This is a genomic window from Aeromonas sp. QDB20, assembly GCF_027707805.1.
GTDB lineage: Bacteria > Pseudomonadota > Gammaproteobacteria > Enterobacterales > Aeromonadaceae > Aeromonas > Aeromonas dhakensis.
Map to the genome: position 1 here is coordinate 1 of NZ_JAPCJC010000024.1, position 55,853 is coordinate 55,853.

Annotated in this window: 55 protein-coding genes and 1 pseudogene; 31 read left to right on the forward strand and 25 right to left on the reverse strand. The window is 61.8% G+C overall.

Features of this window, described 5'->3' with window-relative positions:
* Positions 1-75: 75 nt before the first annotated feature.
* From PG897_RS19305 to PG897_RS19395, 19 genes and pseudogenes are all read left to right on the forward strand, one after another.
* Positions 76-237 (forward strand): annotated as a pseudogene (locus PG897_RS19305) (protein phosphatase CheZ); the annotation flags it as partial.
* 11 nt (positions 238-248) lie between these two features.
* Positions 249-2,444: a chemotaxis protein CheA gene (locus PG897_RS19310; protein WP_117405196.1), complete on the forward strand. Its 2,196-nt coding sequence runs from the start codon at positions 249-251 to the stop codon at positions 2,442-2,444.
* 32 nt (positions 2,445-2,476) lie between these two features.
* Positions 2,477-3,586 (forward strand): protein-glutamate methylesterase/protein-glutamine glutaminase, encoded by a 1,110-nt coding sequence (locus tag PG897_RS19315; RefSeq protein ID WP_017766599.1) that lies wholly within the window; start codon positions 2,477-2,479, stop codon positions 3,584-3,586.
* A gap of 2 nt (positions 3,587-3,588) precedes the next feature.
* Positions 3,589-4,326, forward strand: a complete 738-nt coding sequence (locus PG897_RS19320) for a flagellar motor protein (protein ID WP_026140851.1) — start codon at positions 3,589-3,591, stop codon at positions 4,324-4,326.
* Between the two features lie 2 nt (positions 4,327-4,328).
* The gene (locus tag PG897_RS19325; protein ID WP_117405194.1) at positions 4,329-5,252 is read left to right on the forward strand and encodes a flagellar motor protein MotB; all 924 of its coding nucleotides are present in this window, start codon (positions 4,329-4,331) and stop codon (positions 5,250-5,252) included.
* A gap of 4 nt (positions 5,253-5,256) precedes the next feature.
* A complete protein-coding gene (locus PG897_RS19330) occupies positions 5,257-6,051 on the forward strand; it encodes a ParA family protein (protein ID WP_005298826.1) in 795 nt (264 codons plus the stop codon).
* Positions 6,048-6,917, forward strand: a complete 870-nt coding sequence (locus PG897_RS19335; protein ID WP_017781149.1) for a chemotaxis protein CheW — start codon at positions 6,048-6,050, stop codon at positions 6,915-6,917. Before PG897_RS19330 ends, PG897_RS19335 begins: the two co-directional genes overlap by 4 nt.
* Before the next feature lie 69 nt (positions 6,918-6,986).
* Positions 6,987-7,475, forward strand: a complete 489-nt coding sequence (locus PG897_RS19340; protein ID WP_005298836.1) for a chemotaxis protein CheW — start codon at positions 6,987-6,989, stop codon at positions 7,473-7,475.
* Positions 7,476-7,493: 18 nt separating this feature from the next.
* Complete coding sequence (locus tag PG897_RS19345; RefSeq protein ID WP_010634610.1) at positions 7,494-7,880, forward strand: DUF2802 domain-containing protein; 387 nt, start codon at positions 7,494-7,496, stop codon at positions 7,878-7,880.
* 163 nt (positions 7,881-8,043) lie between these two features.
* Entirely contained in the window at positions 8,044-8,679 is a 636-nt protein-coding gene (gene ccmA, locus PG897_RS19350; protein WP_005298840.1) for a cytochrome c biogenesis heme-transporting ATPase CcmA, read from the forward strand.
* 5 nt (positions 8,680-8,684) lie between these two features.
* A complete protein-coding gene (gene ccmB, locus PG897_RS19355; protein WP_017766603.1) occupies positions 8,685-9,353 on the forward strand; it encodes a heme exporter protein CcmB in 669 nt (222 codons plus the stop codon).
* Between the two features lie 163 nt (positions 9,354-9,516).
* Positions 9,517-10,257, forward strand: coding sequence for a heme ABC transporter permease (locus PG897_RS19360; protein ID WP_065018246.1), 741 nt, complete (start codon positions 9,517-9,519; stop codon positions 10,255-10,257).
* A gap of 2 nt (positions 10,258-10,259) precedes the next feature.
* Positions 10,260-10,466: a heme exporter protein CcmD gene (gene ccmD, locus PG897_RS19365; RefSeq protein WP_005298845.1), complete on the forward strand. Its 207-nt coding sequence runs from the start codon at positions 10,260-10,262 to the stop codon at positions 10,464-10,466.
* Complete coding sequence (gene ccmE, locus PG897_RS19370) at positions 10,463-10,954, forward strand: cytochrome c maturation protein CcmE (RefSeq protein ID WP_005298847.1); 492 nt, start codon at positions 10,463-10,465, stop codon at positions 10,952-10,954. The genes ccmD and ccmE overlap by 4 nt, the downstream gene beginning before the upstream one ends.
* Positions 10,951-12,906 (forward strand): heme lyase CcmF/NrfE family subunit, encoded by a 1,956-nt coding sequence (locus tag PG897_RS19375; RefSeq protein ID WP_017781150.1) that lies wholly within the window; start codon positions 10,951-10,953, stop codon positions 12,904-12,906. Before ccmE ends, PG897_RS19375 begins: the two co-directional genes overlap by 4 nt.
* Complete coding sequence (locus PG897_RS19380; RefSeq protein WP_005298853.1) at positions 12,903-13,433, forward strand: DsbE family thiol:disulfide interchange protein; 531 nt, start codon at positions 12,903-12,905, stop codon at positions 13,431-13,433. The genes PG897_RS19375 and PG897_RS19380 overlap by 4 nt, the downstream gene beginning before the upstream one ends.
* 11 nt (positions 13,434-13,444) lie before the next feature.
* Complete coding sequence (locus PG897_RS19385; RefSeq protein ID WP_005298856.1) at positions 13,445-13,924, forward strand: cytochrome c-type biogenesis protein; 480 nt, start codon at positions 13,445-13,447, stop codon at positions 13,922-13,924.
* Positions 13,921-15,201 (forward strand): c-type cytochrome biogenesis protein CcmI, encoded by a 1,281-nt coding sequence (gene ccmI, locus PG897_RS19390; RefSeq protein ID WP_270829267.1) that lies wholly within the window; start codon positions 13,921-13,923, stop codon positions 15,199-15,201. Before PG897_RS19385 ends, ccmI begins: the two co-directional genes overlap by 4 nt.
* Positions 15,202-15,280: 79 nt before the next feature.
* The gene (locus PG897_RS19395) at positions 15,281-16,093 is read left to right on the forward strand and encodes an MlaA family lipoprotein (protein ID WP_024942911.1); all 813 of its coding nucleotides are present in this window, start codon (positions 15,281-15,283) and stop codon (positions 16,091-16,093) included.
* A 124-nt stretch (positions 16,094-16,217) separates the two neighbouring features.
* On the opposite strand, the gene sodB is transcribed toward PG897_RS19395, so the two are convergent.
* A complete protein-coding gene (gene sodB, locus PG897_RS19400) occupies positions 16,218-16,802 on the reverse strand; it encodes a superoxide dismutase [Fe] (RefSeq protein ID WP_005298860.1) in 585 nt (194 codons plus the stop codon).
* A gap of 286 nt (positions 16,803-17,088) precedes the next feature.
* On the opposite strand from sodB, the gene PG897_RS19405 reads away from it, so the two are divergent.
* On the forward strand, positions 17,089-17,433 hold the full coding sequence (locus tag PG897_RS19405) for a Grx4 family monothiol glutaredoxin (RefSeq protein WP_005298863.1): 345 nt from the start codon (positions 17,089-17,091) through the stop codon (positions 17,431-17,433).
* A 66-nt stretch (positions 17,434-17,499) separates the two neighbouring features.
* On the opposite strand, the gene PG897_RS19410 is transcribed toward PG897_RS19405, so the two are convergent.
* A complete protein-coding gene (locus tag PG897_RS19410; RefSeq protein ID WP_024942910.1) occupies positions 17,500-18,711 on the reverse strand; it encodes an RsmB/NOP family class I SAM-dependent RNA methyltransferase in 1,212 nt (403 codons plus the stop codon).
* A gap of 209 nt (positions 18,712-18,920) precedes the next feature.
* On the opposite strand from PG897_RS19410, the gene PG897_RS19415 reads away from it, so the two are divergent.
* The 6 genes from PG897_RS19415 to PG897_RS19440 all read left to right on the forward strand — a co-directional run bounded on the left by PG897_RS19415 (position 18,921) and on the right by PG897_RS19440 (position 24,854).
* Positions 18,921-20,900, forward strand: coding sequence for a reprolysin-like metallopeptidase (locus PG897_RS19415; protein WP_024942909.1), 1,980 nt, complete (start codon positions 18,921-18,923; stop codon positions 20,898-20,900).
* Positions 20,897-21,226: a hypothetical protein gene (locus PG897_RS19420; RefSeq protein WP_024942908.1), complete on the forward strand. Its 330-nt coding sequence runs from the start codon at positions 20,897-20,899 to the stop codon at positions 21,224-21,226. The genes PG897_RS19415 and PG897_RS19420 overlap by 4 nt, the downstream gene beginning before the upstream one ends.
* A 154-nt stretch (positions 21,227-21,380) precedes the next feature.
* Entirely contained in the window at positions 21,381-22,019 is a 639-nt protein-coding gene (gene pdxH / locus PG897_RS19425) for a pyridoxamine 5'-phosphate oxidase (RefSeq protein WP_005298871.1), read from the forward strand.
* A 38-nt stretch (positions 22,020-22,057) separates the two neighbouring features.
* Positions 22,058-22,672, forward strand: coding sequence for a glutathione S-transferase family protein (locus PG897_RS19430; protein WP_024942907.1), 615 nt, complete (start codon positions 22,058-22,060; stop codon positions 22,670-22,672).
* Positions 22,672-24,306, forward strand: a complete 1,635-nt coding sequence (locus PG897_RS19435; RefSeq protein WP_024942906.1) for a GNAT family N-acetyltransferase — start codon at positions 22,672-22,674, stop codon at positions 24,304-24,306. Before PG897_RS19430 ends, PG897_RS19435 begins: the two co-directional genes overlap by 1 nt.
* A 32-nt stretch (positions 24,307-24,338) precedes the next feature.
* Complete coding sequence (locus tag PG897_RS19440; protein ID WP_005298877.1) at positions 24,339-24,854, forward strand: GNAT family N-acetyltransferase; 516 nt, start codon at positions 24,339-24,341, stop codon at positions 24,852-24,854.
* Between the two features lie 64 nt (positions 24,855-24,918).
* Here the strand turns inward: PG897_RS19440 and PG897_RS19445 are convergent, their stop codons facing one another.
* From PG897_RS19445 to PG897_RS19515, 15 genes are all read right to left on the reverse strand, one after another.
* Complete coding sequence (locus PG897_RS19445; protein ID WP_024942905.1) at positions 24,919-25,326, reverse strand: hypothetical protein; 408 nt, start codon at positions 25,324-25,326, stop codon at positions 24,919-24,921.
* 241 nt (positions 25,327-25,567) lie between these two features.
* A complete protein-coding gene (locus PG897_RS19450; protein ID WP_010634595.1) occupies positions 25,568-26,698 on the reverse strand; it encodes a ribosomal protein uL16 3-hydroxylase in 1,131 nt (376 codons plus the stop codon).
* Between the two features lie 140 nt (positions 26,699-26,838).
* The gene (gene purB / locus PG897_RS19455) at positions 26,839-28,209 is read right to left on the reverse strand and encodes an adenylosuccinate lyase (RefSeq protein ID WP_010634594.1); all 1,371 of its coding nucleotides are present in this window, start codon (positions 28,207-28,209) and stop codon (positions 26,839-26,841) included.
* A 122-nt stretch (positions 28,210-28,331) separates the two neighbouring features.
* Positions 28,332-28,943, reverse strand: coding sequence for a high frequency lysogenization protein HflD (gene hflD / locus PG897_RS19460; RefSeq protein ID WP_005298892.1), 612 nt, complete (start codon positions 28,941-28,943; stop codon positions 28,332-28,334).
* 158 nt (positions 28,944-29,101) lie between these two features.
* Positions 29,102-30,208 carry a tRNA 2-thiouridine(34) synthase MnmA gene (gene mnmA / locus PG897_RS19465; RefSeq protein ID WP_024942904.1) on the reverse strand — a complete coding sequence of 369 codons (1,107 nt, stop codon included), beginning with the start codon at positions 30,206-30,208 and terminating at the stop codon, positions 29,102-29,104.
* 158 nt (positions 30,209-30,366) lie between these two features.
* Positions 30,367-30,834 (reverse strand): NUDIX hydrolase, encoded by a 468-nt coding sequence (locus PG897_RS19470; RefSeq protein WP_024942903.1) that lies wholly within the window; start codon positions 30,832-30,834, stop codon positions 30,367-30,369.
* Positions 30,835-30,929: 95 nt separating this feature from the next.
* The gene (locus PG897_RS19475; protein ID WP_043170082.1) at positions 30,930-31,859 is read right to left on the reverse strand and encodes a pseudouridine synthase; all 930 of its coding nucleotides are present in this window, start codon (positions 31,857-31,859) and stop codon (positions 30,930-30,932) included.
* 69 nt (positions 31,860-31,928) lie between these two features.
* A complete protein-coding gene (locus PG897_RS19480; protein WP_043170084.1) occupies positions 31,929-32,696 on the reverse strand; it encodes a PTS sugar transporter subunit IIA in 768 nt (255 codons plus the stop codon).
* A complete protein-coding gene (locus tag PG897_RS19485) occupies positions 32,697-33,002 on the reverse strand; it encodes a PTS fructose transporter subunit IIB (protein ID WP_017409976.1) in 306 nt (101 codons plus the stop codon).
* Between the two features lie 241 nt (positions 33,003-33,243).
* Positions 33,244-34,650 carry a hexose-6-phosphate:phosphate antiporter gene (gene uhpT, locus PG897_RS19490; protein ID WP_065018260.1) on the reverse strand — a complete coding sequence of 469 codons (1,407 nt, stop codon included), beginning with the start codon at positions 34,648-34,650 and terminating at the stop codon, positions 33,244-33,246.
* Between the two features lie 417 nt (positions 34,651-35,067).
* Positions 35,068-36,975 carry a fructose-specific PTS transporter subunit EIIC gene (locus tag PG897_RS19495; RefSeq protein ID WP_117405167.1) on the reverse strand — a complete coding sequence of 636 codons (1,908 nt, stop codon included), beginning with the start codon at positions 36,973-36,975 and terminating at the stop codon, positions 35,068-35,070.
* 661 nt (positions 36,976-37,636) lie between these two features.
* Positions 37,637-38,428, reverse strand: coding sequence for an XAC2610-related protein (locus PG897_RS19500; protein ID WP_270829271.1), 792 nt, complete (start codon positions 38,426-38,428; stop codon positions 37,637-37,639).
* 332 nt (positions 38,429-38,760) lie between these two features.
* The gene (locus tag PG897_RS19505; RefSeq protein ID WP_126882225.1) at positions 38,761-39,237 is read right to left on the reverse strand and encodes a GNAT family N-acetyltransferase; all 477 of its coding nucleotides are present in this window, start codon (positions 39,235-39,237) and stop codon (positions 38,761-38,763) included.
* A 54-nt stretch (positions 39,238-39,291) separates the two neighbouring features.
* Positions 39,292-39,555, reverse strand: coding sequence for a hypothetical protein (locus PG897_RS19510; RefSeq protein ID WP_019839597.1), 264 nt, complete (start codon positions 39,553-39,555; stop codon positions 39,292-39,294).
* A gap of 328 nt (positions 39,556-39,883) precedes the next feature.
* A complete protein-coding gene (locus tag PG897_RS19515; protein ID WP_270829272.1) occupies positions 39,884-40,921 on the reverse strand; it encodes a Mal regulon transcriptional regulator MalI in 1,038 nt (345 codons plus the stop codon).
* A gap of 273 nt (positions 40,922-41,194) precedes the next feature.
* Between PG897_RS19515 and malX the strand changes: the two genes are divergently transcribed.
* Positions 41,195-42,766 carry a maltose/glucose-specific PTS transporter subunit IIBC gene (gene malX, locus PG897_RS19520; RefSeq protein WP_270829273.1) on the forward strand — a complete coding sequence of 524 codons (1,572 nt, stop codon included), beginning with the start codon at positions 41,195-41,197 and terminating at the stop codon, positions 42,764-42,766.
* A 75-nt stretch (positions 42,767-42,841) separates the two neighbouring features.
* Positions 42,842-44,044, forward strand: a complete 1,203-nt coding sequence (locus tag PG897_RS19525) for a MalY/PatB family protein (protein ID WP_270829274.1) — start codon at positions 42,842-42,844, stop codon at positions 44,042-44,044.
* Between the two features lie 62 nt (positions 44,045-44,106).
* On the opposite strand, the gene PG897_RS19530 is transcribed toward PG897_RS19525, so the two are convergent.
* The 3 genes from PG897_RS19530 to PG897_RS19540 form a co-directional block, all read right to left on the reverse strand.
* Positions 44,107-44,397, reverse strand: coding sequence for a hypothetical protein (locus tag PG897_RS19530; protein WP_270829275.1), 291 nt, complete (start codon positions 44,395-44,397; stop codon positions 44,107-44,109).
* A 40-nt stretch (positions 44,398-44,437) separates the two neighbouring features.
* On the reverse strand, positions 44,438-44,572 hold the full coding sequence (locus tag PG897_RS19535; RefSeq protein ID WP_257619527.1) for a hypothetical protein: 135 nt from the start codon (positions 44,570-44,572) through the stop codon (positions 44,438-44,440).
* Positions 44,573-44,771: 199 nt separating this feature from the next.
* On the reverse strand, positions 44,772-46,661 hold the full coding sequence (locus PG897_RS19540; RefSeq protein WP_270829277.1) for a PTS fructose transporter subunit EIIC: 1,890 nt from the start codon (positions 46,659-46,661) through the stop codon (positions 44,772-44,774).
* 735 nt (positions 46,662-47,396) lie between these two features.
* Here PG897_RS19540 and PG897_RS19545 point away from each other — a divergent pair.
* Positions 47,397-47,546, forward strand: coding sequence for a hypothetical protein (locus tag PG897_RS19545; protein WP_005298930.1), 150 nt, complete (start codon positions 47,397-47,399; stop codon positions 47,544-47,546).
* A gap of 74 nt (positions 47,547-47,620) precedes the next feature.
* Here PG897_RS19545 and PG897_RS19550 read toward each other — a convergent pair whose 3' ends face one another.
* Together PG897_RS19550 and manA are read right to left on the reverse strand one after the other, a co-directional pair.
* Positions 47,621-48,127: a hypothetical protein gene (locus PG897_RS19550; protein ID WP_215269723.1), complete on the reverse strand. Its 507-nt coding sequence runs from the start codon at positions 48,125-48,127 to the stop codon at positions 47,621-47,623.
* A 235-nt stretch (positions 48,128-48,362) separates the two neighbouring features.
* Positions 48,363-49,562 (reverse strand): mannose-6-phosphate isomerase, class I, encoded by a 1,200-nt coding sequence (gene manA / locus PG897_RS19555; RefSeq protein ID WP_270829278.1) that lies wholly within the window; start codon positions 49,560-49,562, stop codon positions 48,363-48,365.
* 129 nt (positions 49,563-49,691) lie between these two features.
* Between manA and PG897_RS19560 the strand changes: the two genes are divergently transcribed.
* Together PG897_RS19560 and icd are read left to right on the forward strand one after the other, a co-directional pair.
* Positions 49,692-50,567: a helix-turn-helix transcriptional regulator gene (locus tag PG897_RS19560; protein ID WP_005298937.1), complete on the forward strand. Its 876-nt coding sequence runs from the start codon at positions 49,692-49,694 to the stop codon at positions 50,565-50,567.
* Between the two features lie 202 nt (positions 50,568-50,769).
* Positions 50,770-52,023: an NADP-dependent isocitrate dehydrogenase gene (icd, locus tag PG897_RS19565; protein ID WP_017783803.1), complete on the forward strand. Its 1,254-nt coding sequence runs from the start codon at positions 50,770-50,772 to the stop codon at positions 52,021-52,023.
* Between the two features lie 77 nt (positions 52,024-52,100).
* On the opposite strand, the gene PG897_RS19570 is transcribed toward icd, so the two are convergent.
* From PG897_RS19570 to dsdA, 3 genes are all read right to left on the reverse strand, one after another.
* A complete protein-coding gene (locus PG897_RS19570) occupies positions 52,101-53,555 on the reverse strand; it encodes a SulP family inorganic anion transporter (protein WP_215269725.1) in 1,455 nt (484 codons plus the stop codon).
* 301 nt (positions 53,556-53,856) lie between these two features.
* A complete protein-coding gene (locus PG897_RS19575) occupies positions 53,857-54,033 on the reverse strand; it encodes a hypothetical protein (RefSeq protein WP_005298942.1) in 177 nt (58 codons plus the stop codon).
* Positions 54,034-54,367: 334 nt separating this feature from the next.
* Complete coding sequence (dsdA, locus tag PG897_RS19580; RefSeq protein WP_215269726.1) at positions 54,368-55,699, reverse strand: D-serine ammonia-lyase; 1,332 nt, start codon at positions 55,697-55,699, stop codon at positions 54,368-54,370.
* Positions 55,700-55,853 lie beyond the last annotated feature (154 nt).

Consider the following 55,853-nt stretch of genomic DNA (forward strand, 5'->3'; position numbering starts at 1 on the left):
AGGGTACCACCAATCAGCAGTTGGCCACCTCTCGCCATTCATCCATGAGTGTCGCACTTATTATCTGAATTCCCGATGCTGACTATGTTTGGTGAGGCATCTGCCGAGCATTCTTCTCGCAGCCTTCCTGTAAGCGGGATTGAAGCCGAAGGCCCCATCATGAACCCTGAGACTCGTTCCGATGTGGTCAATGGTCAGGATGATGTGGACGATCTGCTGTCTAGCCTGGGATTTTAATGGAGTGACGCATGGCCTTCGAAGTTGATGAAGACATACTGCAAGACTTTTTGGTCGAAGCATCCGAAATATTGGAACAGTTGTCTGAACAACTGGTCGACTTGGAAAAGCGACCCGATGACAAGAATCTGTTGAATGCCATATTTCGCGGCTTCCATACTGTCAAGGGCGGCGCCGGTTTTCTCTCGCTGACCGAACTGGTTGACGTCTGCCACGGTGCCGAGAACGTGTTCGACATCTTGCGCAACGGCAAGCGGACCGTGACCGCCGAGTTGATGGACGTGATCCTGCAGGCCCTGGATGCCATCAATGTGATGTTCGCCCAGGTTCAGAATCGCGAACCGCCTAGCCCTGCGTCCGCCGAAATCCTTCATGATCTGCACGAGCTCTGCAAACCCGAAGGGGAAGAGCAGCTGTTGACTGCCTCTGCAGGCAGCAGTGCGCCGGTGGAGGCTGCCGCTCCCGTGGCTGAAGAGGTGGCTGTGATTGCCGAGCCGGAGCCTGCGGCCGTGCCGGAACCCGCGCAGGAGGCCTCCGTGGTCAGCGGTGGTGGTTCCATCGATGAGATCTCGGCCGATGAGTTTGAACGCCTGCTTGACGAGTTGCATGGCGTCGGTGGAGCACCTACCGCAGCGGCTAGCCCTGCTGCGCCGAGTTCCGGCGACATCACAGATGACGAATTTGAAGCCTTGCTTGACCAGCTCCATGGCCAAGGTCAGCACGGTGGTGCCCCCGAAGTCAACCCGCTGAAATCGGTACAGAAAGAGGTGGACGAGCTGATCGATGACGATGAGTTCGAACGTCTGCTGGATGAACTGCACGGTCGCGGTCAGAGTCCGCAGAGCAGCATGTCAGCCCCGGCGGCGCCCCAGACTCCAGCGCCAGCAGCACCGGTTACTCCGGCGCCGGCAGCGGCAAAACCAGCTCCTGCGCCTGCTGCGGCCAAGCCCGCCGCCGCGCCGGCCGCGGCAAAACCGGCTCCTGCTCCGGCGCCATCCAAGCAGGCTGCGCCAGCGCCCGCCGACAGTGCGGTGCAAAGCGACACTACGGTACGGGTGGATACCAAGACGCTGGACGTCATCATGAACATGGTGGGTGAGCTGGTGCTGGTACGAAACCGTCTGGTGAGCCTCGGCATCGCCAGCAACGATGAAGACATGTCAAAAGCCGTTGCCAACCTGGATGTGGTGACGGCGGATCTGCAAGGTGCGGTGATGAAGACCCGCATGCAGCCTATCAAGAAAGTATTTGGTCGCTTCCCACGGGTGGTACGGGATCTGGCTCGTACCCTCAAGAAAGAGATCGAGCTGGTGATGGTGGGTGAAGAGACCGATCTCGACAAGAACCTGGTGGAGGCCCTTGCCGACCCGCTGGTTCACCTGGTGCGCAACTCTTGCGACCACGGTGTCGAGATGCCTGATGTCCGCGAGAAGGCGGGCAAGCCACGGCAAGGTACCATTACCCTGAGCGCGTCCCAGCAGGGCGATCATATCCTGCTCTGCATTGAGGACGATGGCGCGGGGATGGATCCCGAGAAGCTCAAGTCTATCGCCATCAGCCGCGGTGTGCTGGATGCCGATACCGCGGCCCGCATGAGCGACAACGATGCCTACAACTTGATCTTTGCTCCCGGCTTCTCGACCAAGTCAGAGATCTCCGATATCTCCGGCCGTGGCGTCGGGATGGATGTGGTGAAGACCAGCATCGTCAGCCTGAATGGCTCGGTGCATATCGATTCGACCTGGGGCAAGGGCACCCGTCTCGAGATCAAGGTGCCGCTGACCCTGGCGATCCTGCCGACCCTGATGGTGGAAGTGGGCGAGCAGACGTTCGCGCTGCCGCTGGGCTGTGTGAACGAAATTTTCCATCTGGATCTGAAAAAGGCCAACATGGTGGATGGACAGCTCACTATCATAGTGCGCGAGAAGGCCATCCCGTTGTTCTATCTGCACAACTGGCTGGTCAGAGGCAAAAACCGAAAATCACGTCAGGACACGGGCCACGTGGTGATTGTCCAGATTGGTACCCAGCAGATCGGTTTTGTCGTGGACAATCTGATTGGCCAGGAAGAGGTGGTGATCAAGCCGCTGGACAGCCTGTTGCAGGGGACTCCCGGCATGGCCGGGGCGACCATCACCAGCGATGGCGGTATTGCGCTCATTCTGGATGTGCCGAGTCTGCTCAAGGCGTACGCCCGTAGACATTGATACCCCAGGCTCAAGGAGTTAGAAGAATAACAATGGCAATCAAGGTATTAGTTGTCGACGATTCAAGCTTCTTCCGTCGTCGGGTCAGCGAGATCATCACTCAGGATCCCATGCTGACGGTCATCGACACGGCCCAAAATGGGCGGGAAGCGGTAGAAAAGGCACAGCAGTTGCGTCCTGACGTGATCACTATGGACATAGAGATGCCGGTGATGGATGGCATCAGTGCCGTGCGTGAGATCATGGCCAAGTGCCCCACGCCGATCCTGATGTTCTCTTCTTTGACCCATGAAGGGGCCAAAGCCACGCTCGATGCGCTCGATGCAGGGGCGCTCGACTTTCTGCCCAAGAAATTCGAAGACATTGCCCGTGACAAGGATGAAGCCGTCCGTTTGCTGCAGCAGCGGGTCAAGGAGATTTCACGCAAGCGCTTCCTGATGTCTGCGCCGGCACGCCCGAAGGCGCCCGAGCCTGTGGCCAGGACACCTCTGAATGCGCCACGTCCGGCAGAACGTCAGGCAGAGCCGCAGCGTGCTGCTCCGGTGGCCGCATTCAAGCGCAGCGGCAAGAGTTATCAGCTGGTGGCCATTGGTACTTCTACCGGCGGCCCGGTCGCCCTGCAGAATGTGTTGACCAAGCTGCCCGGCGATTTCCCGCATCCGATCCTGCTTATCCAGCACATGCCGGCGACCTTCACCGCGGCCTTTGCCGCACGTCTCAATGGCTTGTGCCAGATAGGTGTCAAGGAAGCGGAAGATGGGGATGTGCTCAAGCCCGGTCACGCCTACCTGGCCCCCGGTGGCAAACAGATGCTGCTGGAAGGCCGTGGTGCCGGTGCCCGCATCCGCATCGTCGATGGTAATGACAAGGTCAACTACAAGCCGTGTGTCGACATTACCTTCGCCTCTGCCGCCAAGACCTATGCCGATAAGGTGCTTGCTATCGTGTTGACCGGGATGGGAGCGGACGGTCGGGATGGCGCGCGCCTGCTCAAGGAGCAGGGCTCCACCATCTGGGCGCAGGATGAAGCGTCCTGCGTGGTTTATGGCATGCCGCAGGCGGTTGCCAAAGCCGGTATTGCCACTGAATCGCTGCCGCTGGATCGGGTCGCACAACGTATCCTGGTTGAGCTGGGCCGCTAACGATGGGCATGTTTGGCCTGATCCTGGCACTGGGAGCCATTGCCATTGCCCAATTGTGGCATGGCGGCAACCTGTTGACCCTGCTCGATGGACCCGCGTTTGTCATCGTGGTGGGGGGAACCTGGGGGGCGGTCATTTTGCAGACGCCGCGCAAGTTCCTGCTGGAAGCGCTCAGGCAGACCCGCTGGATGGTGCTGCCGCCGGACTGGGATCTGGTCGCTCAGGCCGAGAGATTGCAATCCTGGGCTATCTTTGCACGCCAGCAAGGGTTGCTGGCGCTGGAGAATCAGGCCGAGCAGGAGAGTGACGAATTTACCCGTCATGGCCTCACCATGATAGTGGACGGGGTTTCGGTAGACGACATTCGCATGTTGCTGGAAGCGGATATCGATATCGAGCAGGAGCGCAACGAGCACTCTGCCAGGGTCTTCGAGGCCATGGGAGGATACAGTCCGACCATCGGCATCATAGGTGCCGTCATCGGGCTGATCCAGGCGATGTTTCATCTGGAGGAGCCCGCCGCTCTCGGTGCCGGTATTGCCGTCGCCTTCGTTGCCACCATTTACGGGGTCGGCTTTGCCAACCTGCTCTACTTGCCGATCGCCAATCGCCTGCGTGCTTTTCACTATCATTACGCCCTGTTTCAGGAGATGACGCTGGAAGGCCTGATGGCCATCGCCCATGGCGAGAATGGCCCCCAGGTTGAACGGCGGTTGAAGGCTTATCTGAAGGGAGAGTAGCCATGCGCAAGCGCTATCGTTTGCATCTGCAAGGTCGGGAACACCTCGACCGCTGGCTGGTTTCCTACGCCGACTACATGACGCTGATCTTCGCCTTGTTCGTGGTGCTCTACTCGGTGGCACTGGTCAACAAGGACAAGTATCGCGCCGTCATCGACGGCATGACCCAGGCATTCAATGTGATGCAGCCCCGCAGCGATGGCTTGCTGGAGGGGCAGGGAAAGTCGTTGCTGAACAATGAAGTGTCCGCCGCAACCTCTGTGCTGGAGAGTGCCAAGGCCCGTTCACCCTCGCAGGCTCCTATTTCTGGTGTTCCCATTCTGCAAGATGGTATGACTCTTGCGAAGATAGATTCGCAACTGCAGGAGAACATGGGGTCTCTGGTGGATGCCGGGGTCGTCAAGTTGACACAGGATGACAACTGGCTGACGGTGGAACTGAGTTCCGGCCTGCTGTTTGGCAGTGGCAGCGCGTTTATGAGCTCCAATGCAGATCCGGTGCTCAATACTCTTTCAAGTATCCTGAAACCGGTCGATAACTATGTGAGAGTGCGGGGTTACACGGATAACCAGCAGATAAATAATGAAATTTTTCGCTCCAACTGGACGTTGTCGGCAGCAAGGGCGGAGGCCGTACTCACTGCCCTGATCGCCAAGGGGATAGCCCCGCAGCGACTTGCCTACGAGGCGTTCGGGGAGTTCTCTCCCTTCTCGGACAACAGTACTGAGCAGGGGCGTTTACAGAATCGCAAGGTGGTGGTCGCTATTTCCAAGTTCGCCTGGGTACCACCTCCGACGCTGACTCCTCCCGTTCAGCCAGTGACGGAGGAGCCGGTCCCGGCAGTTCAGCAGGCAGTCGAGGCAGGAGAGGTCAAGGTGATCTCGCTGCCAGGTGGTGGCATACGCATAACAACGAGGCAGGATTGATACAGTGATTGTTTGGACGGTTGCCAACCAAAAAGGTGGGGTCGGTAAAACCACCACGGTGGTCTCGTTGGCCGGTATTCTGGCTCAGCGTGGTCAGCGGGTGCTGTTGATCGACACCGACCCTCATGCTTCCCTGACCTCATATCTCGACTTTGACTCCGATCGGCTGGATGGCACCCTCTATGAGCTGTTCCAGGCGGTCAAGCCCACGGCGGAGCTCGTCAATAAACTGACGCTGCGTACCAAGTTTGAGAACATCCACCTGCTGCCCGCTTCCATTACCCTGGCCACGCTGGATCGGGTGATGGGCAATCGGGAAGGGATGGGGCTGGTGCTCAAGCGGGCACTGCTGCGCATCCAGGATCAATACGACTACGTGCTGATCGACTGCCCGCCCGTGCTGGGGGTCATGATGGTGAATGCGCTGGCGGCCTGTGACCGGATCCTGGTGCCGGTGCAGACCGAGTTCCTGGCGCTCAAGGGGTTGGAGCGGATGATGAAGACTTTCGAGATCATGCAGCGCTCCAAGCGGGAGAAGTTCCGCTATACCGTCATTCCCACCATGTTTGACAAGCGAACCCGCGCCTCGCTGATGACCCTGCAGTCCATCAAGGAGCAGCACGGCAGTGCGGTATGGAATGCCGTCATACCCATAGATACCAAGTTCCGGGATGCCAGTTTGCTTCATATTCCCCCCTCTATCTATTCGCCGAGCAGCCGCGGCACCTACGCCTATGAGACGCTGCTCAACTATCTTGATGCGCAAGAGCGCCAGCGTGCTCATGAGGTGACATCATGAGAGATACCACCCAAGTCCGGGCCATGGATGACTACTTCCACTCCCTGCTGCTGGAGGATGCCCTGCTGCTGGATGCCGACGAGTCTGACTCCGCGCCCGTCATCCAGCTGCAACGCAAGCCCCAGCCGGTTGCCGAGAAAGTGGCCCAGCCCTATCTGGAGGCGGATCAGCGGCTGGAACAGTTGAGTGAACTGCTGGCCCAGGTCGGTCAGGTACAATATGAAATCGACGCCCTGAGCCATGAAGAGGTGATCACTGAACCGCTGCAGATCGAGGCCGAAGATGCCTTGCTGCCGGTTGAGCCGGTCTGGCCCGAGGAGATGCCCGAACCGGTGGCGGCGGATCCCGCGACTCTGGTGGTGACGGAGACCGAGGTGGCGCTGGCGCCACAGGAGGAAGTTGCCCCCTCCACCTGGGAAAACATCGATACCGGCAAGGAGTTTCAGGCCTTGTTCTTTGAAGTGGCCGGCGTCACCTTTGCGGTGCCGTTGACCGAGCTTGGCGGTATTCATCAGCTGGGAGAGGTGTCATCCCTTTTTGGCCAGCCCGGCTGGTACAAGGGGATCATGACGTCCCGCGAGCAGAAGATGAACGTGGTGGACACGGCACAGTGGGTCATGCCGGGCCAGCATCTGGAAATAGATGACTACAAGTATCTGATCATGTTGGGTGAATCCCCCTGGGGACTGGCCTGCCATCATCTGAAGGGAACCGAGTTATTGCACCGTGATCAGGTCAAATGGCGCCATCAGGAGGGCAAACGTCCCTGGCTGGCCGGCATGGTCAAGGAGAAGATGTGTGCCCTGCTGCACGTGAAGGAATTGCTCCTGTTGCTGGAGCGCGGGGTCAACATAGAAGGTCGCTGATAACTTCTGCACTCGGGCTGTTTTATTGCTAGTTTTACCAGTAGACGTTTTCATAAAAGGAATAAAAACATGACAGAAAAGCGCAATATTGCACAAAATCTGGCCGAAGACGAAGTGCTGCAATGGGTCACCTTCCAGCTGGAAAATGAAACCTACGGCATCAACGTGATGCAGGTGCAGGAGGTGCTGCGCTACACCGAGATCGCCCCTGTGCCGGGTGCCCCCGAATACGTGCTGGGCATCATCAACCTGCGCGGCAACGTGGTGACCGTCATCGACACCCGTTCCCGCTTCGGTCTGCCTTCTGGCGATGTGAGTGAAAACTCGCGCATCGTTATCATCGAGGCGGAGAAGCAGGTGATCGGCATCATGGTCGACAGCGTGGCCGAGGTGGTCTATCTGCGTTCGTCCGAGATCGATGCGGCCCCTGCCGTGGGTACCGAAGAGAGCGCCAAGTTCATTCAGGGGGTCAGCAACCGCGATGGCCAGCTGCTTATCCTGGTCGATCTGAACAAGCTGCTCTCCGATGAAGAGTGGGAAGATATCGGTTCCCTCTGATAGGAAGATGATGTGTTGATGATTGAAATTGCCGCCTTGGGGGTGTCCTTGCTGGCGTTGGCGCTGGCCCTGTACGGGGTGTTAGGCAGCCGACGTGGCCAGCGAGAGTCCGAGGCCAGGGTGGAGCTGCTGCAGGGTCAGCTCGAGAGTCTGCGCAAGCAGATGATGGAGCTGCATACCGGAGCCATCGGCATGGGCCAGCGTCTGCAATCCGTCGAAGGGGCCATGCAGCAGGTCAATGACCGCCAGCAGGAGCTTACCCTGCAGGATCCGGAACGCCGCCTGTACAGCCGGGCCGCCAAGATGGTGGAGCTCGGTGCCGACCTCGACGAGGTCATGAACGAGTGTGAATTGCCAAAGGCCGAGGCTGAATTGTTGATTTCATTGCGAAAAGGCCGCTCATGATCGATCGGGAAGGCATCTGCCTTCCTGATTTTCCCGCCCCGCTTTGCGGCTCTCTAAGGCGGGATCTCCCCCACAAATCCTGCTGATAATTGGCATCTTTGAAAAGACGCTTCCCGATACTGTGTTAATATGCAGGCCGCTTCTTTTCACTGATTACATCCTCATGCTGCTTCAAATTCACAACCTGAGCTGCGTGCGTGAAGATCGCACTCTGTTTGAACATCTCTCCTTTGCGGTGGCTCCCGGTGATCTGGTGCAAATTGAAGGCCCCAACGGCGTCGGCAAGACCAGCCTGCTGCGCTTGCTGACTGGCCTGTCTCAGCCTTTTGCCGGTGAAGTGTGCTGGAATGGCGAGAATATTCGCCATTGCCGCGACGAATATCATGCCAATCTGCTCTATCTCGGTCATCAGCCAGGCGTCAAGGCTGCCCTGACACCGCTTGAAAACCTCGCCTTCTACCAGAAACTGCACCATGCGGCCGATACCAGCGTGGACCTGTGGCGGGTGCTGGCCCAGGTCGGTCTGGCTGGCTTTGAAGACAACCCCACCGGTCAGCTCTCCGCCGGTCAGCAGCGCCGCGTCGCGCTGGCCCGTCTGTGGTTGAGTGACCAGCCGGCACTCTGGATCCTGGACGAGCCGTTCACCGCCATCGACAAGCAGGGGGTGAAGGTGCTGGAGCGGCTGTTCCTGACCCATGCCGAGCGGGGGGGCATGGTGATCCTCACCACTCATCAGGACATGACCCTGATGCAGGGACGGCTGAAGACCCTCTCTCTCACGCCCTTGCTGCAGGAGTAGTTCTGATGTTGCGCGCCGTAATGCACCTGATCCACCGTGAGCTGCTGATGGCCCTGCGCCAGCGCTCCGACATCCTCAACCCGCTCTGGTTTTTCCTCATTGTCATCACCCTGTTTCCGCTGGGGATCGGCCCCGAGCCCAAGCTTCTGGCCCGCATTGCCCCCGGCATCATCTGGGTGGCGGCCCTGCTGGCGGCCATGCTCTCCCTGGAGCGGCTGTTTCGCGACGACTTCGGCGATGGCGCGCTGGAGCAGATGATGTTGATGCCCCATCCGCTGGGCTTGCTGGCGCTGGCCAAAGTGATCGCTCACTGGTTGCTGACCGGCCTGCCGCTGTTGCTCATCTCCCCGCTGCTCGCCATCCTGCTGTCGCTGGACATGAACACCTATCTGGCGGTGGTCGCCACCCTGGCGCTGGGCACACCCGTGCTGAGCCTGCTCGGGGCGATCGGGGTGGCCCTCACCGTGGGTCTGCGCAAAGGGGGAGTGCTGCTCAGTCTGCTGATCCTGCCGCTCTATATTCCGGTACTGATTTTTGCCACCTCCGCCATCGATGCGGCGGGGATGGGACTGCCCTATTCGGGGCAGCTGGCGATTCTGGGGGCCATGCTGGCCGGTGCGCTCACCCTGACCCCGTTGGCGGTCTCGGCGGCGCTGCGGGTCAGCGTGAATTGATGAAAGCGTCTGAAAAAGTGGCCATGGAAGGGCCGTTATAAAAAATATAATTGAGATAGATCAAGAGGATGGCTGCTTATTGCTTTCGGGGGATGTGATGTTTTCCGGCAGTGGGTAAGGTAGGCCTCGCCACGATATTAATAACAGAAAGGTTTTGTGAGCTATGTGGAAATGGTTGCACCCTTACGCTAAACCCGAGCGCGCTTACCAGCTGGCAGGGGCCTTGTTGCCCTGGTTTGCCGTGACCAGCCTGCTGGCATTCATCATCGGCACCCTTTGGGGGTTGGCGTTCGCCCCTGCCGATTACCAGCAGGGTGACTCCTTCCGGATCATCTACATCCATGTTCCCGCCGCCATTCTCTCCATGGGGGCCTACTCCACCATGGCGGTCGCGGCCTTCATCGGTCTGGTGTGGCAGCTGAGGATGGCCGACATGACGGTGGCCGCCATCGCGCCGGTCGGTGCCGTGTTTACCTTCATTGCGCTGTTTACCGGCGCCGCCTGGGGCAAACCCATGTGGGGCACCTGGTGGGTGTGGGATGCGCGGCTCACCTCTGAGCTGATCCTGCTGTTCCTCTACCTGGGGGTCATCGCCCTCTACAACGCCTTCAGCGACAAGGTGCTGGCCGGCCGGGCCGCCGGCATCCTGGCGCTGGTGGGGGTGATCAACCTGCCCATCATTCACTACTCGGTGGAGTGGTGGAACACCCTGCATCAGGGCGCCACCATCACCAAGTTTGACAAGCCCTCCATCTCCCCCGAGATGCTGTGGCCGCTGCTCATCATGATCCTGGCCTTTGCCGCCTTCCTCGGGGCCCTCTCCCTGATGCGTTTTCGAAACGAGCTCTTGATGCGGGAGTGGCACCGCCCCTGGGTCAAAGAGATAGCCGAGCAGGAGAAGTAAGCATGCACTTTGCCTCATTCAGTGACTTTCTGGCGATGGGCGGTTACGCCTTCTACGTCTGGCTCTCCTTCGGTCTGACCCTGCTTTGCCTGGTCGGCATCGTCATTTCCACCCGTATGAAAACCCGCAGCCTGCTTGGCGAATTGCGCAGCAAGCAGGCGCGCGAGGCCCGTCGCAAGGCGGCCCAGCAGATGGAGAACACCCTATGAACCCGAGACGCAAAAAACGCCTCACCATCATCCTGGCGATCAGTGCCGGCCTCGCCGCCGTGATTGGCCTGGTGCTCTATGCCCTCAGCCAGAACATCGATCTCTTCTATACCCCGAGCGAGCTGGTGGAAGGCAAGGGACCGGACAAGATCAAGCCGGAAGAGGGGCAGCGCCTGCGCATCGGGGGTCTGGTGGTGCCGGGCTCGGTGCAGCGCGATCCCCAGAGCCTCAAGGTGGCCTTCAAGCTGGTGGACAACGGTGGGCATCTGGTGACCGTCGAGTTTGACGGCATCCTGCCGGATCTGTTCCGCGAAGGGCAGGGCATCGTCGCCCAGGGCACCCTCAAGGATGCCACCACGGTCGCCGCCTTCGAGGTGCTGGCCAAGCACGATGAGAACTACATGCCGCCGGAAGTGGCCGATGCCACCAACGGCATGCACTTCAAGCCGGAATACACCGACGCGCAGTTGAAGGGGAGCAAGCAATGATCCCGGAATTAGGACAGTTTTCACTGATCCTGGCCTTTGCCACCGCCCTGCTGCTGGGCAGCTATCCGCTGCTCGGGGCCAAATGGGGGCGCCTTGGCATGATGTCGGCGGCCCGTCCGCTCGCCTATGCCCAGTTCCTGCTGTTGTTGCTGTCGTTCCTGTGCCTGACCTGGGCCTTCATCGACAACGACTTCACCGTGCAGTACGTGGCCACCAACTCCAACAGCCTGCTGCCGTTGGCCTATCGCATCTCCGCGGTGTGGGGTGCCCACGAGGGTTCCCTGCTGCTGTGGGTGCTGACGCTGGGGGGCTGGACCGCGGCGGTCGCCATGTTCAGCCGCCGCCTGCCGCTCGACGCGGTGGCGCGGGTGCTCGGCGTGCTCGGCCTCATCTCGGTCGGTTTCACCGCCTTCGTGCTGTTTACCTCCGACCCCTTCACCCGCACCTTGCCCTATTTCCCGGTGGATGGGCGCGATCTCAACCCGCTGCTGCAGGACCCGGGTCTCATCTTCCACCCGCCCATGCTCTACATGGGTTATGTGGGCTTCTCGGTGGCGTTTGCTTTCGCCATCGCCTCCTTGATGACCGGCCGGCTCGATGCCACCTGGGCGCGCTGGTCCCGCCCCTGGACCATGGCCGCCTGGGTCTTCCTCACTCTGGGTATAGTGCTTGGCTCCTGGTGGGCCTATTACGAGCTCGGCTGGGGCGGCTGGTGGTTCTGGGATCCGGTGGAAAACGCCTCCTTCATGCCCTGGCTGGCCGGCACCGCCCTGCTGCACTCGCTGGCAGTCAGTGAAAAGCGCGCCACCTTCAAGGCCTGGACCGTGCTGCTGGCGCTCTCCGCCTTCTCTCTGAGCCTGCTGGGTACCTTCCTGGTGCGCTCCGGCGTGCTGGTGTCGGTGCATGCGTTTGCCTCCGACCCGACCCGCGGCCTGTTCATTCTGGGCTTCCTGTTGGCGGTAATCGGTTCATCCTTGCTGCTGTTCGCCTTCAAGGGCTCCCAGGTGAGAAGCCACGGCAAGCACGAGTTGTGGAGCCGCGAGACCCTGCTGCTTGGCAACAACATCATGCTGGTGGCGGGCCTGCTGACCGTGCTGCTCGGCACCTTGCTGCCGCTGGTGCACAAGGAGCTGGGGCTGGGCAGCATCTCCATCGGCACCCCCTTCTTCAATCACATCTACAGCTGGCTGATCATCCCGTTCGCCCTGTTGCTGGGGGTCGGCCCGCTGTTTCGCTGGCGCCGTCAGGAGCTGGGCGAGCTCAAGGGCAAGGTGGTCCTGGCGCTCCTGCTGAGCCTGGCCGCCGCCATCCTGCTGCCGCTGCTGCTGGCCGAGGAGTTCAAGCCCTGGGCTGCGCTCGGTATCGGGCTTGGCGCCTGGATCATCGTCACCAGCGTGCAGGAGACCTGGGCACGCGCCACCCACAAACACAGCTTTGCCGTCGGCGTGCAGCGCCTTGGCAACAGCCACTGGGCCATGATCCTGGGCCACGTGGGTCTTGCGGTGAGCATTATCGGCATCGCCTGCACCCAGAACTACAGCATCGAGAAGGACTTGCGCATGCAGGCCGGCGATCGGGTTCATTTTGCCGATTATGAGTTCGTCTTTACCGGTATCAAGGAGAAGAACGGCCCCAACTACGACGGCTTCAAGGGCGTGCTGGAAGTGCACAAGGATGGCAAGCAGGTGGCTCTGCTCAAGCCGGAGAAGCGCATGTACAAGGTGACCCGGATGCCGATGACCGAGGCGGCCATCGATGCCGGCTTTACCCGGGATCTCTATGCGGCCCTTGGTGAGCAGCTCGACAACGGCGCCTGGGCGGTGCGGATCTACTACAAACCCTTCGTGCGCTGGATCTGGTTCGGCGGCGTTTTCATGGCCATTGGCGGCGTGCTGGCGATGCTGGACAAGCGCTACCGTTTCGGTCGTCGTGAAGAGGAGGCCAAGGCATGAGCAAGAAGACCTGGTTGTTTCTGATCCCCTTCATCGTCTTTCTGCTGGGTGCCGTGTTTCTGTTCAAGGGGCTCTACTCCGATCCCACCAAGCTCGAGTCCGTGATGGTGGGCAAGGAGGTGCCCGTGTTCACCCTGCAGGATATCTATGACCTCAATAAGCAGCATGACAGGAGCATCCTCAAGGGGCGCCCCATGCTGCTCAATGTCTGGGCCACCTGGTGCCCGACCTGCTACGGGGAGCACACCTACCTCAAGCAACTGGCGGGGCAGGGGATCTACATCGTCGGCATGAACTACAAGGATGAGCGGGCCAAGGCCATTAACTGGCTGGCGGAGCTCGGCAATCCCTACCAGATCAATCTGTATGATCCCGACGGCATGCTGGGGCTGGATCTGGGGGTTTACGGCGCGCCGGAGACCTTCTTCATCGACAGTCAGGGCATCATCCGCTATCGCCACGTGGGTGACGTCAACCCCGAGGTGTGGGCATCGACCCTCAAACCCATCTATGACGCCATGAAGTGAGGGAGAACCCGATGAGAATCTTGATTGCATCCCTGCTGCTGCTGGCGGGACTGGGCGGGGCGGGCCAGGCGCTGGCCGCCATCGATGTCTACACCTTCGACAACGACGCTCAGGAGCAGACCTTTCGTGAACTGACCAAGGAGCTACGCTGTCCCAAGTGCCAGAACCAGGACATCGCCGACTCCAATGCGGGCCTGGCCAAGGACCTGCGTGACAAGACCTACCAGATGGTGCGCGAGGGCAAGGAGAAGCAGGAGGTGGTGGACTACATGGTGGCCCGCTACGGCAACTTCATCCTGTACAACCCGCCGTTGATGGCCTCCACCCTGATCCTCTGGCTTGGGCCCCTGCTGGTGATCGTGGTGGGCATAGTCCTGGTGGTGGTGCGCAGTCGCCGTCGTCCCGCGGCAGCTACGCCGGCGGATAGCGCCCTGAGCGCGGAGGAGCAGCGTCGTCTGGCTGCCCTGCTCAAAGAGGAAGAGAAACAATGACCGCATTTTGGATAGTGATCGCGGCCCTGCTGGTGCTGGTGCTGGTGAGCCTGGCACTGGTGTTGCCCCTGTGGCGGGGAGAGGGCCGGCAGAGCATCAGCCGCTCGGCCCTCAACAAACAACTCTATCGTCAGCGTCTGCTGGAGATCGGCGAAGAGCGCGAACAGGGGGTGCTGGCGGAAGAGCAGGACACCCTGATCGAGTTGCAGCGCAGCCTGCTGGACGACATCCCCGACGTGGAGCAGACCGCTCGCGGCGGCAAGAGTCTGATCTGGATCCCGGGGGTGCTGGTGCTGCTGGTGGTGAGCCTGGGGCTCTACTACAAGCTGGGCGCCTGGCAGGAGGTCAGCCGCTGGCAGGACGCCAGCAGCCGGTTGGGCGAGCTCAGCAACCGCATCCTGGTAGAGCGCAATGCCGAGGTCACCGAGCAGGATCTGCTGGACTTCACCCTGGCCCTGCGTACCCGCCTGAAAGAGGAACCGAACGATTACCGCGGCTGGCTGCTGCTGGGCCGACTGTCGCTGGATGGCAATGATCCCGATATGGCCCGCGAGGCACTGGAGCGGGCCTACGCTCTGGCACCGCAGAAGGGGATGGTGGCGGTGCCCTATGCCCAGGCGCTGATGATGACAGGGGATGACGCGCAGGCCGATCAGCTGCTGCGGGGAGCCATCGCCCAGGATCCGGCCAATATAGAGGCGCGCTCCGTCTACGCCTTCATGGCCCTGCAAAAAGAGGACTTCAAGACCGCCCTGCAACGCTGGCGCGAGATGCTGCCGCTGATGGAGAAGGGCTCGACCCGCTACACCATGGTGGAGCGCTCCATCGACTATGCCGAGCAGCAGTTGAAGAAACGTGGCATGACCAGTGCGGTCGTGCCGGCAGAGGCGAGCGGACAGGGCACCGCCTCCGCCCAGGTGCTGGAGGTGAAGGCCGGCGAGTTCCCGCTCAAGGTGACGCTGGCCGATGGCATTGCGCTGCCGGAAGATGCCCATCTGTTCGTGTTTGCGGTGATCCCCAACGGGCCGCCCATGCCCATCGCGGTCAAGCGCATCCCAGGCCCGCACTTCCCGGTGATGTTGTCGCTGGGTGACGGCGATGCCATGATGGAGGGCAACAAGCTGGCCGCCTATCCCGAGCTGCAGTTCAAGGCGCGCCTCTCCCGTGGCGGCAACGTCATGAACAAGGAAGGGGCGTTCGAAGGGGCCTCGGTCCCGGTCGCCACCGGCTCAATTCCTTCAGCGCCGATTGACATCCGCATCGATCACGCCCTCTAATACGCCTCTGGCCCGGCCCTCGATGGGGCCGGGCTGCCTATAATTCAGATTAATCACAATAAAAAGCTAGGACTTCCATATGCATGTGCGTGTAGGGGCATTGACGGTGGCCTTGTTGCTGGGTGGCTGTGCTGGCGGCCCGCCCAAGCCGGGCCCCGAGAGCCTTGACCTCAAGGAGACGCCGAGCCGGCCCGAAGCGACCAGCACGGCCAGTGATAGCCGTGACCCGTTTCAGGGTGCCAACCGGGCTATGTGGGCCGTCAACTACGATGTGCTGGAGCCCTACGTGGCTCGCCCCGTGGTGCACGGCTACGCCCGCTACGTTCCGCAGGGAATGAAGGATGGCATCGAGAATCTGGTGGAGAACTTCAACGAACCGAGCAGCATGGTCAACCACCTGCTGACCGGCGACTTGAAGGGGGCGGGTACCAACCTGGGCCGCTTCACCCTCAATACCACTGTGGGTCTGCTGGGGATCTTCGACGTGGCCAAGCATGCGGGCCTTGCGCGCAACAAGCTGGAGCTTGATACCGTGCTGGGTCGGGCCGATATCGGGGATGGCGCCTACTTGATGGTCCCTGTCTACGGCCCGACAACCACACGCAAGCTGGTGGGGGATACCGTGGATACGTTGTATTTCCCTTATGCCTTGCTGACTTTCCCGTTGAAAGTGGTGCACTGGGCGCTAGATGGTCTGGGTACCCGTTCCAAGCTGATCGATCAGGAGCGGATCATCGACAACGCGCTCGATCCTTACGCCCTGACCAAGGACTTCTATCTGCAGTACAACCAGAACAAGGTGACCGGTCGTCAGACCGAGCTCAAGCAAGAGCAGCAGGAGAAGCAAGACGACAGCAATCTGGATGACTATCTGGACGAGATCGACCAGTGATGCCTGTGCATCCCGGCTCGAATGACAAAGGCGCCTGCGGGCGCCTTTTTGCTGCGCTGGCCGCCCCTTGCGCCATAAAAAACGCCCCGCAAGAGCGGGGCGTTTTGGCAAGAGTGTGGCGCTATCAGGCAGCCAGGTTCTTGGCCACGAATTCCCAGTTGACCAGGGCCCAGAAGGTTTCCATGTACTTCGGACGCAGGTTGCGGAAGTCGATGTAGTAGGCGTGCTCCCACAGGTCGACGGTCAGCAGCGGGGTGGTACCGGCTTCGGTCAGCGGGCAACCGGCGTTGGAGGTGTTGACGATGGCCAGGGAGCCGTCAGCCTTTTTCACCAGCCAGGTCCAGCTGGAGCCGAAGTTGCCGATGGCAGACTTGGTGAACGCATCCTTGAACTCGGCGAAGGAGCCGAACGCCTTGGTGATGGCATCGGCCAGGGCGCCAGTGGGCTCGCCACCGCCGTTCGGGGAGAGGCAGTGCCAGTAGAAGGTGTGGTTCCAGATCTGGGCGGCGTTGTTGAAGATGCCACCAGTGGAGGTCTTGATGATCTCTTCCAGAGACTTGCCTTCAAACTCGGTACCCGGCACCAGGTTGTTCAGGTTGACCACGTAGGTGTTGTGGTGCTTGCCGTGGTGGTATTCCAGAGTTTCCTGGGAGATGTGCGGTTCCAGAGCATTGATTGCATAGGGCAGAGCGGGAAGTTCGAATGCCATTTTCTACTCTCCATTGGCTGGCCGTGCGAAGGCGACGGTTGCAAGACATTGCGTACTCTTTTCTATTTTGAAAAGAATTGTTCTTGAAGTGATGGGGCCAGTTGGCCCAAAGCCCATCGATTGTACCAGCATCAAAGATGGCCTAACAACTCTTGATTCTCGCCATGATCCGGATCAAGCTGCGGCGTATTGATTCGTCACTTCTTGCTGTTGCCGCGGTTTGCCAGTTTGTGGTCTGCCGGGATTGCAGTAGAATGGCCGCCGAAATCGCTCTAGTGAGGCACCTATGGAAACTATTGAAAAGATCAAACAGCAGCTGGCTGAAAACCCCATCATCCTGTACATGAAGGGCTCCCCCAAGCTACCCAGCTGCGGTTTCTCTGCCCAGGCCTCCCAGGCCCTGATGTCCTGTGGCGAGCCGTTTGCTTACGTCGACATCCTGCAAAACCCGGACATCCGCGCCGAGTTGCCGAAGTTTGCCAACTGGCCCACCTTCCCGCAGCTGTGGGTCGAGGGCGAGCTGGTCGGCGGCTGCGACATCATGATCGAGATGTTCCAGGCTGGCGAACTGCAGACCCTGATCAAGGAAACTGCCGCCAAACACAAGCAGGATGACGTTGCCGCCGAATAAGGCCGCTATCGCATCATGCAAAAAGGGGAGCCATCGGCTCCCCTTTTCTTATGCTGCAAGACGGTATCAGGCGATGCGCTCGATGCGCGCCAGATAGAAACCGTCGAAACCGGTGGCCGCCGGGCTCACGGTGTGATCACCGAGCAGGCGGAAGTTGTCGTTGGCGGCGAGGAACTTGTCCACCTGCTGGCGGTTCTCCTCGGGCAGGATGGAGCAGGTGGCGTAGACCAGCATGCCACCCACTTTCACCATCTGGCTGTAGCGCTGCAGGATCTCTTCCTGCAGGGCTACCAGCACCGGCAGCCGCTCGGCGGTATCGCGCCACTTGGCATCCGGATTGCGCTTGAGTACGCCAAGGCCGGAGCAGGGCACGTCCAGCAGCAGGCGATCCGCGCTCTCTTTGAGGCGCTTGACGGTCTTGCTGCTGGTGATGACCCGGGTCTCCACGTTGTGGGCACCGGCGCGGCGGGCGCGTTGCTTGAGGTTCTCCAGCTTCCACTCTTCCACGTCCATCGCCAGCAGGCGGCCCTTGCCCTTCATCATGGCGGCCAGATGCAGGGTCTTGCCGCCGGCACCGGCACAGGCGTCGATCACCCGCATGCCGGGGGCCACGTCGAGCGCCGCCGCGATGTGCTGGGAGCCGGCATCCTGCTGCTCGAACCAGCCGTCGGCAAAGGCGTTGGTACGAAACAGGGCGGCATCCGAGGTCACTTCCAGGGCGCTCTCGACCCCTTCTACCGGTACAGTGGTGACCTGCTCTTTGGCCAGCGCCGCCTGCAGCTCGTCACGGGTGCACTTGAGGGTGTTGACCCGCAGGTAACGTTTGGGCATGGCGGTCAGGGCGGCACGCTCGGCCGGCCAGGCATCGCCCAGCTGCTCGCTGCCGAGCTTTTCCAGCCAGGTCGGGCAGCCATCCATCAGCACCGGGTTTTTCTTGGCTTCGGTCAGGCGGCGACGAAACGCCTCTTCATTGAAGCGATCCAGGGTCGGGTGGTTGGGTTGAGCTATCTTGTGGAAAGCATGCCAGCTGTGCAGCAGCGGCCAGACGTACTTCTCGGCCTGGCGGACCTGAATACCGGTCAGGGCGCAGTAGAGGCTGAGGCGGCGCAGCAGATCGCCGGTGACCAGGGCAATCCTTGCCTGTTCTTGCGGTTTGAGTTCGATGCCGGAAAATTGACGGGCATAGGCGCGATCCAGGGTGAGACCCTGGCCCAGCACATCGTCAACAATGGCAACGACCAGGTCCCCGAGACGGGGCAACAGTGGGGATTTGAGCATGAGATTAACCTTGGTCAGAAAAAGACGAACCGTCGCCATGGTGACGCGGCTCAAAAACTGATAAATCCGCGCAATGATAGGGGCTAGACAGGGTTGGTGCAACACTCCTCATTTGGGGAATATCCGGTAGGTGGTACTGGACTAAACAGGGCTGCAGGCGAATGATGCCGGTTGCAGTTCAGGTGAGTGCATTTTAAAAGGACTAAAAGATGCAGTTGATGAAATTTTCTCCTTTGGCGCTGGTGGTTGCCAGCTTGATGAGTTCGGGCGGCCTTGCGGCCAAGGAGTGGGATACGGTCGCGGCGCGCGCCACCGCCGCCGACGGTTATGAAGTGCGGGCCAACCAGTTTCGGGTGGCCAAGGTGCCCATCGACTATTTTGCCGGACTGCAAGCCGGGGCGCGTTCGCTGACCCTGCCGCTGCCAGACGGGGGAGAAGTGACCTTCACCCTGCAGGCCTATGATCTGCTGCCGGCCGATCAGGCGGCCAAATTCCCCGAAATTAAGACCTTCAAGGGTCACAACCCGGCGGCGCCGGTAGAGACGGGGCGTTTTGATCTGGGGCCGCTGGGCTTCCACGCCATGTTCACCCATCAGGGCAAGACGGTGTTCGTCGATCCCCTCAGCAATGCCGAAGGGTATGCCGTCTATTACCAGCAGGACGCCTACAGCCGGCTGGGGGAGGAAGCGGACAAGGTTATCGGCAGCGATGCGAGCAAGGCGCTGGCGCACAAGGTGCAGGTGGATGGCAACGTGCGCAAGCGCTACGTCATCGCCATCTCGGCGGCGGGGGAGTACACCCAGTTCCACGGTGGCTCCAAGGTGCTGGCCACCGCGGCCATCGCCACCCTGCTCAACCGGGTCAACGAGGTGTACCAGCGCGACGTGGGGGCCGAGTTTCAGTTGGCCAGCGGCAACGACAACATCATCTTTACCGATCCCATCAGTGATCCTTTTACCAATACTGACAGCGATGCAGCGCTCAATATTACCGTTCAGTCTAATGCGCAGGCCTTGCCCAGCGAGCCTTTAGGCGCGTTTGACATCGGCCATGTGGTCAATACCGGTGGCGGTGGGTTGGCTGGGTTAGGGGTGCTGTGTACTACGGGTCGTTCACGGGGGGTGACTGGTTCAAGTACTCCGCAAGGAGATGCCTTCTTTATCGACTATGTGGCCCACGAGATCGGCCACCAGTTCGGCGCCGATCACACCTTCAATGGCACCACCAACAGCTGCGGCAGCGGTAACCGTGTTGCGGATCAGGCTTGGGAGCCGGGCAGCGGCACCTCCATCATGGCCTATGCGGGCATCTGCGGGGAGGAGAACATCCAGCCCCACGGCGACCCCTATTTCCACAGCAAGTCCATCGAGCAGATGCGGGCGCACATGGCGACCGTGCCGACCTGCGGCACCTCCATCGATCTTGTCAACAACGCGCCCCAGGCGGCGGCCGGGGCCAGCCGCATCATTCCGGCCAACACGCCGTTCGTGCTGAAGGGGGCCGGCGCCGATCTGGACGGTGATCCCCTGACCTACACCTGGGAGCAGATCGATCTGGGTACTGAGTCGAGCAGCCTGGCCACCATGGTGGACGACGGCAGCCGGCCGCTGTTTCGCTTCGTCTCCCCCACCAGCTCACCGGAGCGGATCCTGCCGAGCTTGCCCTCCCTGCTCTCGGGCACGCTCGCTAAGGGCGAGGCCTGGCCCACCACCAACCGGGATCTCAACTTCCGGCTGACGGTGCGTGACGGCAAGGGCGGTGTCGCCAGCGACGACATGAAGCTACAGGTGGTCAATACCGGCAGCGCCTTCCGGCTGACTGCGCCGCTAGGGGTGTCGTTGACGCCGGGGGCAAGTCAGGCGGTCAGCTGGGATGTGGCCGGCACCAGCCTGGCACCGATCAGCTGCAGCAAGGTGGACCTGCTCCTGACCCAGAGCGAGGGAGCCAGCTGGAGCAGCCTGGCGGTCAGCCAGCCCAACAGCGGCTCGGCTACCGTGACCCTGCCGGCGGATCTGGCCAGCGACGCCCGTCTGAAGGTTGCCTGCAGCGACAACATCTTCTTCGCCATCAGCCCGGCCAAGCTGCCGGTCGTCCAAAGCGGCGGCAGCTCGGGCGGTGGCGGTGGTGGCGCCCTCGGTCTCTGGACCCTGGCGCTGGCCCTGCTGGGCTGGCAGCGGAGGCGCGGATGAGGGCGGCCTGGCTGGTGTTGGCGTCCCTGCTCGGCGGCTGTCAGGCTGACGCCGATACCCTGGAGCAGGCGGTCAGCGCCAGCCTGGCCAAGCAGGATTACCGGCTGATCGTGCGGGCCGGGCGAGGCGAGGTGGCGCCCGGCATAGCGCCGGAGCAGCAGGCTTCGGCCAAGGCCCGCTGCGGCGTGCGCTATCTGGAGGGGCTGGGGGATGTGATCAAGCCAGGCCAGCAGGAGGCCCAGGCCAAACTGGCGGCCTACGCGGCCGACTACAACCGGCGCATGCTGGCGCACTGCCCGTCACTACCGGCGACGGATCGGCAGTGACAGAGGGCCGTCAAGGTCAACAGGGGGAGGCGCGAGCCTCCCTCTTTTTTACGGCTGTCATTTGCCGGTCACAAGGCTTGTACCCATGGCGTGCTCGTCGCACAATGCCTGCACGCATGGCCGCATGGGCGGCAAAGAGAGAAGGAAAATCAAGATGATGGATGTAGCCGATCTGCGCCGTGAATACACCCGGGGTGGACTGCACAGGGCCGATCTGCCGGCCGAGCCCCTCGCCCTGTTCGAGAAGTGGCTGGCCCAGGCGTGCGAAGCCAGGCTGACCGATCCCACCGCCATGGTGGTGGGCACAGTGGATGCCGACGGCCAGCCCTGGCAGCGCACCGTGCTGCTCAAGCACTACGACGCCGAAGGCATGGTGTTCTACACCAACATGGGCAGCCGCAAGGCACACCAGCTGGAGGGCAACCCCCGCATCAGCCTGCTCTTCCCCTGGCACACCCTGGACAGACAGGTGCACGTGACCGGCCGGGTGGAGAAAATGAGCACCTTCGAGGTGATGAAGTATTTCCACAGCCGTCCCAAAGACAGCCAGATCGCCGCCTGGGTCTCCAAACAGTCGACCCGCATCTCGGCGCGCGGCGTGCTGGAGGCCAAGTTCCTCGAACTCAAGCAGAAGTTTGCCAATGGCGAGGTGCCGCTGCCGAGCTTCTGGGGCGGTTTCCGGGTGCGCATCGACACGGTCGAGTTCTGGCAGGGGGGCGAGCATCGCCTGCACGACCGCTTCTACTACACCCGTGAAGGGGAAGGGTGGCACATCGAGCGGCTGGCGCCCTGAGCACCCCGCGAGTCCTCTGCTGCTGACAAGGAGTCTGTATGCGTCTGTATGGCGATCTGAAGTCCGGCAACTGCTACAAGCCCTGGCTGCTGGCCCGCTGGCTTGAGCTGCCCCTCGAGTGGGTGCCGGTGGATGTGCTGGCGGGGGAGACCCGCACCCCTGATTTTCTGGCCCTGAACCCCAACGGCAAGATCCCGGTTCTGGAGCTGGCCCAGGGCGACACCCTGGCGGAGTCCAACGCCATCCTCTTCTACCTGGCGCAAGGGTCGCCCCTGTGGCCGGCCGAGCCGCGTCAGCAGGCCGAGGTGCTCAAGTGGCTGTTCTTCGAGCAGTACAGCCATGAGCCCTATATCGCGGTAGCTCGTTTCATTGTTCACTATCTGGGGCGGCCGGAGTCCCAGGAGGCGCGCCTCGACGGACTCAAAGCCGGCGGCGAGAAGGCGTTGGCGGTGCTGGAGCAGCAGCTCAAGCAGAGCCCCTACCTGTGCGGCGAGGCGCCGACCATTGCCGACATCGCACTGTACGCCTACACCCATGTGGCGGAGGAGGGGATCTTCTCGCTGCAAGGCTGGCCCGCCATCCGGGCCTGGATTGCTCGAATCGAGGCGCATCCCCGCCACCTGAGCCTGCCTGCTGCTTGTCAGGCCGGCTGATGGAACTGCTGATCGAGCGCGCCCTGTGGCAGCCCCACTGGGCGCCGGTGTTGCAGGCCTGGCAGCGGCAGGGCCATTGCTGGCAGTTGCTGCAGAGCAAGGTCGATGAGCGTTTGCCGAGCGATGCCGGCGGACTCTGGTCCTGTTGTCCGCCCGATGGCGTGCGTTCGGCCAGCGCACTGCTGGCGGCCTGGCTGGACGGCGATCTGCCCGATCAGCAGGCCGTTGATCCGAGCCGGCAGATCCTCATCAGCGGCTCGGCTTCCCTGCTGACGCTGGCGCGAGAGGAGGGGCTGCTGACCCTAGGGCCACAGGGCGCCGATCTGACGCTGACGGCGCAGGACGATCTGGGCGCCGTGCTCAATCGCCTGCTGGCCCGCCGCCTGACGGTGCCCGTGCTGGCCGAGCCTTCCTCCCGGTCGGAGCCCGCTCTGCAGCTGCGCCCCCTGCTGGCGCTCGATGAAGCCGAGGTGGTGCGCTATTGCAGCGATGCGGCGCTCGCCCGCTACACCCTCAACATTCCCCACCCCTATCCGCCGGAGGCGGCCCGCGACTGGCTGGCCGGCTGCTGGCGCAAGGCGGCGCTCGGATTGGGTTGGAGCTGGGCGCTGACCCTGCCGACTGGCGAGGGCCATGCGACGCTGGTGGGGGTGATCTCGCTGAACTGGAACGGCGAGCTGGCCTGGTGGGTGGGTGTGCCCTGGCAAAACCGCGGGCTGGCGACCCGGGCCGCCCGGCTGGTGAAGGCCTTTGCGTTCGACCGGCTGCAGCTGCCGGTGCTCACCGCCCGCCACATGCCGGACAACCATGCCTCCGGCCGGGTAATGGCCAAGCTGGGCATGCGCTATTGCGGCCGACGGGCACTGAGTGGCCAGCGCCCGGGCTTAAGCCAGAGCCAAAGCGAGGTGAGCTACTGGCAGCTGGCGCGAAGCCTGACGCTGGCGGCGCCGGTCGAACGGCAGCTGGCCCCCCTGCTGGCCGACGAGCGGGTGGTGGCGGCCATCCTGCAGACACAGGTCGGGGAGGGGGCGCCGCAGCGGCTGACGCTGTTCATGACAAATCGGGATGAGGCAGAAGAGGGCGAGCCCGCCGCCGCGCCGCCACGCTCCCTGGGTACTGACGGGCCGCTGGCGGTGGAATACTACGACCAGGATGCGCTGGCGCAGGCCGAGCCGGAGCAGCTCCATCTGTTGCGCGGCCTGCTGCTGAAAGACGCCGAAGAGCAGGGACTGGACTATCTGCTGCAGCTGGCCAGCCTGCAGCGCCATGGGCCTCTGTTGCTGACCCTGGCGGAGCGGCGCCAGCGCCTGCGCTGGCTCGCAAGGGAGGAGTCCAGACTCGCCCTGCTGGCCGCTGAGCCGCTCCCCCATCGCTATCATCTGCTCGACTTGCTGGTGGCCTTGCCCGTTCTGCTCGATGAGCTGGCCGGTCGCTGGCATCGGGATGCCGATGACACCCTGGCCTGGCTGGCACGGGCCGAACCGCTGTTGTTCAATGCCTATCGAACCGCCATCACCAGCCTGCAACCGGCCGATCTGCATGAGTTGCTGGCGCAGGTGGCGGATCGTTTTCCTGAGTCCACCCTCCCATTTCTGGACAAAGGTGCTCAGGGCGGCGGGCAGTTTGTGGAATAATGCCCGCTCTGCTGTACGAGGAGTAACGCTGTATGCTGAGAACCGAGCGCCCTGGCGACATGCTGCCGGTCTATGACCTGGTGAGTGCCGCCTTTGGCCGTACCGACGAGGCCGAACTGGTCAACCGCCTGCGCGAATGCGGCGCTGCCGTGGTGACCATGGTCGAGGAGGAGGAGTACGAGTTCATGGGGCACCTGATGCTGAGCCCGATCACCATTAACGGGGTGGAGGGGCCCTGGCTTGGTCTCGCGCCCGTGGCGGTCCACCCGGATTGGCAGGGGCAGGGGATCGGCTCGGATCTGGTGCGCGAGGGGCTGGATACGGCGCTGGAGATGGACTGGAAGGCGGTGGTGGTACTGGGTGACCCGACCTATTACAGCCGCTTCGGTTTTCGTCCCGCCAGCGAGTTCGGCCTGCACTGCATCTATGAAGTGCCCGCCGACTGCTTCATGGCGATGGAGCTGCAGGAGGGCGGTCTGGCTGGCGTGCAGGGGGAGGTGCTCTACCACCCGCTGTTTGACGAGTTGCCGGAAGAGACGGCATCCTGACCCATAAAAAAAGCCCTCAGCGAGGGCTTTTTTTATGTCATCCCCTTGCGTGTACAGGGCTTGCTCAGGCGCGGGTATCGAGCAGGTTGCCCTTGCGATCCTCAGCCCCCGTCATGCCCGCCAGTTGTTTGCCAAGGGGGCTCTGCCGGTATTGCAGGTAGTCGCCGAGCTGCTGTTGCTGCTGGTGGCGTTCTTCCATCCGGTAGAGATCGACAGCCGTCGGGGCGCTTTTATCATCGCTCTCCTGCCCACTGGCTTGCAGATAGCGATCCACGGCGGCCTTGTCCTGCTGCTGCTCTGTGTAGGAGACGGCCAGAGTGCGGCGGGTGGTCTCTTTCTCCTCCTGCGTCGCCACGTATTCATCTCTCTTGTCCAGCGCCTTGTCGCGGCCCTGGTTGAGCTGCTCCGGGGTCAGCTTGGGATAGGTGTTGCCATAACCGGGCAACGGCATGGGACGAGTGCTGATCTGCATGGGATACCTCTCTGCTAAACCTGGCTGCTTGAGCAATGGCCGCATGATACGAGCTTTCACTTGCGCAAAAAAGCATCATCAGGTGTGCCGTCAAGAGTGGGTTCAGCTTCGAAAGCAGGTTGTGGACAAGGCAAGAAGTGAAACTCGCAGCCGGGGTGGCCTGGTCGGCAGCAGAGACGGTGGGGTCGGGCAGCTGAGATAGAAAAGGCGCCCGAGGGCGCCTTCTGTCACCGCGAGGGGATCAGTTGAAGAACCAGTAGCCGCGGTTGACCAGCCGGGTCAGCAGCTGCAGGAAGCCGGCCTGATCGGCCAGTTCCACCATGTCGGCCTGGGTGACCATGTCCTTGTCGCACAAGAGCGAAATGGCCGCCGCATCCTCGCTCGGCAGGGTCCAGGCTTCGCCGTCGATGTAGCAGGTCTGGCTCTCGCCACTGAACCAGACAGAGCGCAGCCCCGGCACCTTGATGGCGGGCTCGCCCTGGGTAAGCAGGTCGGCCACTTCCTCGGCGCTGTAGTCAGGCTCCACCGGATTGACGTCCAGATCGTGCTTGGCCTCGGAGATCATGGTGCCGAACCACTCCTTGAACAGGGTCTCGTCATCGAGTGCCTGCTGCATCAGCTCGCGCAGGCGGTGCAGTTCATGGGGCTGGATCTCGCCGTGGCGGGCGCGGGGCTTGAGATCGGCGTCGCCGTAACGCTCGGTGCGCACCTCGTTGTCGATCAGGTGATCGGCAAAGGAGGAGATAAGCGCCTTGGCATCCGGCGCGCGAAAGCCCACCGAGAAGTTCAGGGAGGGCTCGATGGCGTAGCCCTCGTGGGGGAATCCAGGCGGAATGTAGAGGATGTCGCCCGGCTCCATGATGACGTCGATGATCGCCTCGAACGGCTCGCAGTGCAGCAGGGCGGCGTGGGCGGCAAACTCATTGAGCGGTGCGGCATCGCCGACCCGCCAGTGGCGTTTGCCCTGGCCCTGGGTGATGAAGACGTCGTAGTTGTCGATATGGGGACCGACGCCGCCGTGAGGGGTGGAGAAGCTCACCATCACATCGTCAAAACGCCAGCCCGGGATGAACTGGAATGGCAGCGCCAGCTCGTTGACCTCGGGGGCCCAGTGGTTGCAGGCCTGCACCAGTACGGTCCAGTTCTCTTCGCCCAGGTGATCGTAGGATTCGAAGGGGCCGTGGGCAGCTTCCCACTTGTTGTTGAAGCGGGTCACCAGGCGCGATTCAATCACCTCTTCCATGGCCAGACCCGCCAGCTCGTCCGGGCTGATGGGATCCTGAAAGTCGGTGAAACCGCCCTTGATGAGGAGCGGGCGCTTCTGCCAGTAGTGCTCGAGGAAGTGAGCGATATCCAGATTGAGTTGGTACATGGTCTTCTCGTGTCTCTGTGAGAGAGGTGTTGCCCAAGACGGGCTTGGGCAACGCCACTCATGGCCCTGCCTTGGCAGGGAAAACAACAGGGGGCCCTGTGGCAGAGCATGCCCAGGGCCCCCGATACTCTCTCGCCCGCTTATTTCAGCAGGTCGACCAGACGCTGGGCGTCGCCGATATAGTTGGCCGGGGTCAGCTTCTTCAGCTCGACCTTGACGGCTTCCGGCAATTCCAGGGTGTCGATAAAGGTACGCATCCCTTCGGCGTCCACGCGGCGGCCACGGGTCAATTCTTTCAGCTTCTCGTAGGGCTTCTCGATGCCGTAACGGCGCATCACGGTCTGGATCGGCTCGGCCAGCACTTCCCAGTTGGCATCCAGATCGGCGGCCATGGCATCGGCGTTGGCTTCCAGCTTGGAGATGCCCTTCAGGGTCGCCTGATAGGCAATCAGGGAGTAACCCACTGCCACGCCCAGGTTGCGCAGTACGGTCGAGTCGGTCAGGTCACGCTGCCAGCGGGAGATGGGCAGTTTGCTCGCCAGGTGCTGGAACACGGCGTTGGCCAGACCCAGATTGCCTTCGGAGTTTTCGAAGTCGATGGGGTTGACCTTGTGCGGCATGGTGGAGGAGCCGATCTCGCCGGCGATGGTGCGCTGCTTGAAGTGGCCCAGGGAGATGTAGCCCCACACGTCGCGGTCGAAGTCGATCAGGATGGTGTTGAAGCGCGCCATGGCGTCGAACAGCTCGGCGATGTAGTCGTGCGGCTCGATCTGGGTGGTGTAGGGGTTCCAGGTCAGGCCCAGAGAAGTGACGAACTCCTCGGAGAACTGGTGCCAGTCCACTTCCGGATAGGCGCTGATGTGGGCGTTGTAGTTGCCCACGGCGCCGTTGATCTTGCCCAAGATCTCCACTGCCATGATCTGCTTGAGCTGACGCTCCAGACGGTAGGCGACGTTGGCCATTTCCTTGCCCATGGTGCTCGGGGTGGCCGGCTGACCGTGGGTGCGCGACAGCAGCGGCATGTCGCGGTACTCGGCGGCCAGGCGCTTGATCTCGGCAATCAGCTTCTCGCAGTAGGGCTTGATGACCTCCTCGCGGGCGGTCTTCAGCATCAGGCCGTGGGAGTTGTTGTTGATGTCTTCGGAGGTGCAGGCGAAGTGGATGAACTCGCTGACGGCGGCCAGCTCCGGGTTCACTTCCACCTTCTCTTTGAGGAAGTACTCCACCGCTTTCACATCATGGTTGGTGGTGCGCTCGATCTGTTTGATGCGGGCGGCGTCGCTCTCGTTGAAGTTGCTGACGATGCCGTCGAGCAGGGCACTGGCGGCAGCGCTCAGGGCAGGGACTTCCGGGATCCCGGCGTGGCTGGCCAGTTTTTGCAACCAGCGCACCTCGACTTCGACGCGAAAACGCAGCAGACCGAATTCGGAGAAGATAGGGCGCAGGGCATCGGCCTTGTCGCCATAACGACCGTCAATCGGGGAAACAGCAGTCAGCGCGGACAGCTCCATGGGGTGAACTCCTGATGATTGGTGTGGGGGATTCGTATCCACTCGCGCGCGGGCCGGGGGCCATCAAGGCTGATGTGCGGCTGTTCACCTTGTTCTCCCTCTGCCTTTGCGCGAGCCAATGATTAGTAACGCTTGGCCAGTTCCACCATCTTCTTGCGGGCGAAGATGATCTGGGTACGGCTTCCGCCGAGCTGGCGCCACAGCACGCAGGCCCGGATGCCGGCCAGCAGCAGGGCGCGCACCTTGTGCTGCACCAGCGGCTGCTGCAGGAACAGCGGTGTACCCGCCACCTGGATTCTGGGGCCGATCGGGCTGATGAGATCGCTATAGATGCTCGCCATGTTGGCCAGGATCTGCTCGTCGAGCAGGTCGAAATGCTGTTGCTGGCGACCAATCTGGCCGATCCGCTCACCCAGCATGTTGAGAATGTCCTTGCGCTTGGCCAGCTTGCGCTCCAGCGCAATCAGGCTCACCACGTAGCGGGTCAGCTCGGCATTCTTCTGGCTGCCGTCGGCGCCCAGCTGCTCGACCAGGGCGCGGTAGCCGTCGCGAATGGCCAGGTGGTTGCCGAACACGTCCAGCGGCTGCTTGGGGTCGGTGACCAGGATGCTGGAGAGGCTCTCGCGCAGGGAGGCCTCATCACAGGTGCCGTCGCGGGCCACCTTCTGCACCAGGTAGGCGGCCTGGCAGATGCCGGCAAAGGCCATGGTTCTGTCTTGGAATTTGTCGCTCATATCTTCACAGCCCTGTTCTGTTCATTCACCGGCCGATGCCATGATCCGGCCTGGAAGTTGCCAATCATGTATCACTGCCTTGTGCTGTTTTTTCTTTGTCCCTTCTCCCCGCGAGGGGAGAAGGGAGTAGAGCGCGGACGCTTGTGAGCGTCCAGCCCTTACACCGGATGGCTGAAACGCTGCTCTATGATGCCGCCGCCCAGACACACTTCCCCGTCGTAGAAGACGGCGGACTGACCCGGGGTCACCGCAGCCTGTTTCTCGTCGAAGATGACCCGGATGGTCTCATCGTCGATGGGCTGGATCAGGCAGGGGATATCTTCCTGCCGATAGCGGGTCTTGACGGTGCAGCGGCGCGGTTCGCGAATGGGGGTGCGATCCACCCAGTGCAGCTGGCTCGCGATCAGGCCATCGGAGTAGAGGCGGGGATGTTCCCCCTGCGCCACTATCAGGGTGTTGCGCTCGACCGCTTTGTCGACCACGTACCAGGCCTCTTCGGTGGCATCTTTGCGCCCGCCGATGCCAAGGCCCTTGCGCTGGCCCAGGGTGTGATACATCAGCCCTTGGTGTTCGCCGATCACCTTGCCGTCCACGGTTTCGATGGGGCCGGGCTGGGCGGGCAGGAACTTGGCCAGGAAGTCCTTGAATTTGCGCTCACCGATAAAGCAGATGCCGGTGGAGTCTTTCTTCTTGGCGGTGATGAGATCCAGCTGCTCGGCGATGCGGCGCACCTCGGGTTTTTCCAGATCCCCGACCGGAAACAGGCTCTGACCCACCTGGGTTTCGCTCAGGGTGTAGAGGAAGTAGCTCTGATCCTTGTTGGTGTCGAGACCGCGCAGCAGGCGCGGGCGGCCTGTGCTGTCGTCACGGCGCACATAGTGGCCGGTGGCGATGTAGGTGGCCCCCAGCTCCTCGGCGGCAAACTCCAGGAACGCCTTGAACTTGATCTCCTTGTTGCACAGGATATCCGGGTTCGGCGTACGGCCGGCCTTGTACTCTTCGAGGAAGTGCTCGAACACGTTGTCCCAGTACTCGGCAGCGAAGTTGATGGTGTGGAGTTTCATCCCCAGCTTGTCGCAGACGGCCTTGGCATCAGCCAAATCCTGGGCGGCAGAGCAGTACTCGTCCGTGTCGTCTTCTTCCCAGTTCTTCATGAACAAGCCTTCGACCTGATAGCCCTGCTGCTGGAGCAGGTAGGCCGAGACGGAAGAATCCACGCCGCCGGACATGCCGACGATCACCTTGATTTGGCTGTTGTCTGTCATTAGTCGAAGTTACCAGTTCGTTTAAACGGGGCGTATTCTACCAGAATTTCGCGCCCCCGGTCACATATCCATGCCGCTGTTCCCATCAGGAACCCGGCAGCAGGAAATCGTTTTTCTTGTCTCGGCCTCACGGCGTAAAAAAGAGCCTCCAACGGCTCTTAGATAAAGGCCTTGAGGGCCGACAGTGGCAGCCTGGTACCCGCCAGATAGTCCTGAATGCATTGCCACACCAGAGGGCTTCTCAGGGCCGCCTTGCACTCGGCAATCTCCTCCAGGGTGAGCCAGTGGCAGGCCAGCACGTCGCCGTCGGGATCCTCTGGATGGTGCTGACCCGGTGCCTTTTCAAGGTCGAAGATGACGGCGATGCGCACAAAGGTGGCCTCGCTGTCCGCCGGCTTGTAGAGATAGACCCCGAGCCAGTCGGTAGGAGCGGCGGTGAGCCCGGTTTCTTCTTTCAGCTCGCGGCAGGCCGCCTGGACGAGATCTTCCCCCGGCTCCACGTGGCCGGCGGGCTGGTTGAAGCTGCGCTGGCCTTTTATCTCCTCTTCCACCAGCAGGAAGCGGCCCTGCCAGTGTACCAGGGCGGCCACGGTAAGGCGGGCGGGCAGGGGGGGATGATCGCTCATTGGGACTCCTTGTCAGGTTGACTGTGCCCCGGCGGGGCACTCGATCAGGTTGCGCCATCTATGTTATGGCACGCTGGCCAAATGGCTTGCTCGTGTTATTCCGATGGCTTGCTGCGGGCCGGACGGCGCGCGGTGCCACGGCCGCCGCTGCGATTGGCCGGGCGGGGGCTTGCTTCGCGGCTGTCCCGCTTCTGGCGTTGTTCCTGGTGTTGAGCGTCACGGGTCGGCCGGGCCTTGCTGTTGCTGCCGGCCCCCTGTGGCCTGGCGGATGTGCGCGGCTTGCCGTGCGTTGCAGAATGCCGTGGCGCCGGTGCCAGCTCGGGAGCGGGCAGGGCGCGGCTCTCCCCCGGCGCCAGACCATCGAGGGTCCACTCCCCGATGGCGTAGCGGACAAGGCGCAAGGTGGGGTGACCGATATGGGCGGTCATCCGCCGCACCTGGCGGTTGCGCCCCTCGACAATCTTGATCTCCAGCCAGCAGGTGGGGATCTCCCTGCGCTCGCGAATAGGCGGGTTGCGCGGCCATACGGTGGGCTCATCCATGATGCGCGCCCCGGCGGGCAGGGTCATGCCGTCGTTGAGCTCCACCCCGGCGCGCAGGGCGGCCAGTTTCTCCTCGCTCGGCACGCCTTCCACCTGTACCCAGTAGGTCTTGGGGGTCTTCTCCCCCGGCTGGGTGAGGCGCGCCTGCAGCTTGCCGTCGTTGGTGAGCAGCAACAGCCCCTCGCTGTCGCGATCGAGCCGGCCCGCGGCATAGATGCCGGGCTCGGTGATGTAATCCTTGAGGGTCTCGCGGCCCGCCTCGTCGGTGAACTGACAGAGCACCATGTAGGGTTTGTTCAAGAGCAGCAGCTTGCGATCGGCAGGCGCCGGTGCCGGTTTGCGCTCGCCCTCCTTGTCTCTCATGGCGTGCTGCGCCTCCCTGCGCTGGGATGGGCGCGCCGTGGCGGGCCCTTTGGCCTTGTGCTCGGTGTCAGGGCGGGCGGAGAGGGAGAGGCGGGGACGGGCTGATTTCATCGCATGCATACCAAAAACAGAGGAAGGGCGAGTGTACCACAGGGGGCTGTCACGGGCATGAACGACGGGGCTAGCAGCTCAGCCGAGCAGACCGTCGATGACGATGGCCTGACGGGCGGGGGCGGAGCCAGCGTGCAGCAGCGCGGTGCCCACCTGCTCGTCTATCAATGCGCGAGCCAGCCGGGTGAGGGGGCGCAACTGCTCGGGGGCAAGACTGGTGGGCACCGCCAGCAAAATCAGGGCCTGCACCGGTCCGAGCGCGGAGCCCCACTCGATGGGTTCGCTGCTGCTGAGCAGCGAGAGCGCGGGGCGGCGGATGGCGGGGCAGATGACGTGGGGCATGGCGAGGCCGGGCCGGATGATGGTGGCGGCCAGCTGCTCACGCGCGGCGATGGCCCGCTCCAGCATGGGCCTGTCGCTTATCAGCGCGGCGGGCAGTAGATCCACCAGCACCGCCAGTGCCTGGGTCTTGTCGAGGGGAGCCGTGGCATGGCCGAGCTGGGCCAGGGTGAAGCAATAGTCGGGCAGTGCCTGAGCGAGGCGCTGCTCGGCCAGGGCGGCGCTGCCCGGGCGCCCCAGCGGCTGGCCCAGCTCCACGCACCAGCAGGTGAAGGCCATGTGGGCGAGCTCGGCATCCAGCCCCTCGATCAGCAGCAGACAGAGATCGCCGGGCTGGGTGGCCAGGGTGAGCAGGGAGAGCTGGTTGGTCGCCTCCACCGCCTGACGGCGGGTGACGTTGATGAACTGGATATGGGACTTGAACAGCCCGGCCAGCCGGCTCAACTGCTTGGCCTGGGTGATGGTGAGCCCCAGCCGGCAGTGAAAGGAGATCTCGCGGATCAGCATTCAGACGCCGGGGGCGGCGGTCTTGAGCACGGCTACCGCATCGAGCAGCACTGCCTCCAGCGCCACCTGGTGAATGGGACAGCCGAGGAAGCGATCTTTTTGCTCAATCTCGATATCGGAGGCGATCAGCACCAGATCGGCGCCGGCGATGTCGCGGGCGGTGAGGATGTTCTCCAGCCCCATGGCCCCCTGGGTTTCGACCTTGATCTTGAGCCCCAGCTTGTCGGCGGCTTTTTGCAGCGCCTCGGCGGCCATGTAGGTGTGAGCGATGCCGGTGGGGCAGGCGGTGACGGCGAGGATCTTCATGGGCTCTCACGGCAAATTCGGGTGGGGCAACAAGATAGCGCCAAGGGGCGGCCTTGCCAAAGGGGTGGAGGCAAAAATGGGATCCCGACTGCGCTCTGTTGAAGGGATAGGCAAGGGGTGAGCGTTTTGCGGCCCCAAAAGGGACAAGTGGGGAAAAGAGGGGATAAAAAAACGGCCCGCCAGAGGGCGGGCCGAATGCACACTACGGAGTGAAATCGTGAGGCCGGGCGGATGCTGGGGCTCAGGCGGACTGGGCGGCCAGGGTGGCGGCTTTCAGCTCCCGCTTGATACGGCGGATCTTGCGCTCTTCGGCAACCGCGACGCAGGCCATCAGCACCAGACAGGCGGCGGCGGCCATGTCCAGCGCCGCGAAGGTGCCGCTCCAGCCGGTCAGGCCGAAGATGGGGGTGCCGTCGGCGATCATGCCCAGGCCCAGCTTGGCGAAGCTGTCACCAATGAGGTAGGCGAAGGTGCCCTTGACGCCATCGGCCACGCTGATCCCTTGCTTGGGTACGAAGCCCACGGCGGCCACGCCGATCAGCAGCTGCGGACCGAACACCAGGAAGCCCAGCAGGAACAGAGAGCCCAGGAACATGAACTGGGTGGTGGCGTGCTGGTAGAGCCCCAGGGTGGCGATGATCAGCGCCAGTGCCACGCAGGCCACCAGACCACGGCGACCGTTGGCCAGATCCGAGAGGTAACCCCACATCAGGGTACCGACCAGGGCGCCCACTTCAAAGAAGGTAAAGCCCTGAATGGCCACGTCCTTGGAGAAGCCCAGCTCCTGGTGGGCGTAGACGGTAGACCACTGGTCGATACCGATACGCACCACGTAGAGGAAGATGTTGGCAAAGCAGAGCAGCCAGATCACCTTGTTGAGCAGCACGTACTTCACGAAGATCTGCCACTTGGTCAGCTTCTGCTCTTCGGTGGCAACGTCTTCTTCGCTCGCCACTTCGTCAAACAGCTCTTCCACCTTGCCAAGGCCATAGGCTTCGGGCGAATCGCTACCAAAGCGCAGGCCAACAAAACCGACGATCAGCGCGATGATGGAGGGGAAGATGAACATGCCGAGCACGTTGCCATCGAACAGGTAGTTGGCACCGAACAGCGCCACACCGGCCGCACCGGCACCGCCCACGTTGTGGGAGAGGTTCCACATGCCCAGATAGGTGCCGCGCTTGTTGCGGGGCGTCCACTTGGTGATGGTGGAGTAGCTGCAGGAGCCGCCGCAGCTCTGGAAGAAACCGCTGGCCGCGTAGAAGAAGATCATCAGGTAGAGGCTGAAACCGGTGCCGCCCATGCTGGCACTGAAGCCCAGCATGCAGAGGGAGGAGAGGATCAGCATCAGCGGCAGGAACTGCTTGGTGTTCTTGCCATCGGCATAGTAGGAGACGATGGTCTTGCCCACCCCGTAGGTGATGGAGAAGCCAAGGCCGATCATGCCGAGCTCGGTCATGGAGAGACCGTACTCCTGGATCATGTCGTTCTGCGCAATGTTGAAGTTCTTGCGGATCAGATACATGGTCAGGTAACCGATGAACACAACCAGATAGGATTGCATAAACGGTTTGAACCAGAGCTTGCGCCGGGCTTCGACCGGCAGGTTCAGGGTGGGGACCCGGACCTGTTCGAGCAGTTTAAACATCTTCGTTCATCCTCTGCGAGATAGACGCTGTTTCCGCCGCGTTCCACCCTTTTTGATTGGAGTTGGAGGTCACGCCACGGAAAGAACAACAGGAAGCGGGCGCGGTGCGCGGCGAGCCCCTGTCGATTGAACCCATGCCCGTCCCTTGCGCCATGGCGCGGGTCGGGTAACCACATCAGGTAGCGTGACTTTAATGAGGCGCGCTGCAAATGGCGTGAGAGCCATCCCTAGGGGGGGTAGGAAAATTTCCTAGTTTGGCGGGATCCGGCCGCGAAGCGTGAAGAGGATCACAAGCCGGCGTCGTACAGCAGAGGTGAGCGGGCTCTCTCGAACCCGACAAATAGACGAGGCCACCCGCAGGTGGCCTCGTCCGGTTTGTCATCCGTCCCGCAAGGGGGCTGCTTGGTTGGACGGGGATCAGGCGGCCTTGGCCAGCGTCACCTCGTCACTCTTCTTGACCCGCAGTTTTTTCAGGGCAACCGCCACCACACCGGTGACGATGGCGCCGCAGATCATGCAGAGCAGCGCCAGCAGTGGCTTGTTGACGGCACCCAGCAGGGCCACGATAGGGCCACCGTGGGCGACGCTGTTGGTGATGCCAAACAGGAAGGCCATCACGGCGGCGGTCATGCTGCCCAGCACGTTGGCCGGAATGACGGCGAGCGGATCACGGGCGGCAAACGGAATCGCCCCCTCTGAAATCCCCACCAGGCCCATGGCACCGGCAGCCTTGCCCGCCTCAATCTCGGTGGCATCGAAGATGCCGAGCTTGCGACCGAGCACGGTGGCCAGCGACATGCCAAGGGGGGCGGCCGGAATGGCGCAGGCCATGGCACCCATGAACTGGGTCTGGCCGGAGGCGATCATGCCCACCGAGAACAGGAAGGCCACCTTGTTGACCGGGCCACCCATGTCAAAGCCGGCCATGCCGCCCAGCACGATCCCCAGCAGCACCAGGCTGCCGCCGCTCATGGAGAGCAGCATGGCGTTCAGACCCGTCATCATGTCGGCAATGGGGGCGCCGATGATGAAGATGAAGACGGCAGCGATAAAGAGCGACCCGACGATGGGGGCGATCAGGATCGGCACCAGCGGCTGCACCATCTTGTGGTAGTGGCGGGTGGCAATCCAGCGCACCAGATAACCGACCAAGAGGCCCGCGATGATGGCACCGATAAAGCCGGTGCCGGCGTCGGCGCCGTAGAAGCTGCCGTTGTTGGCGATCCAGCCACCGATAAAGCCCGGTGCCAGCGCGGGTCTGTCACCGATGGCGTAGGCGATGTAGCCCGCCAGAATGGGGATCATCAGGGTGAAGGCGGCGACGCCCACGTTGAGGATCTGGTTCCACATGCTCCCTGCCGGGATCTGCATGCCGCTTGGGGTCGGATCGCCGCCGATGGCCAGAGCCAGGGCGATCAGCAGACCCCCGGTGACCACAAACGGGATCATGTGGGAGACGCCGTTCATCAGATAACGGTAGAGATCCGAGCTGCCGCCTGAGCTCTTCTCTTCGCTCTTGCGCTCATCCTTGTCCGCCACATAGGCGGGGGCCTTCAGTGCCTGCTCGATGAGGCCCTTGCCATCCTTGATGGGGGCTTTCACGCCGGTCTTGATGAGCGGCTTGCCGTTGAAGCGGGCCATGTCCACCTGCTTGTCGCAGGCCACCACGATGGCGCTGGCGCGGGCAATCTCGGCCGCAGTCGGGCTGTTCTTGACGCCGATGGAGCCGTTGGTCTCCACCTTCACCTCAAAGCCCAGCTCCTTGGCGGCGCGCTCCAGGGATTCCGCCGCCAGATAGGTGTGGGCGATGCCGGCCGGGCAGCCGGTGACGCCGATAATCAGCCCCTTGTCGGCGGCCGGGGTGACCACCGTCTCTTCTTTCTTCTCGAGCAGCAGGGCTAGCGCGGCGGCCGGGGTTTTGGCTGCCAGCAGGGCATCGATAAAGCCCTCTTCAATCAGCTTGGCGGAGAGCTCGGCCAGCACCTCGATATGGTGGTTGGCGCCGCCAGCCGGGGAGGCAATCATGAAAAACAGCCGGGAGGGCTTGCCATCCTCGGCGCCGTAGTCGATGCCGGCGCGGCTGATACCGATGGCCACCGCCGGGGTGCTCACTGCCGCACTCTTGGCGTGGGGCAGGGCAACGCCCTCTTCAAAGCCGGTGTTGTCCAGCTCTTCCCGGGCCCACAGGTCCTTGATGAACTGCTGCTCGTCGCTGACCTTGCCTTGCGCCGCGAGCAATCGGGTCATCTCGGTGAAGACCTCCTCCTTGCGCGTGGCCTTTAAATCGAGCGCGATCAGCTGCTCGTTGATAAGGGTGGTGATCATGGCGTTCTCCCTGCTCCTGGCCGGAGCCTGTTGGCATCTTTTCCTGGGCTAGCGCCCAGGAGATGCAGACAAAAGTGACCCCACTATTATCCCGCCCGCAGGGCCGCGCACCTATCGGACAAAACTGCGAAATACTGGATTTTTGTGCGCCATTACCCCGAGTGTGACCTTGATCGCACAGCAGACCAGCTGAAAAAATGGGTCTGGATTGAATCGATTGGTTATTTTTTGTTTTTAAAAATCATCACCTTGGTGTTGATTGTTTCAACGTGCCTTTATGATGGAGAGTGATGTTATCCGGCCTGGAATCGGTGAGAAACTGTAAATTTGTGAGGTGAAAAGAGCGGGCGGTGTGTGAGCTGTCGCACATAAATGGCGGTGACGGGGCGCTTGATAAGGGGAGACAGGCGAGGGGAAAGGTGGAGAAATGGGTTGAGCCATTAGTGCCAGATAGCTCACCACAACGGGCGAATGAAACCACAGGTATGGGCGTCGTAGGGTGCAATGAACGAAGTGAATTGCACCTCTTGTTTGGGTAGGCAGGGTGGAGGTAGGAGAGGGGATTGCAGGAAAGATAGAGGTGCAATGCGCTGCGCTTATTGCACCCTACCGAATTGATGACGCGAATGTCTAAGTACGCTTGGGTATTAAAAGTTCTAGGTTAACTTTTGGCTATTGCTTCTGGAAGATAGAGCCAGCGGACAAGAGGGCCTTTTCTGGAGGCAAACCGAATCTTAATCCAGTCATCTTTCTGCTCGATAATTTCTACTTTGTCATTATGAATAAGATAGGCTTTGGTCTTTGATATTTTTTCAGGTGATGAGTAGAGAAAGGCTTTCTCGGATGTGACTGACCAGAGAATTTTCTTGCCATCAAAATCAATCGCAATGGTGTCCAGTTTCTCTCCCTTCTGATTAAATGTATGCTCGTAAAGAGGGAAGGTATCAATCTCGGAGTTTTGGATCTGATACTCTGTTGTTTTATATAGCCAGAGTTCACCTTGGGCGTTATATCGGTAAGTGTCGTAATACCATACAGGGCCGGAGCGGCAAGAGCTAACCAAAGAAAGATCATCTAATCGAACTGCAAGGTTGTAGAGATCTTCGCAGGCAGATGTTGGTGCCTTTGAGTCTGCAATTTTTAGCTCTTTAAATGCAGTGTTTACATGGTCATATAATAATACATAAAAAATATTATTTACCATGCCAAGATAGTTGGTAATGGCAATGTCCTTATAACCATCAAAGTTGAAGTCCTGTATGATAATATCGGACTCCAAGTTATCATCAATACATTTAAGTTGCTGCTTTTCTTTTCCTGCCGTTATCAAGTAAAAGCATTCACCTTCCTTTTCAATGTCTATTTTTACTCCGTCAATTATAAATGTGGAGTCTGCTCTTGCAAAGATGGAGAAGCATAGTAATAAAGTTGCGATGATGATAAATAATTTCATGTTGATTTATTCTGCCACTTGAGTTTTTGTAAAGTGTTGCTTGCGTCGTTTATTTACTGTCTCGGAGCGTTTTAAATTGAATTGAATAAAGAGGCAAAACTCCACGCTACCGACCATGGATTGCAGACTCCAGCCTGCTGCGGTCATCCGGCGATGTGGTGGATGGCGAAACGGCTGCACAGATGTGTCTCTGCAAGAATGGTTTCCAAGTGGGCATCTTAACCAAGGTGATGGGAGGGCAAAACAGGAAGCTGAACAAAATCAGCCTCAGATCAAAAAATTACCTAATAAGGAAGGCGGTTGAGTGTCTGCCGCCCACCGGTAGCAAGAGGTTACTGGCCGCTATGGAGCGGGTTATTGGGTTTCAGCGCCAGCGATAGCCGCAGCATATCCTTGTGCTGGATGCCGTGCTCCATCAGGGGCTCCGGGTAGTGGATAAGGAAGTGATCCTTGATGACGGTATCGACGCGAAAGCCGTGGCGCTGGTAATAGGTGAGCTGGTGGCCGAAGCTGCCGGTACCGAGTTCGACGCGGCATACCCCTTTCCCGGCCAGGTTCGCCAGCACGAAGCGCAGCAGGCCGGAGCCGATGCCTTGCTGCTGTCGAGTGGGGGCAACGGCGATATTGAAGATCTCGGCCGTTTGCTCCCCCACCAGACCCGCCACACAGGCGCCCACTATCTCGTTGCCCGCCAGGGCGGCAAAGCCCCAGGCACCGGGCAGATAGGCGGCAATGCGCTGCTCTGCGGGATCTGCCTCCAGCAGCAGCGCCAGCGGCAGTTGACCGGGGGTCATTTCGACAAACATCATCTTTATTTCTCTTTTATCTCGCTCTGACCGTCCGGGGGCGCCGTCTTCTGGGCCTCAATACTCCAGAAACTTCTCGCCGCAGCGCTCGCAGATCAGGTGCTTTACATGGGTGGCCTGATAAGCGAGGGTCTGGCCGAATACCGCGTTGGTCAGGCTGCTGGAGCGAAAGGCTTGCCAGAAGGCTTTGCGCGGATCCTTGGGCATGATGTCCTGGCTGTGATCCCGTGGCACCAGCACCACGATATGGCGGGTGCGCTCCCGGCATTTGTCACAGCGATGGATTTCACTCGGCGGATTCTGGTCGTGCGGGTTGCTCATAAAGGGGCTCGTGAAGAGAGTGGGCGCCCATCTTATTCCTCTCCACTTGGCTCTCAATCTCTCCTTGCCAACGCAGTGAGCAGGCTCACATTTTTGCGCCCGCGCTTTTCTGCTTGACCACAACAGCCCCTTGCCTGGGCGTTGCAACTGTGTGCCTCAGGCCGATGCCCGTTTTTGCGGTTTGCTGGTGAGCGGCGACGATATGGCGGGTGGGGGCAAGCTCGGGCTTGCCCAGCCAACTCAAGCCGACGCCCGTTTCTGCGATTTGCTGATGAGCGGTGATGATATGGCAAATTCGGTCTGCTGCAGACGGACCTGCCTTGCCAACTCAAGCCGACGCCCGCTTCTGCAAGCTGGGGGTGATGATATGGCGAGTGGGGGCGAGCTCGGGTTGCTGCATCCGGGTCAGCAGGCGCAGGGCGGCCTGGCGGCCTATCTCTCGCGCCGGCGAGCTGACGAAGGTGAGGGCGGGGGAGGTGAGCTCGGCCTCCGCCACGTCGTCAAAGCCGAGCAGGGCCACCTGCTGGCCGATGTAGTTGTCCTTGCCCACGGTGCGGCCGCTCGCCTCGACGCCGTAGATGCCACCGAGGGCCACCTCGGGGTAGTGGCACAGAATGGCGGTCACCTTGGGGTGCTGGTGCAGCAGCTGGGCGATGGTGTCGGCGGCGCTGCGCTGGGTGCGTTCACACTCCAGTACCCACTCCGGTTTGAAGGGCAGGCCGTATTGCAGCAGGCTGGCGCAGTAGCCGCCGATGCGCTCGGCGCGGGTGAGGGAGTCGGCCCGCCCGCCGACGTAGGCGATGTGGCGGTGACCCTGTTCGATAAGGTAGGTGGTGGCCTGTTGGGCGGCGTGGGTGTTGTCAGGGCCGATAAAGTCCACGTCGTCCCGATAGTAGGAGCGGGCGGCGCACACCAGCGGCAGCGCCGAGTCGAGCAGGTGCTCCAGCGGCTTGGCGGCGGCGCCGCGCACCGGATTGAAGATGATGCCGGCCACCCCCTGGCGCGACAGGGACTGGATGCTCTGCTGCAACCGCTCTGGGCTGTGGCCGCACTGGGTCAGAAACAGCAGATAGCCCTGCTGCTCCAGCACCTCGCTCACCCCGGCGGTCACCTCGGTATAGAAGGGGTCGGTGATGTCGCGCAGGATCAGCCCCACCAGATTGGATTGCTGGCTGCGCAGGTTGGCGGCGGCGCTGTTGGGCACATAGTCGAGCGCCCTGATCGCCTGTTGTACCCGCTCGGCGGTGGCCGGCGAGATGCGCCCCTTGCCGTTGAGCACCATGGAAACGGTAGTGACCGACACCCCCGCCCACTGGGCGACGTCGGTGATCTTGGTGGCTTTGGCAGAGAGGGATTTGGGCGACATAGGGCGAACGGGCGACGGCGAGTTGAGAGCGAGGCCCCAGCATACCTGCTCATATGCCTGAGTGAAACGTTACATCACCATCGGGCCGATCCGGCTCACAGTTTTGCAAGCGCTTCCCTGACAGCACTTATATTCTGTGATCCTGTCGGCACTTGTAAGTTGATAAAACGTTTTATCATCCAGCAAAACCAGATACGGCTCGCCGTTGCCATCCGTCAGGGAGGCCACCGGGCTGGCGTATCGAATGACCCTCACCTCACAAGGATCTGACACATGGCCAAGTCCCCCGCCAAATCCACCATCTGGGAGTTCCTGCAGAGCCTCGGCAAGACCTTTATGTTGCCGGTCGCCCTGCTGGCCTTCTCAGGCATTCTGCTCGGTGTCGGCAGCTCGCTCACCAGCGATGCGGTCAAGCAGAGCATGCCCTTCCTCGACAATACCGTGCTGCAACTGCTGTTCCTCTGGATGACCAAGGTGGGGCTGGTGGCCTTTATCTACCTGCCGGTGATGTTCGCGGTGGCCATTCCGCTCGGGCTGGCGCGCGAAGAGAAGGGGGTGGCGGCCTTTGCCGGTTTCGTCGGCTATGCGGCGCTCAACCTCTCCATCAACTTCTACCTGACCGTGGCCAACGTCATCGGTGACGCAGCGGCGGAGAAGGCCTATGGGGTGAAAGCCATCCTCGGCATCAGCTCCATCGACACCGGCATTCTGGGGGCCATCATCGTCGGGGTGATCGTCGCGAGGCTCCACGCCCGCTTCTACACCTACAAGATGCCCGATGCGCTCGCCTTCTTCGGCGGCGCCCGCTTCGTGCCCATTGTCACCGCCATCGTGCTGGGGGTGGTTGGTCTGGTGGTGCCCCTGGTCTGGCCCTGGTTCGCCGCCGGCATCAACGGCATAGGGGCGCTCATCTCCCACGCCGGTCCCTTCGGCCCCTTCCTGTTCGGTACCGGCGAGCGTCTGCTGCTGCCGCTCGGTCTGCACCACATCCTGGTGGCGCTCATTCGCTTCACCGAGGCGGGTGGCTCCCAACTGGTGTGCGGCAACGAGGTGAGCGGCGCCCTCAACATCTTCTACGCCGAGCTCTCCTGCGCCGACACCACCCAGTTCTCGGTGTCGGCCACCTCCTTCCTCTCCCAGGGCAAGATGCCGGCCTTCCTCGGCGGCCTGCCGGGGGCGGCGCTCGCCATGTATCACTGCGCCCGCCCGGAAAATCGCGGCAAGATCAAGGCGCTGCTGGTCTCCGGCGTGGTGGCCTGCGTCATCGGCGGCATCACCGAGCCGCTGGAGTTCCTGTTCCTGTTCGTGGCGCCCGTGCTCTACGTCATTCACGCCATCCTGACCGGTCTGGGTTTTATGACCATGGGGCTGCTCGGCGTCACCATCGGCAACACCGACGGCAACCTCATCGATTTCCTGGTGTTCGGCGTGCTGCAGGGCACCGCCACCAAGTGGTATCTGGTGCCGGTCGCGGCCGCCATCTGGTTTGCCATCTACTACAGCGTGTTCCGCTTCGCCATCGTGCGCTTCAACCTGAAAACCCCCGGCCGGGAAATCGAGACCAGCGAGGCGGCTCAACCCGCAGGCAAGAAGGCAGGCAACAGCGGCTACAACGGTGAAATCATCCTCAATGCGCTGGGCGGCGCCGGCAACATTCTGGCGCTGGACAACTGCATCACCCGCCTGCGGATGTCGGTGCAGGACATGAGCCGGGTTGATGACAAGGTGTTGAAGGCGAACGGCGCCATCGGGGTGATCAAGCTCGACGAGCACAACCTGCAGGTGGTGATCGGGCCCCAGGTCCATCTGGTGAAAAACCAGCTGCAGAGCCTGATGGGGGCCTGAGTCGGCCCTCTGTTACCCTGCGTTGGGGGGCGCCATGCCCCCTTGTTCATTGCTGTTTTTGCTGGTGAGAAAGAGATGCCCACTACCGAATCCTTTGATTTTGACCGCCTGGTCGATCGCCACGGCACCTACTGCACCCAGTGGGACTATGTGGCCGACCGTTTTGGCCACGCCGACCTGCTCCCCTTTACCATCTCCGACATGGACTTCGAGACTGCCCCCTGCATTCGTCAGGCCCTGGCCAGGCGCCTCGAACACGGGGTCTTTGGCTACAGTCGCTGGAATCACGACGACTTCAAGGGGGCGGTGAGCGACTGGTTTGCGCACCGCTACGGCTCTCGCCTCGACCCCGAGAGCCTGGTCTACGGCCCCTCGGTCATCTATGTGATCGCCCAGCTGGTGAGCCTCTGGTCAGCGCCGGGGGAGGGGGTGCTGGTGCATACCCCCGCCTACGACGCCTTCGGCAATATGCTGGCCGCCAACGACAGGGTGCTGCTGCCTTGCCCGATTAAAAAAGCAGAGGGGAGTTACCAGATCGACTGGGCCTGCTTCGAGCGTCAGGTGGCCCGCCCCGATTGCCGGATTTTGCTGCTGTGCAGCCCCCACAACCCCACCGGCCGGGTCTGGACGCGGGATGAACTGGGCCGGATGGCCGACATCTGCCAGCGTCACGAGGTCAAGGTCATCTCGGACGACATCCATATGGATATGAGCTTTGCCCCTTACTTGCCGTGGAGCGAGGTGGCGCCGGATGACAACTGGGCACTGGTGAGTTCGGGTTCGAAATCCTTCAATATTCCGGCCCTTGGTAGTGCCTACGCCTTTATCGCCAACGCCGAGGCGCGGGCCGCCTATCTGCAGCGGCTCAAGGCGGCCCATGGCCTCTCATCGCCGCCCATTCTCGGGGTGCTGGCCCATATCAGCGCCTATCGAGACGGCGCTGCTTGGCTCGATGCCCTGAAAGCCTATCTGCACGGCAACCTCGTCCAGGTGGCGGCGCGGCTCAACGCAGCCTTCCCCGCCATCGACTATCGGGTGCCCGAGGGGACCTATCTCGCCTGGATTGACCTGCGCGGCCTCGGCATCGACTCCACCGAGCGGATGGATGCGCTGCAACGCTTGCTGGTGGAGAAATACCGGGTCGCCATCATGCGCGGCGACACCTATGGCCCCGAAGGCAACGGCTATCTTCGCCTCAACGTCGGCTGTCCTCGCTCGAAAGTAGATAAAGGACTCGACGCCCTGAGCAGCGCACTCACCGAACTATTGAGAGATTAATGGAAGGGAGACACCATCAGCGGGCCGCCTCAAGGGCGGCTCGTTGCATTTGGGGAGGCCATTTAGCGTGGCTCTTCGGTGCGAAACAACACCTTGCCGCAGGCGAGGCAGGTATGGCGAAAGTGGTGATCAAACCAGCCGGTCTGGGGGTGACCGAGCACCTTGTCCGAGCCGCAGCCACAGCAGCGGGCGCTGAGCGTATCCCCGCTGGCACACTCGGGATGGGCGCTCAGGTACTCGGCGCGAGTGGGCAGGCGCAGCCAGTCGGGGTGGGCGTGGCGCCTGTCCCAGAAACGCATGGCATAGAGGCTGGCCGCAAGGGCAAGCAGGCTGAACAGCCATAAGAGGTCCATGATGTGACTCCTTGGTGAAAAACGCGATAAGGGGCCTGAATCAGAGAATGACACGGCTGCGAAACAGCACCTTGCCGCAGGCACAGCAGCTGGCGTTTTCACTATCGTCGGTGGCGCATTCGGGATGGCGGGCGAGGCACTCGGGCAGGGTGAGCCGTACGTCCGTCAGATCCATCTGTGCAAGGCTCCGTCCATATGTGGTCGCCAGGCCGGCTGGCAGGCGAAGGCACGATATGGCTCCTATCTTATCGATCCTGTGGGTGAGGTCGCCATCCCCGTTCGGGCGGCTGACGAGGGGGTTTGCTGCTGCCTGATGCCGGGATAACAGAAGGGGTCCTTGGCCCCTTCAGTCATATATCTCTCAACTGCCGTTGTCAGGCCACTTGGCGCCCCGGCCGGGTGCGGGCCAGCAGCCCCTCCGGGTTGTGGATGGCCTCCCGGGTCTTGACGTCGATGACCTCGATATTAGCGAAGCGCTCCTTGTTCTTGATGGCCACGTCGTGGGCCAGGATGACGCAGCGGGCGTTGGCCACGTCTTTGGGCGTAATGCGGTTGATGATGCCGTTGGCGCCCTGGGTTTCCACTTTCAGCTTGATGCCGGCCTTGGCGGCTGCCTTTTGCAGACTCTTGGCGGCCAGGAAGGTGTGGGCCACGCCGGAGGGGCAGGCGGTGATGGCCAGCACCTCGGCTTCCCCTTCCGCCTCGATGATCTGGTACTCCTGCTGGCGCTCGTTGCTCTCTTCGGTGTCGCTGACCGGCTTTTTCAGCAGGTTGACGATAAGGGCCGTGGTGAGGGCGCCGAGCAGGGTGCCCAGGATATAGCCCATCTTGCCCTCCACCACCGGCAGCACGATCCAGCCGCCCCAGGGGGCGTGGTTGATGCTGTGCATCATGAAGCCGGTGATGTTGCCGACGATGCCGCCTGCGACGATGGCCGGGATGACCCGCACCGGATCGGCGGCGGCAAACGGAATGGCCCCCTCGCTGATGCCGATCATGCCCATGATGGCGGCCGCCTTGCCCGCTTCACGCTCCTCTTTCTTGTAGCGCTTGGGGGAGAGCAGGGTGGCCAGCGCCATGCCGAGCGGCGGCACGCAGATGGCGATGCCAACCCCTCCCATCAGCCAGGGTTGGGTGTTGACCTGGGTCTGGGCGAACAGGGTGGCCACCTTGTTGATGGGGCCGCCCATGTCAAAGGCGGTCATGCCACCGAGGATGGCCCCCAGCATCACCTTGCCCGAGCCCGCCATGCCGGAGAGCCAGTGGTTCATCCCCTCCATCATGGCGGCGATGGGGGCGCCGATGACCCACATCACGATGCCGCACACCAGGAAGGTGCCGATGAGCGGATAGATGAAGATGGAGCCGAGCGAACTCATGGAGTCCGGCAGCTTGATGCGTTTGAGCTGGTTGACGATGAGGCCGGCGATAAAGCCCACCAGGATGGCGCCGAGAAAACCGGTGTGAAACTGCTGCACGGCAATCCAGGAGCCGATCATGCCTGGCGCCAGGCCCGGTTTGTCCGCCATGGAGTAGGCGATGTAGCCGCCCAGCACGGCGGTAAACAGGGTGAGCCCGGCAATCCCCATGTCGGCCATGTCCTTGAGCACGCCCGCCTCGGGCACGGCGCCCTTGCCGCTGATCATCACCGACAGCGACAGCAGCACGCCCCCCGCGACTATGAAGGGGATCATGTGAGAGGTGCCAAACAGCAAATGCTGCTTGAGGGTGTTGAGCTGGGCCTTGATGCCGCGCTCCTGCGGCTCTGTCGGCTGGGCAGGTTGCGCTTGGGCGGGGGCGGCAGGGGCTGCGGACGGCCCTGGTGCGGCCAGCAAGGCGAGTACCTCGGGGCGGCTGGTGGCCGCCTGCATGCTGGCGATGAAACCGGGTTCCAGCAGCTTGGTGGAGAGTTCGGCCAGCACCTCGATATGGTGGTTGGCGCCGCCCGCCGGGGAGGCAATCATGAAGAACAGCTTGGAGGGTTCGCCATCTTCGGCGCCGTAGTCGATGCCCTGGCGGCTGATGCCGACCACGATGGCGGGCTCTCGCACCGCCTCGCTCTTGGCGTGGGGCAGGGCCACCCCCTGTTCGAAGCCGGTGTTGTCGAGCGCCTCTCGCGCCCAGAGGTCGCGCACAAACTGATCCTGACTGGCTATCTTGCCGCTGGCCTTGAGCCTCTCGGCCAGCTCGACAAACAGCGCCTGCTTGTCGCGGGCCGCAAGATCGAGGCAGATCAATCCTTCATCTATCAGGGTGGTGAGCATGGTTCTCTCCTGGCTGGTGCCGTCCGAATGGAACTGGTCCTGTTGAAAACGGTGGTGTAACTGGTTGACCTGCTTATTGTTTCTCCCAAGTGCCTCGGCCGAAATCGGACATATGTGCCCTTTACTGGATTTTTGTGTTGATGGCGCCTGCCTGTGACCCTGCTCGCATTTTGTTCGGTTGGTAAAGGTCGCTGTGGATTAACGAAAAAATCTTTAAAAACAGATGATTATTCTTAGTTTGAGAGAGGTTGATCACCAGCTGGCGGTTGGAGGGCCTGCTCTTTGTGGGCTGAAGGATGGAGATTTGTGTGCTCGAGTGAGCGGAGAAATTGTGAGCCGGTCGGCAAAAGCGGCTGCCTGGCCTAGAGCGGCGCTCATGATGGCGGGGTTGCAAGGGACGCAAACACGGGGTGTGAAAAATCAGTGCATAATCGGCGGCTTGAAAAGGGCGTGTGCACTCGCCACGAACGTACTTTAAATTGCTGATAATTAATAATTTATATCTCATGTACAGGAGCGAGAAGAGGGCCAGCTGACTGCCTTTAGATGGTTTTACGAGAGACGTTTAATCATTTTTTAGATTGCTTTGTGCATATCCAATCGTTTATTTAGTTGGACAGTTTTGGCAAACCGGAAGTCAAACTTGATGAACCGACAGGCCAACGCCCTTGATGCGGAGTGTGCCGTCAACCCGTTTTACTTGTCATGTTCACCCAGATGTAAGGAGACATCCTGATGGAAAATTTGGCCCAAAATATCGACACCATGCGCGAAGAGTTCAAGCAACAGGAGCGCAAACAGGCCCACGACAAATGGCAGGCCAGGGTCGAAGAGCTGCAGCAGATCCGTGCTGAAGAGCCTCAGTCGGAGGCGGTAGAGGAGTGACCTCGCCATGGGCCTGGCGCTGATGCGTGTGGCCCGGCTGAATGCAAAACCCCCGCCTGTATGGCGGGGGTTTTTTATTGCAGCTCGATGGCGTTGTGGTTCTGCCACTGGCGCAGGCGCTGTTTGAGGGAGCCATCGCCAGGGGGGATGAAGTCATCCATCAGATAGCAGCGGTTGTCACCGCTCTTTTGAAAGTGGAGGCTGACGGTCTGCGGCTCTTTCTGGGTGTCGGAGAGGGCGAACAGATAGTGCATCCTGACCGTTACCCCTTGCTCTTGCTCCTTGGCCAGGGTGAAGCTGACGGGCTCGCTCACCTCGCCATCCTGGGCGTTGATCCAGGGGTCTGCATCGATGGCACACACCTCGCCGTCGGCGTTGCACTCTGCCTCGCTGCTCAGCACGGCAAAGAAGTCGGGGGTGAGCAGCGCCTTGAGCGGCGCCGGATCGGCGTAATAGAAATCCTTGTGCTCGCTCCAGAAGGACTTGGCCAGCCTGAGCGCCACCCCCTTGTCGCAGGCGGCGTGCACCGGGCCGCCCAGCAGCGCCAGCAGTAAAACGGATAGTCCACAGTAGCCTTTCATGATGTTCTTCCTGAACTGGGGCCGGCTGGCAGTGCTGCTCCGGCGGGTATCAAGGCGTGTGATAGCCAGACGGGCATGATAGCCAACCCGGCAGAGGGCGACAGCAGGATCTGATGATTTTATGCCGCACATCAAGAAATTAGTCGGCAAAGGCGGAAGTGGACAGTGGCGGTCACTGCCAACAACAAGGGCCATCCTGGATGGCCCTTGTTGTCATGGGTCGATTTGAACCGGCTTAGCAGCGGTTGCCGGCGCGGGCGACCCGGCCCTCGGCCAGCAGCTGGTAGCGGCCGGTGGCGGCCGGGATGAAGGCGGACTGACCCTTCTCGAGGCGCAGAGTGTCGTCACCGCGCTTGAGGATGACGGCCTCGTCGATGGCAAACAGGATCTCGGCGCTGGCAGTGGTGAGCTGGTGCTCGCCCGCCGGGTAGACGCTGAAGGTGAAGTCCGGCACCGGCACCTCGAAGTGCTGCACCGCCCCGTCCAGGCGGGGGGCAAGCAGGATCTGGTCGTCCGGCTTGGGCAGGCAGCGGGTGCAGGCCAACAGCTCGGCCACGTCTATGTACTTGGGAGTGAGCCCGGCGCGCAGCACGTTGTCGGAGTTGGCCATGATCTCGAGGCCAGTGCCGCGTACATAGGCGTGCGGGGTGCAGGCGTCCAGATACATTGCCTGACCGGGCTGCAGGGTCACTACGTTGAGCAGCAGCGGCGAGAAGAGGCCCACATCCCCCGGATACTGGGCGGCCAGGCTGGTGATCAGCGCAAAGGTCTCTTCATCCTGATGTTTGGCGGCAAAGGCCAGCAGGCCCGCCAGAGCCTCCTCCTTGCGCGCCCCTTCCAGCACCAGCAGCTGGTGGAAGAAGTGCTGCAGACCCGCTTCGTTCTGGCTGGCGGCGAGGGCGGCAACCAGCTCGGCAAGGGCGGGCAGCTTGACCCGCTCGAACAGCGCCAGGATGGTCGGGATGGCGCGAAAGCCGTTCATCGCCTGATAGGGGGTGAGGGCAAACACCAGCTCGGGCTTGTGGTTGGGGTCCTTGTAGTTGCGATTGGCGGCTTTGGGCGAGATGCCGGCGGCCTCTTCCTTGGCAAAGCCGGCTTCGGCCTGCGCCTTGCTCGGGTGCACCTGAATGGAGAGGGCCTTCTCGGCGCACAGCACCTTGAATAGGAACGGCAGGCTGCCAAAACGGGTCTGGGTGGCTTCACCCAGTACGGCGGCGGGGGCGCGCTCTATCAGGGTCGAGAGCTTTTGCGTCTGCCCGGCCAGCACTACCTCGGAGCAGCCATTGGGGTGGGCACCCATCCACAGCTCGGCCTGGGGCTTGCCCGCCGGATTGGGGATGCCGAACAGGGTGGTGAGGGCGTCATGGCTGCCCCAGTCGTAGCCTTGAATCGGATTTTGCATTGACAAAAAAGAGGGCAGATCGCGACTGCTCATAAGGGATGCCTCATTTGGTGTGCAGAAAATCGGGTGCAGAAAAGGGTGGCATTGCTGCCGAGGACCGGACTATAACATGGGCGGTCGCGGGCACCGCAACCGCTTGCCTCTCTCTTGATCAGGATCAGCATGTCTCTTGTCTTCAGCCAGTTGCTCGATGGCGCCCTCCACGAGCAGGCCCCCTTCGACCAGATCTGGTTTGCCCAGGATCAGGGGGTGCCGCCCGGTTTCAGCTATCAGGTCAACTTTCCTCGCCTCGAGCTGGTGTTCAGTGGCGAGTACCGCAACCAGATCTGGGACAGGGAGCAGGGCTGCCAGGAGATCTGCATCGCCCCGGGGCAGGCGCTCTATATCCCCCCCAACGGCTGGAACAAGCCGCTCTGGACCACCGACTGCTCGGTGCTGAGCCTGCTGTTCGGCAAGCGTCAGCTGGGTTTCAGTCTGGTGAGCAAGCGGCGGGAAGACCCCGATTTCTTTGACGTGCAAAAGCACAGCATCATGGCCAGGGCCGGCCATGTGAACGAACACATACTGGCGGCACTGAACGTGCTGACCGAGGATCCCGCGCGCTCCCCCACCGACAATCATCTGCTGCAGGCGCTGCTCACCAGCGTGCGCCAGCTGCTGGCCGAGTCCACCTTCGAGCGGCCGCGGGGGGCAGAGCTGTTTCACGGGATCTGCATCTATATCCAGGAGAACTTTCACCGCCCCATCAGCCGGGATTCGATCGCCCATCGCTTCAACGTCTCGGCCAGCCACCTGTCGCACCTGTTTCGCGAGCAGGGGCACATGCGCCTGGCCGATTACATCAGCTGGGTACGCATCGATCGGGCCAAGTTCATGCTCAAGAAATACCGCTTTCGCCTCGAAGAGGTGGCCAGCCGCTGTGGTTACAGCGATGTGAACTATTTTTGCCGGGTGTTCAAGCAAAAGACCGGCTTGACCCCCTCCCAGTACCGGGCGCTCAGCCAGCCGCAGGGGCAGGCCGAGGGGCTGGCGGGATAAGCAGGGATGCCGCCGGAGCCTGCCCAGCTCAGGCGCCGGCGGGGCTGCTTCGGATCCGCAGCAGGCTGAAGGGACGCATTGTGATCCAGTGCGCGACTATGGTCTGACATGCGTGCTCGCCATTTGATTCTGCCAATGGATGGGCTTAAGATGGCCGCGCGCAACTTACAGATTGATAACAAACGGAAGTTAGGAGATGCCGATGGAAAGCAAAGTAGTTATCCCGACCCAGGGCCAGAAAATCACAGTCGATGCCAACGGCAAGCTGCAGGTTCCCAACCATCCGATCATTCCGTTTATCGAAGGGGATGGCATCGGCGTGGACGTGACCCCGGCCATGTTGAATGTGGTGAATGCCGCGGTCGAGAAAGCCTACAAAGGCGAGCGCAAGATCGCCTGGATGGAGATCTACACCGGCGAGAAATCGACTCATGTCTATGGCGAAGGTGCCTGGCTGCCGGCCGAAACCCTGGATTTCATTCGTGAATACTGCGTGGCCATCAAGGGCCCGCTGACCACCCCGGTCGGTGGCGGTATTCGCTCCCTCAACGTGGCCCTGCGTCAGGAGCTGGATCTCTACATCTGCCTGCGCCCGGTTCGTTACTACGAGGGCACCCCGAGCCCGGTCAAGCGCCCGGATCTGACCGACATGGTGATCTTCCGCGAGAACGCCGAAGACATCTACGCCGGCATCGAGTGGAAAGCCGACAGCGACGAAGCCAAGAAGGTGATTTCCTTCCTGCAAAACGAGATGGGCGTGAAGAAAATTCGCTTCCCCGAGACCTGCGGCATCGGCATCAAGCCCATGTCCAAGGCCGGTACCGAGCGTCTGGTCCGTGCCGCCATCGAGTATGCCATCGACAACGATCGCGACTCCGTGACCCTGGTGCACAAGGGCAACATCATGAAGTTCACCGAAGGTGCCTTCAAGGATTGGGGCTACGCCCTGGCCCAGAAAGAGTACGATGCCCAGCTCATCGACGGCGGCCCCTGGTGCTCCTTCAAGAACCCGAAAACCGGCAAGACCATCGTCGTCAAGGACGTCATCGCCGACGCCTTCCTGCAACAGATCCTGCTGCGCCCGGCCGAGTATGACGTCATCGCCTGCATGAACTTGAACGGTGACTACATCTCCGACGCGCTGGCGGCCCAGGTGGGCGGCATCGGCATCGCACCGGGTGCCAACATCGGTGACGGCGTGGCCCTGTTCGAAGCGACCCACGGCACCGCGCCGAAGTACGCCGGTCAGGACAAGGTCAACCCGGGCTCCCTCATCCTCTCCGCCGAGATGATGCTGCGCCACATGGGCTGGACCGAGGCAGCTGACCTCATCATCAAGGGGATGGAAGCGGCGATCCGCAACAAGACCGTCACCTATGACTTCGAGCGTCTGATGGAAGGGGCCACCCTGCGCTCCTGTTCCCAGTTCGCCCAGGACATGGTCGACCAGATGTAAGTCTGTGAAGATGCAAAAGGCCAGCCCCAGGGGGCTGGCCTTTTTTATGGGCGTGTGGCACTCGAAGCGGTGTTCGGTCAGGTCGCCGGGGCGAAGCGGCCGAGCAGGGCGGCACTGGCGTCGCTCACCCCCGTCAGCTGCACCTCGGTGCCGGCAGCCTCGAAGCGGCGGCGCACCGTGGTCAGGGCCTCGGCGGCGCTGAGATCCCAGAAGTGGGCGTCACTTAAGTCGATCACCACCCGCTCGAGGGATTCGCCGGTGTCAAAGCCGGCACAGAACTGCTCTGTGCTGGCGAAGAAGACCTGGCCGTGCACCCGGTAGGTGCGGGTGGCGCCGTGGCGCTCGCTGTCGCTGTGCACCAGCAGGGTACGCGCCACCTTGTGGGCGAAGAAGAGGCAGGCCAGCAGCACCCCGGTCAGCACCCCGAGGGCCAGGTTGTGGGTCACCACCACCACGGCCACCGTGCTCAGCATCACCAGGTTGGTGGCCAGCGGTGTCTTGTGCATGCGCAGCACTGAACCCCAGGAGAAGGTGCCGATGGATACCATGATCATCACCGCCACCAGGGCCGCCATGGGGATCTGGCGGATCCACTCGTCCAGGAACACCACCATGATGATGAGCAGGGCCCCCGCCACCAGGGTGGAGAGACGGCCGCGGCCACCGGATTTCACGTTGATGACCGACTGGCCGATCATGGCGCAACCCGCCATGCCGCCCATCAGGCCGGCGGCGATGTTGGCCAGCCCCTGGCCCTTGCACTCGCGGTGGCGATCGCTGCGAGTGCCGGTCATCTCGTCGACGATGGCTGCGGTCATCAGGGATTCGAGCAGCCCCACCACGGCCAGGGCGGCGGAGTAGGGGAAGATGATGGCCAGGGTCTCGAGATTGAGGGGCACCTCGGGCCACATGAAGACCGGCAGGGTATCCGGCAGGGCACCCATGTCGCCGACCGTGCGTACCTCGAGGCCGAGGCCGACGCTCACCGCGGTGAGCAGCACGATGCACAGCAGCGGCGAGGGGAGCAGGCTGCCGATGCGCGGCAGGCGCGGGAACAGATAGATGATGCCAAGCCCGGCTGCGGTCATGGCGTAGACCTGCCAGCTGACGTTGGTCAGCTCCGGCAACTGGGCCATGAAGATGAGGATGGCCAGGGCGTTGACAAAGCCGGTCACCACCGAGCGCGAGACGAAGCGCATCAGGGCGCCGAGGCGCAGGTAGCCGGCCAGGATCTGCAGCAGGCCGGTGAGCAGGGTGGCGGCCATCAGGTATTGCAGGCCGTGCTCGCGCACCAGGGTCACCATCAGCAGGGCCATGGCGCCGGTGGCGGCGGAGATCATGGCTGGGCGGCCGCCGGTGAAGGCGATGATGACGGCGATGCAGAAGGAGGCGTAGAGCCCCACCTTGGGATCGACGCCGGCGATGATGGAGAAGGCGATGGCCTCCGGGATCAGGGCCAGGGCCACGACCGTGCCTGACAGCAGATCCCCCCTGACGTTGCCAAACCACTCTTGTCTGATGCGCTCACGCATGGATTGTTCTCGCTCGTTGCTGGCGCCCTGGGCGCGCGTTGTCGTTATGGGCGCGGTGGCCGCGCGGCGCGCGACTCTAACAAAGGGGAGGGGTAGGGGCAAGGCGCGAACGGGCCGATGTGACGCCAAATTGCACATGGCAGGCGGCCCTGCTCGGTAACCTGTTGAAACGATGCGGGCAACGATATGAAGCAGGCAGATCTGCGTTGTCATGGTGAGAGCACAAAGGAGGCGAGGGGAGGAAGGGGCTGGATAAAAGAGAGCCTTGCAGTTTGGGGCTGCAAGGCAAGGATTCGGATGATTAGGTGGTTCGTTCCAGATGGTGCTGATAGATCTGCTGCCATTTGTCCTGCTCGGCCTCGTCCCCCTGGGTCTGCCAGAACTCGCAGATGGAGCTGGCGAGTTCGGATGCCATGGCGTGGTCCCCATCGCGGCGACTCATCAGATATTGTCCCAGCCAGCTTTGATATTGTTTCATTGCCCGATCTCCTTATCTCGTGTGTCTTGCTGACCGCCGCCAGGCTTTGTGCCGGACGGGGCCATCAGGCCACGGTTTTTCTGCATGCCCGTGATGGTTGTGATCGGCGGATTAGGTCGCGATCTCGCCCGAACAGGGCGCCAACGTGGGTGCAGATGTCAAAAAACGGTCACTATCGTATCACAAAATAACCAGCTTGGGGGGATTGTCAGCAATTCAGGGTGTCCAGCTGTCTGGCCGTCTGATGTGTGGGATGGTGAGCAGAGGCGCCATCTTGCTGATCCCACACGAGAAAAACCCGCCAGTCTGGCGGGTTTTATGGCTGAAAAAAAGATCAGAGGCGGGCGCAGGCCAGGTACTTTTCCATCTCCTCGGCGGGCACCATGCCGCCGCCGGTGGCCCACACCAGGTGGGTGGCGCTGGCCATCTTGGCGGCATCCAGCCCCTGACCAGTTTGCCACTCAAGGTCGGCCGCGACGCGCCACGGGCCTGCCATGCCGGCCAACGCAGAAGGCTCGAGCCTGATCTGCTCTTCGCGGGCCAAGAGTCCCAGCAGGTCGTACATCTCCTGATCGCTCAGGGTGTAGAAACCTGCCAGCAGTCGCTCCATGGCGCGGCCGACAAAGCCGGAAGCGCGCCCCACCGCGAGGCCGTCGGCCGCGGTGAGGTTGTCGATACCAAGGTCCTGCACCGAAATGGCATCGTGCAAGCCGGTGTGCACCCCGAGCAGCATGCAGGGGGAGTGGGTCGGTTCGGCAAACAGGCAGTGAACGTTGTCCCCAAACGCGAGCTTGAGGCCAAAGGCCACCCCGCCGGGGCCGCCGCCGACACCGCAAGGCAGGTAGACAAACAGCGGATGGTCGGCATCCACCTTGATGCCCATCCCGTCGAACTGCTTTTTCACCCGCTCACCGGCCACCGCATAGCCGAGGAATAGGGTGCGGGAGTTCTCGTCGTCGATGAAGAAACAGTTGGGGTCGCGTTCGGCCTCCTTGCGGCCCTGTTCCACTGCCACCCCGTAATCCTCGGCGTATTCCACCACGATGGCGCCATGTTCGCGTAACTTGCGCTTCTTCCACTCCCGTGCATCGGCGGACATATGGACGGTGACACGAAAGCCGAGGCGGGCGCTCATAATGCCGATGGACATGCCGAGGTTGCCGGTGGAGCCCACCGCGATGCTGTACTGACTGAAGAAGTGGCGGAACTCGTCCGTGAACAGCTTGCGATAGTCGTCCTCTTCGCAGAGCAGGCCGGCCTTGATGGCCAGCTGCTCGGCATGGGCCAGCACCTCGTAGATACCGCCGCGCGCCTTGATGGAGCCGGAGATGGGCAGATGGCTGTCTTTTTTGAGCAGCAGCCGGCCGCTCACCTCGACCCCGTAACGGGTATTCAGTGTGCGCTGCATGGCCGGGATGGCGACGATGTCGGACTCCAGAATGCCCTTGCTGGCGCGGGTCTCGGGGAAGGCTTCACACAGGTAGGGGGCGAAGCGGGCCAGGCGGGCGGAGGCATCCGCCACGTTGTGGCCATCCAGCCCCACATAGGGCAGACCTTCCACCAGGGGGGTGGCCTTGGGGTTGAACCAGCTGACCGGTTCCAGCGCGATCAGGGATTGCAGCAGCGGAAACTGCTGGGTGAGTTGTGATACGTCGATGTGCTTCATGGTCTGCTTGGTCTCGTCATGGAATACGGTCGCGCCGGCCAGTCACGGCCGATGCCGTATCAAGGCTGCGATAGCCGCGGCGCGCCCTAGCATGGGAATAAGGTTGGCGTTATTCAATGCCAACGAGGTGGCCGTGACAAATGATGAAATGAGC

Excerpts from the sequence above, each read along its gene's own strand:
- PG897_RS19310 (WP_117405196.1), top strand. The coding sequence starts at position 249 with ATGGCCTTCGAAGTTGATGAAGACATACTGCAAGACTTTTTGGTCGAA.
- PG897_RS19315 (WP_017766599.1), top strand. The coding sequence starts at position 2,477 with ATGGCAATCAAGGTATTAGTTGTCGACGATTCAAGCTTCTTCCGTCGT.
- PG897_RS19320 (WP_026140851.1), top strand. The coding sequence starts at position 3,589 with ATGGGCATGTTTGGCCTGATCCTGGCACTGGGAGCCATTGCCATTGCC.
- PG897_RS19325 (WP_117405194.1), top strand. The coding sequence starts at position 4,329 with ATGCGCAAGCGCTATCGTTTGCATCTGCAAGGTCGGGAACACCTCGAC.
- PG897_RS19335 (WP_017781149.1), top strand. The coding sequence starts at position 6,048 with ATGAGAGATACCACCCAAGTCCGGGCCATGGATGACTACTTCCACTCC.
- PG897_RS19340 (WP_005298836.1), top strand. The coding sequence starts at position 6,987 with ATGACAGAAAAGCGCAATATTGCACAAAATCTGGCCGAAGACGAAGTG.
- PG897_RS19345 (WP_010634610.1), top strand. The coding sequence starts at position 7,494 with ATGATTGAAATTGCCGCCTTGGGGGTGTCCTTGCTGGCGTTGGCGCTG.
- ccmA (WP_005298840.1), top strand. The coding sequence starts at position 8,044 with ATGCTGCTTCAAATTCACAACCTGAGCTGCGTGCGTGAAGATCGCACT.
- ccmB (WP_017766603.1), top strand. The coding sequence starts at position 8,685 with ATGTTGCGCGCCGTAATGCACCTGATCCACCGTGAGCTGCTGATGGCC.
- PG897_RS19360 (WP_065018246.1), top strand. The coding sequence starts at position 9,517 with ATGTGGAAATGGTTGCACCCTTACGCTAAACCCGAGCGCGCTTACCAG.
- ccmD (WP_005298845.1), top strand. The coding sequence starts at position 10,260 with ATGCACTTTGCCTCATTCAGTGACTTTCTGGCGATGGGCGGTTACGCC.
- ccmE (WP_005298847.1), top strand. The coding sequence starts at position 10,463 with ATGAACCCGAGACGCAAAAAACGCCTCACCATCATCCTGGCGATCAGT.
- PG897_RS19375 (WP_017781150.1), top strand. The coding sequence starts at position 10,951 with ATGATCCCGGAATTAGGACAGTTTTCACTGATCCTGGCCTTTGCCACC.
- PG897_RS19380 (WP_005298853.1), top strand. The coding sequence starts at position 12,903 with ATGAGCAAGAAGACCTGGTTGTTTCTGATCCCCTTCATCGTCTTTCTG.
- PG897_RS19385 (WP_005298856.1), top strand. The coding sequence starts at position 13,445 with ATGAGAATCTTGATTGCATCCCTGCTGCTGCTGGCGGGACTGGGCGGG.
- ccmI (WP_270829267.1), top strand. The coding sequence starts at position 13,921 with ATGACCGCATTTTGGATAGTGATCGCGGCCCTGCTGGTGCTGGTGCTG.
- PG897_RS19395 (WP_024942911.1), top strand. The coding sequence starts at position 15,281 with ATGCATGTGCGTGTAGGGGCATTGACGGTGGCCTTGTTGCTGGGTGGC.
- sodB (WP_005298860.1), bottom strand. The coding sequence starts at position 16,802 with ATGGCATTCGAACTTCCCGCTCTGCCCTATGCAATCAATGCTCTGGAA.
- PG897_RS19405 (WP_005298863.1), top strand. The coding sequence starts at position 17,089 with ATGGAAACTATTGAAAAGATCAAACAGCAGCTGGCTGAAAACCCCATC.
- PG897_RS19410 (WP_024942910.1), bottom strand. The coding sequence starts at position 18,711 with ATGCTCAAATCCCCACTGTTGCCCCGTCTCGGGGACCTGGTCGTTGCC.
- PG897_RS19415 (WP_024942909.1), top strand. The coding sequence starts at position 18,921 with ATGCAGTTGATGAAATTTTCTCCTTTGGCGCTGGTGGTTGCCAGCTTG.
- PG897_RS19420 (WP_024942908.1), top strand. The coding sequence starts at position 20,897 with ATGAGGGCGGCCTGGCTGGTGTTGGCGTCCCTGCTCGGCGGCTGTCAG.
- pdxH (WP_005298871.1), top strand. The coding sequence starts at position 21,381 with ATGATGGATGTAGCCGATCTGCGCCGTGAATACACCCGGGGTGGACTG.
- PG897_RS19430 (WP_024942907.1), top strand. The coding sequence starts at position 22,058 with ATGCGTCTGTATGGCGATCTGAAGTCCGGCAACTGCTACAAGCCCTGG.
- PG897_RS19435 (WP_024942906.1), top strand. The coding sequence starts at position 22,672 with ATGGAACTGCTGATCGAGCGCGCCCTGTGGCAGCCCCACTGGGCGCCG.
- PG897_RS19440 (WP_005298877.1), top strand. The coding sequence starts at position 24,339 with ATGCTGAGAACCGAGCGCCCTGGCGACATGCTGCCGGTCTATGACCTG.
- PG897_RS19445 (WP_024942905.1), bottom strand. The coding sequence starts at position 25,326 with ATGCAGATCAGCACTCGTCCCATGCCGTTGCCCGGTTATGGCAACACC.
- PG897_RS19450 (WP_010634595.1), bottom strand. The coding sequence starts at position 26,698 with ATGTACCAACTCAATCTGGATATCGCTCACTTCCTCGAGCACTACTGG.
- purB (WP_010634594.1), bottom strand. The coding sequence starts at position 28,209 with ATGGAGCTGTCCGCGCTGACTGCTGTTTCCCCGATTGACGGTCGTTAT.
- hflD (WP_005298892.1), bottom strand. The coding sequence starts at position 28,943 with ATGAGCGACAAATTCCAAGACAGAACCATGGCCTTTGCCGGCATCTGC.
- mnmA (WP_024942904.1), bottom strand. The coding sequence starts at position 30,208 with ATGACAGACAACAGCCAAATCAAGGTGATCGTCGGCATGTCCGGCGGC.
- PG897_RS19470 (WP_024942903.1), bottom strand. The coding sequence starts at position 30,834 with ATGAGCGATCATCCCCCCCTGCCCGCCCGCCTTACCGTGGCCGCCCTG.
- PG897_RS19475 (WP_043170082.1), bottom strand. The coding sequence starts at position 31,859 with ATGCATGCGATGAAATCAGCCCGTCCCCGCCTCTCCCTCTCCGCCCGC.
- PG897_RS19480 (WP_043170084.1), bottom strand. The coding sequence starts at position 32,696 with ATGCTGATCCGCGAGATCTCCTTTCACTGCCGGCTGGGGCTCACCATC.
- PG897_RS19485 (WP_017409976.1), bottom strand. The coding sequence starts at position 33,002 with ATGAAGATCCTCGCCGTCACCGCCTGCCCCACCGGCATCGCTCACACC.
- uhpT (WP_065018260.1), bottom strand. The coding sequence starts at position 34,650 with ATGTTTAAACTGCTCGAACAGGTCCGGGTCCCCACCCTGAACCTGCCG.
- PG897_RS19495 (WP_117405167.1), bottom strand. The coding sequence starts at position 36,975 with ATGATCACCACCCTTATCAACGAGCAGCTGATCGCGCTCGATTTAAAG.
- PG897_RS19500 (WP_270829271.1), bottom strand. The coding sequence starts at position 38,428 with ATGAAATTATTTATCATCATCGCAACTTTATTACTATGCTTCTCCATC.
- PG897_RS19505 (WP_126882225.1), bottom strand. The coding sequence starts at position 39,237 with ATGATGTTTGTCGAAATGACCCCCGGTCAACTGCCGCTGGCGCTGCTG.
- PG897_RS19510 (WP_019839597.1), bottom strand. The coding sequence starts at position 39,555 with ATGAGCAACCCGCACGACCAGAATCCGCCGAGTGAAATCCATCGCTGT.
- PG897_RS19515 (WP_270829272.1), bottom strand. The coding sequence starts at position 40,921 with ATGTCGCCCAAATCCCTCTCTGCCAAAGCCACCAAGATCACCGACGTC.
- malX (WP_270829273.1), top strand. The coding sequence starts at position 41,195 with ATGGCCAAGTCCCCCGCCAAATCCACCATCTGGGAGTTCCTGCAGAGC.
- PG897_RS19525 (WP_270829274.1), top strand. The coding sequence starts at position 42,842 with ATGCCCACTACCGAATCCTTTGATTTTGACCGCCTGGTCGATCGCCAC.
- PG897_RS19530 (WP_270829275.1), bottom strand. The coding sequence starts at position 44,397 with ATGGACCTCTTATGGCTGTTCAGCCTGCTTGCCCTTGCGGCCAGCCTC.
- PG897_RS19535 (WP_257619527.1), bottom strand. The coding sequence starts at position 44,572 with ATGGATCTGACGGACGTACGGCTCACCCTGCCCGAGTGCCTCGCCCGC.
- PG897_RS19540 (WP_270829277.1), bottom strand. The coding sequence starts at position 46,661 with ATGCTCACCACCCTGATAGATGAAGGATTGATCTGCCTCGATCTTGCG.
- PG897_RS19545 (WP_005298930.1), top strand. The coding sequence starts at position 47,397 with ATGGAAAATTTGGCCCAAAATATCGACACCATGCGCGAAGAGTTCAAG.
- PG897_RS19550 (WP_215269723.1), bottom strand. The coding sequence starts at position 48,127 with ATGAAAGGCTACTGTGGACTATCCGTTTTACTGCTGGCGCTGCTGGGC.
- manA (WP_270829278.1), bottom strand. The coding sequence starts at position 49,562 with ATGAGCAGTCGCGATCTGCCCTCTTTTTTGTCAATGCAAAATCCGATT.
- PG897_RS19560 (WP_005298937.1), top strand. The coding sequence starts at position 49,692 with ATGTCTCTTGTCTTCAGCCAGTTGCTCGATGGCGCCCTCCACGAGCAG.
- icd (WP_017783803.1), top strand. The coding sequence starts at position 50,770 with ATGGAAAGCAAAGTAGTTATCCCGACCCAGGGCCAGAAAATCACAGTC.
- PG897_RS19570 (WP_215269725.1), bottom strand. The coding sequence starts at position 53,555 with ATGCGTGAGCGCATCAGACAAGAGTGGTTTGGCAACGTCAGGGGGGAT.
- PG897_RS19575 (WP_005298942.1), bottom strand. The coding sequence starts at position 54,033 with ATGAAACAATATCAAAGCTGGCTGGGACAATATCTGATGAGTCGCCGC.
- dsdA (WP_215269726.1), bottom strand. The coding sequence starts at position 55,699 with ATGAAGCACATCGACGTATCACAACTCACCCAGCAGTTTCCGCTGCTG.